The sequence below is a fragment of the Spiroplasma endosymbiont of Cantharis lateralis genome (assembly GCF_964030855.1).
Lineage (GTDB): Bacteria > Bacillota_I > Bacilli_A > Mycoplasmatales > Mycoplasmataceae > Spiroplasma_A.
In genome coordinates this window covers 115,343-173,013 of record NZ_CAXIQF010000008.1, presented here as the reverse complement: position 1 = coordinate 173,013, position 57,671 = coordinate 115,343, and the positions used below count along the sequence as shown (strand labels likewise).

The following is a 57,671-nucleotide window of genomic DNA, read 5'->3' as shown; positions in this document are numbered from 1 at the left end:
GACTATATTTCAGAAAACTTAAATAAAGAGTCATATGAAATAAATTACAGTGATGAGGTCATAAATAGGGGATTTGATTTTTTAATAAATCTAAAAGTAGATGAAATAAATTCAATAGGTTGAAAAGAAAAAGAGAGCGTTATAAACTACATAAATGAAAATCAAAAGACTTTATAAATATTTATTCCTGTTGATATTTTTCTTATCAATTATCTCTACTTTTAGCTTTGTAATTTATTACTATATAAAATCTAGTAACTCTGTTATTGAAGCTGATACTAGTGTCGAAGAAGATAAAAAACCTCCAGTAAATGAGAAAAATGATTTTGTTAAAACTAATTTAAAAATAAATTTTACTTTAGAGCAAAAGATGTATATTATTAATTTCTCAAAAGAGAGATATTTTATTTTAAATGAGTTTAAATACTATTTTTTGTTAGAGTTTAATAAGTTAGGTCCTAAAAATAATAATATTGATATTAAGTTTTCAGTAAGTAATTTAGAATATCCAAAGGAGATTTATGTACTGTATGAATGTGCAAATCATAGATATACTTGAAATTTTAAACTTATTTAAGTTATAATTATTAGAGGTGATTTAGATGAATTATTTTGAAGAAATTAAAAAAGCACTTTTAAATAAGGGTGCAAAAGGTACAATTACTAATAAAACAGAATTCAAATCTATGGGGTTAGACTCACTTGATTTAATGGATATGATTGTTACTTTAGAGGAAAAATTAAATATTACTGTTTCAGATGAAGACTTATTAGATATTAAAAAAGTAAGTGATCTTTTAGAAATTATTGAGAAATTAAAGAAATAATTTATGGAAAAGAAGCTTAATGAGTATTTGGAACTTTTTAAAAGTAAAAAAATAAAACTTACTGATGTAAGGATGTCTATGTTGAATATTATAATTTCAAAGAAACATTTTACAATTAATGAAGTAATTGATATGGTAAAAAACGATTTAGGTTCTGTAAATGTAATGTCAATATATAATAATATAGATTTATTTTTGGAACTACATTTATTATTTGCAAATACAATTAATGGTAAGCAAATAATTTATGAAGCAATTTCGCCGCAACTTATGCATATTTTTTGTGATAATTGTGGAGGGTTAGAAGATCTAGAAAGTCCTTCCTTAGCAAATGAATTATTTTTAAGATTCTCTGAAATATTAAAAGATAAGGATATGACTTTAGAACATTTTAAATTAGAACTACATGGAATTTGTAAAAAATGTAAATAATTTAATGTTGAATTTATACATAATATTTTTTAATGATATAATTAAAAGGTATTTTTAAATAGGGGTATAGTTCAGTTGGTAGAACATCGGACTTCAAATCCGAGTGTCGTGGGTTCAAGTCCTGCTACCCCTGCCAAATAGAAAACTAATTTATACCTAAATAACTTTAGGTATTTTTTTATTAAATAGGGGTATAGTTCAGTTGGTAGAACATCGGACTCCAAATCCGAGTGTCGTGGGTTCAAGTCCTGCTACCCTTGCCAAATAAAAGAAAAAAAATAACGTTTTGCATTTTATTAAATGCAAAACGTTATTTTACTTTTTTAGGTAGTAATGATTTTTTAATTGCTATAAGTGCTATTGTATCAATACCTGCATGTCAAGGAAATACAGTAGGTACTTTAGCTTCCTTAAACTCAAATTCATTTTCTTTTAAATAATTTTTTATTTGTTCAATTATTTTACTATTGATTTCTTCTAGTGAAACAAGAAGTAATTCATATTCACTTTTCATTTCTTTTTTTAAAGCAGTAGTCATTTTATCTAATACTGCTTTGTAAGTTCTTCCCATTCCAATTTTTTTAGGTTTTTCTAATCATTGAATTGAGACTTTTGTTTTCATAAATTTTAAAATTGCTATTAGTAAAGAATTTGCTCTACCACCTTCGGCAAATTTTTTTAAATCACTTGGTATTATTGCAGTTCAAGAGTCTTTAGTTCATTTATCTGTTTCTTCTTGAAATTTTGAAGGTTCATTAATTCCAGATAAAATCATTTCTTCAAATTTTAAAGCTAATAATTGCGCACAGTTAGCTGCAATAAAATGTTTAATAACTGTAACTTTTCCTTTATAGTCATCTTCATTTGCTAGCATCACAGCAGTTTGATGCATTCCAGATAAGTTTGAAGGAATTGTTAAATGAATTATATGATCAAATTCTTTTAACATTTCATCATATTTTTCCATTAATTCCCCTGGTGATGCTTGACTTGTTGTTGTGCGGTTATTACCTGCTAAGATTTTCATTAGGTCATTTTCTTTAATAACTTCTGGTGTATCAAAATAATCATCTTTGTTGTTAACAATTAAATGTAACGGTATTACCCTTATAAGTTTTGTATTATGCTCTTCTGGAATGAAACCAGTAGAGCTATCTACTAATATTCCTATTTTCATATATATTCTCCTTATTTATTTTCATATTCCTAATGCGAATGTTTCTCTACCTGTATGACAAGTAATAGTATTTGGCATTTCATCTAAAAATCCAAGTTTAAATCCTAAATTTATTGCTGATTCCTTTACCATATTTAATGTTTCTTCATCAATTCTTGAGTAAGAAATATCTATGGTATCTTTAGTACTAAATTGTTTTAACGCTGCAAGTGCTTCTTCAATTGCCTTTTTGAAAGTTCTAGTTTTACCATGTTTATCAATTTCTCCATCATATTTTAATATTGGTGTAATTTTTAAGAATTTAGCAAGGCCAGCTGCTGCTTTACTAATTCTGCCACCTCTAACTAATTGATTTAATGATTTAGGAATGATAAATACTCTAAAATCCTTATTTGCTTTTTCTATTAAATCAGATATGTCTTGCGCATTTTTTCCTTCTTTAATTAATTGTAAAACTCAATGTACTTGTTTTTTTAAAATTATACTTACACCATTTGTATCAATTACAAATACTTTTCCCTTATAATCGTCTTCATTTGATAACATTTTGCAGGTATTATATTGTCCTGAAAGGCCTTTTGAAAGTAATAGACATACAACTTGGTCATATTCCTTTAATAATTCATCTCATTTTTCCATCATTATACCTGGGATAGATTGTGAAGTTTTTAATAACTGTGAATCATTTAAACTATAAAAGTCATCTGGTTTGAAAGATTCATCATCAGCAATTTGCTCTCCATCCTCTTTAGTAATCATTAATGGCACTAGATAAAGATCTTTAATACTATTTATATCATTAATTCCACACGACGAGTCAGTAATTACAGCTATTTTCATAGTTTCTCTCCTCATATTTGAAACGGCATAAAAGCAAACGTTTCTCTACCAGTATGACAAATAATTGTATTTGCTAGATCATCTAACAATCCAATTTCATAGCCGGCTTCTGTTACTATTTTTTTAACAAGATTGATAGTTTCTTCATCTGCTCTTGAATAAGAAATATCTATTTTCTTATTCTCAGGATAAAGTACTTTTAATAATCTTAGTGCTTCTTCAACAGCTTTTTTGAAAGTTCTAGTTTTACCTTGTTTATCAATTTCTCCATTGTATTTTAGAATTGGAGTTATTTTCAATATTTTGGCAAGGCCAGCTGCTGCTTTACTAATTCTGCCACCTCTAACTAATTGAACAAGAGACTTAGGAATGATATAACCGTGTATATCATTATAATATTTTTCAATAATATCTTTAATTTCTTCTCCAGTTTTACCTTCTTGAATTAGTGTTTGAACTAATTCTAATTGACGCTTAATAACGATACTTACACCGTTATTGTCAATTACGTGTATTTTATTTATATATTTTTCTTCTTGAGAAAACATTCTGAATGTATTAAATTGTCCTGAAAGACCTTTTGAAAGTAATAAACAAACAACTTGGTCATATTCCTTTAATAATTCGTCTCATTTTGTCATAACATCACCTGGAATTGACTGAGAAGTTTTCAAAAGTTGTGAATCATTTAATTTATAAAAATCATCTGCACTTAATTTTTCATCATCAGCTATTTGCTTTCCATCTTCTTTTGTGATCATTAGTGGAACTAAATACAGGTCTTTATAATCTTTAGTATTCTTTATTCCACAAGAAGAATCAATTAAAATTGCAATTTTCATAATTCCTCCTCTATATAAAAGACTTAATATATTATATAATTGTTTTGATATTATTCCAATAGAAAAGCCAGGTAATTAATATGAAATTATTTATAAAGTATATTAAAAACTTTAGTACAATAAGTGTTATTTTAAGCAATAAAAAAATTACTAGAACTGAAAAAGACTTACATTCTGCAATTTTATTTCATGATAAAGAAATTGTTGGTTTCAATATATTTAATTTCAAATTTAATAAAGTATTTCATTTAGAAGATAAGAACTTAAAAAGAAAAGTAAGGCCAATTTTAAAAAAAAATTTAGGAGATTTTAAACTTGAGAGACAGTTTATTATTGCTAAAATAACTGAATGTGAAAAGATTCCTGAAACTCATTTATCAAAATGTAAAGTTAATATTGGGAAAAAAGAAATTCAAATTATTTGCGGAGCTAAAAATGCAAGAAAAAATATTTATACAACATTGGCTACAATTGATTCTTGAATGCCGGATGGAACTCAAATTAAACCTGGAAAACTTAAAGGTTTTGATTCATTTGGGATGTTATGTTCAGCAAAGGAATTAGAAATTGATAATGAAAAATATAATAATGAAGGAATTATGGAGTGAGAAGTTGATGACTCATATATTGGTAAATCAATTTGAGAGGTTTTAAATGAAAAATAAGTTTAACATTGATTTAAGAATATTTGAAGATTACTACTCAGCTGATTATTTTAAAAAAACTAGAGAGATTCTTAATAAATTTAAACCTAATCAATTAGTTACAATGCAGTGATTTCAAAGAAAAGAAAACACAGTGATTTGTGGTATTGAAATAATAAAAGAAATTTTAAGATTATCTAATATTAAGAATCTTATTGTTGAAGCTGTTGAAGAGGGAGAAATTGTAAATGCTTTAGAACCTGTTTTAAAAATAACAGGGAAATATAGTGATTTTGCACATTTTGAAGGTCTTTTTGATGGAATTCTTTCAAGAGCTTCTACTGTTGCAACAAATGCAAGAAATATCTCAATTGCAGCAAATGACAAAAAGGTATTAAATATGAATGATAGAATGGATTATTATACAAATCAACAAATTGATGGTTATGCTTCCTCAATTGGAGGAATTAAAAATCTGGTAACATATGCTTCTTTTGAGTATTTACAAGAAGAAACAGTTCTAAATGGAACAATGCCTCATGCATTAATAGCATCTTTTAATGGGGATTTAATTGCTGCTACTAAGGCTTATAAAGAGGTTTTTCCTAATAATGACTTAGTTGTGCTTGTTGACTATAATAATGATTGTATAAATGATTCTATAATGGTTTGTAATCACTTTAAAAATGAAATTAAGGCACTAAGATTGGATACTTCTCCAAATTTAGTAGATAAGTCATTAGCAAATATAAAAGAACAAGATAATGAGCTTCATGGAGTTAATCCTACTTTAGTAAAAATGCTAAGAGAAAAATTAGATTTAAATGGTCACCAAAATGTAAAAATTATTGTTTCTTCAGGATTCGATGAAAATAAGATTAGTTATTTTGAAAAAAATAAGGTTCCTGTAGATATTTATGGCGTAGGAGACGCTATAACTAAAAATAAAATTGGTTTTACAGGAGATATTGTATTAATTGATGGTAAAAAACAATCTAAATTTGGTAGAGAAAATGCCTTTTCAAACAAGATAAAAAGTATAAAATATAGGTAATAATGTATAGAAAGCGGTTTCTTATGAATTTGTTTAGAAAGAAAAAAACTAAAGCTAAAACTAATGTACTTGAAAATTCTAATGAAAAACAAGAAGACAGAGCTCCAAATCATTGAACTTATAATGATGACCCATTATTGAATATGGAACCTTTATTTTCAGATGACCCTGAGGCTCGAATGCTTTCTAAAAACTTCTCTGCCTCTTCGAATATGGAACCATCAAATAGCTCAGATTCAGCTGTAAGAGATAAACTAATTGAGTTAAGAAAAATTGTTGGAGCAAAACAAGTAACTGCTCAAAAAACAGATGGGGTATTAGGTTCAATTATTGATAGAGCAAGAAAAAATTCACAAGATATTCAAACTCAAGTACTCGAAAACGACCCTGTAATTGCTAAATTACTTAAGATTGAGAATTTAAGAAAATCAGGAGGAGTAGATGAAGAACTTTACACTGATGTTGAGAAAATTAAAAGTAGCACTGTTAGTTATGCAGATAGAGCAAAAGAATTTTACTCAAAACATACAACAGGTAAGGGAGTAGAAAGTGAATTAGACAGAGTAAGGAGATTATCTCAAGAAACTCAAATTAGAAGAGAAGAACAAAAAAGAGAAACTGCCAAATTTGAAACTGGAGAATTCGTTAAAGAATTGAAAGTAGATAAAGAACCACGTGTTGTTAAAAGTATTTTTAAAATCGAACCTAGAAGATCTTATACATATGAGATTACTAAGGAAAAGGAATTAAAAAATAAGTTGTTAGAAATTAAAAAGGTAAAATTTAGAAACATTGAAGAAGAAATTGAACTTACTATTCAAGAAATTGATTCAAAACAATTTAAGGATCAAAATAAAAAAGCTGAATTTTTTGAAGAAAAACTAAAGGAATTTGATCAGTTGTTGAAAAATAGTACTAAAGAAAATAGAAAACCTGAACTTGAACTTATTAAGCCAAGAAGAGTTCAAAATAAAAAGAAATAGGGTGAATTTTAAATGGACAAGAAAAGTAATGATCTTATTTTAGATAAGAAAACGTATGAAACTGAAGAAACAAAAAAGAGACTTGATGAAATTAAAAATAGTAATATATTAATGAGTTCACAATCAACAGCTAATGATTTTTATGTTCCTAAAAGAAAAACTAGAAGTTCTCATTTAGAGAAAGTTGCTATTATAAAACCAAGAAAGAAAAAAAATCTTCCTTTTAGTCCTGAGCAACAAAGAGAAATTGAAGAAACAATTACAAATTTGCAATCAGAATATAGAGAATTTGATAAATCAAATAAAATTTTTGAAAAGAGACTTTTAAAAGAAGAGCAAAAATTATCAAGACTAATTCTTAAAACTAATAGAAAGATTGGTAGTTTAATTTTCAAACAAGATACAGAACAATTAGAGAGAACTGTAGAATTGCAAGAAGAATACTTAAAAGCTTTTGATAAGGTTCACGATAATATAGATACAATTGTGTTGAGAGAGCAAAATATATCTCTTCAAGATAGAAGAAAACATATTTATAGTAAAGCCTACAATGCAGAAACTGAAAGAGCAAGAAAGCTTATTGAATTAAGAAATAAAAATAGAGCTACTTGAACAAATCAAATAAAAAAAGAAGTTAAGGAAAATTCAAAAAGAAAAAGTGAAAATTGAATGGAGAGACTTGGAATACTTGATGATGAATAGTTTTTTATTATCAAGTATTTTTATATGTCAATTTATTTTTGAAAAGTCACGTTAGTGTTATATAATTTTAATAATTATTAGGAGATTTAGATATGAACTTAACATTAATTTATGCATCAGCAGCAGTTGAGCAAACACAAACAGTTATGATAATTATTTTATTAGCTTTAGCAATAATTTTAACTTTGTATACAATAATTACTTTAAGAAAAGTAGGTATTGCTGCAAAAAAAGTTGATTACTTTTTTGAAGATTTAACTTATAAATCAGAAATGCTAAATGCAACAGTTGATACAGTTGCAAGAGTTACAAATTATGCAGATATTTTTGATGCTTTTGCTAAAAGAAATGTTAAATCATGAGTTAAAGTTGCAACTAAAAATAAGGATGTTGTTTATAAGTTAGTTGATAAATTAAGAGAATTTGCAAATTCAAAAGATTAGATGAGGAGGTACTAAGATATGTTTAAACTATTAAGATTTGCCTCATGAGTTTTTATTGGAATGATGTTAGCTCCAAAAAAAGGTGTTGAGATTAGAGCTGACTTTGTGGATTATTTGAAGAAGTATAGACCACAAATAAAAAAATTAATTAATACAATTGAAGAAACTTGAGAAAAATCTCAAGGGAATGAAAGTGATGAAATTGTAGCAAATGTTGAAATGAAACTTTCAAATATTAGAGAAGCTAGTGATGAGCTTGATGCTGCTAAAACAAAAGAATTGGCTTTTAAGGCACTTCAAAAGATTGGGCAAACTACGGTTAAAATTGGACAAGAAATTTCTAAATCCAATAATGTAAAAATAATTGCAAAGGACCTAGCTTTAATAACTGTTGATATTATTGATAAAGCAGACGATGTTTATTCAAAAGTAAAAGATGTATCTATTAGTATGAGTGATGATGTTTATGAAACTGGGGATTCAAAAAAAGTAAAAGTAAAACCAAAAATTAAAAAGGAGAAATAAAATGCAAAGTATTTTAAAAGAATTAGAAGCAAGGGACTTATTGAAACAATACACAAATGAGGAAAAGATAATTAAAGCTCAAAAAGAAGGAGCTGGCTTATATTGTGGTTTTGACCCTACAGCTGATTCACTTCACGTAGGTCATTTAATTCAAATTATTAATTTAAAAAGATTTAAAGAGTTTGGCTTTAGTCCAATAGCAATCCTTGGTGGAGGAACTGGTATGATTGGAGATCCAAGTTTTAAAAGTGAAGAAAGAAATTTGTTAACTTTAAAACAAGTTGAAAAAAATGTTAATGGTATTAAAAAACAATTAAATTTTTTAATACCAGATATTAAAGTTGTCAATAACAATGATTGACTTGGAAAAATGTCTCTTATAGATTTTTTAAGAGAAATTGGTAAGGATTTCAATTTAGCTTATTTACTTGCAAAGGAAAACATCTCTTCTAGAATTGAAAAGGGATTAAGTATTACAGAATTTTCATATACAATGCTGCAGGGATATGACTTCTATAAATTATATCAAGACCATAATTGTTGAATGCAAATTGGTGGATCAGATCAATGAGGTAATATCACAAGTGGAATAGATTATATTGCAAGTAAAATTGGTAGAGAACATTCAAAGGCTTGTGGAATAACAATGAATCTTTTAACAAAAAAAGATGGAGTAAAGTTTGGGAAAACAGAATCTGGAGCAATATGATTAGATAAAACAAAAACTAGTGAATATGAGTTTTATCAGTTTTTTATTAATCAAGATGATGAGGATTGTGAAAAATTATTTAAATTTCTAACTACTGTTTCATTACAAGAAATTGAAAAAGTTAAGAAGGAACACTCAAAAGAACCTTTTAAAAGATTAATGCAAAAAAAATTAGCTCAGGAAATAACAACTTTTGTTCATGGAATAGATGGTCTAAAGAAAGCTGAAAAAATAACTCAAGCACTATTTAGCGGTAATATATTTGATTTAGAAAAACAAGAGTTATTATCAATAATTAATTCAATGGAAAAAGTACAAGTAAATAATAATAAAACCATGGCTGAGTTTTTAGTAGAATCTAAAATAGCAACTTCAAAGAGAGAAGCAAGAGAGCTACTTAATGAAGGAGCTATTTGAATTAATAACAATAATAAATTTGACGAGAATACTATTGTTAATAAAAAAATGGCAACAATAGATAATTTTATTATTGTTAAAAAAGGTAAGAAAAAATATATAATTATAGAAATTTTATAGGAGTGCTTAATTATGAATTTTAATTTAATCTTGAAAAAAACTTTAGAAGAAATTTTAAATTACTTTAATGAAGAATGTTTTAAAAGTATAAAAGTAAATAATAAAAGTATAAAACTAGGATCAAAGGAATTAGTAGATAAAATTACTACTGAAAGTTTAGAATTAATTGATTCAATTATTTTTGAAGTAAATGCTCTAAGACAAGAAAATCAGGAAATTTTAACAAGACCAAATGTTGATCATAAACTTTATGCAAGTACAGAAATTTTATTATCATCTGCTTTTGAAGCCTTTAAAAAAGTTAAAGAATCATTTACAGATTTAAATTTTTTGAAGCACTCACAATCTGATGTAGACTTAATTGATCTAAATGAAAAATTTGTTGTAAGAAAATTAACTTCAAATTGTCAAAGAGTTTTAAATAAGTATGAAAATTTACCTTCAAGATTTTTAGATAATTTAAAAGTAGAAGAACTTTTAAATTGCTTTAAAAGAATAATTCCTTGTGAAAATATTAATGATATTGTTGTTTTAGCAAGAGAAATTTTAATAAAGCAAGATGAAATAAAAAGATTAGATTACTTCATTGATTACAATGCACTTGTTGATGAATACGGATGAGTGCATGATATTGTTAAATTATCTTCAGCAAATGCTGAACATATGGGTTTAATAGTAAATGTTGAAATATTTTCAAATGTAATATCTCAAAGTGGTTTTAGTAACTTAAAAGTTAATATTTAAAAAACTGATATTTCTATATATCAGTTTTTTTATTTTTATTCATTTCATGTATTTTTTTGAAATAAGATTTTTTAAATGGATAATAAATAGTTCCATTTTTGATTCTTTCAAGATACTCTTTTTTAATTTTTGTTTGAAATAATTCATTTTTTTCAGAGTTAGGATTGTTGTAAAAAGTATAGACTACATGATCTAGAATATCAGCTAGTCTAATAACATCAGTTAGCTTACTTGAAAGGTAGTAGGTGTTTATAGTATATGGTTTTTCAATATAGTTAGTTTTCAAGAGATTTTCTAATTGATTATATTCAGTCTTCTTTAAATTCCTCTCATCCATTAGAATAAAAATTCTTTTACATTTTTCTTCAAAAGAAAATAATTTTGAATTAAAATGTACTAAATTGTTAACAAAAAAATCATAGGCTAACATTTCATTAACAGTAAAATGTTCACTAAGTTCTTTTCTAGAAACAACAGAAAAAATGGGATAGATAAGATCACCAATTTCTTCAAATATTCTATTTATAAAATCTACCATTGCTAGCTCATCAGATTTGTTTCCCTTTAACTCAAAGTTTTTGGGAATATTATATTTATTCTTAATCTCATTTTCAATTAGACGAATTTTTGTCTTAACAAGGTCTTTATCGGAATATAAAAAACCACCAACAATAAAGTAGTTCGCTATGTCATTTTTATTTAATTTTCCGCTTTCGTCCAAAGCAATGTATAATTTTTCATCTATGAAATTTGCCATAAAATTCCTCATTTATAATATTTTATCATATATGAATATTTAAATATTTAAATATTCATTGTAGATAATAAGCGATTATGTCCCGAAATACAAGATTTATCTAATAAATAGATCTTGTATTTTTTCTTTTTCTATCAAAAAAATATCAGTTAGTTGCTTTCCAAGGAGAGTCAATTTTGGGTACTTTAGTAGTTTCAAATTCTTCATTAGATAGTGTTTTAATATTTCCATGTAAGCGTTCATCTTCAACTTGAATAAGATTGTAAATGTCATTTCCAATTAATGCATAATGTTTTTTATTTATTGTTTCCATAATCATTACTTTTAATTTTGGTTTAAAGTAAATTGGAGTATAACCCTTACATATAAATCACTTATCTTTTTTAAAACTAATACTATGACCATTATCAATAATTCTTTCACTTCGATAAGAGAAAACAATATCTTCATCTTGATCAAACTTTCTAGTTACTGATTCTAATTGGTCTAAAGGTATTGAAAAATCTTGATTGTATTCTTGAATAAGATAGGGTAAATAATCATTTAACTGATCAATATTTTTTAAATCTAAGAGTCTAATTATTTGAGGTCATCTTCTTTGTAATGTTCCAAAAGTTCTTTCAACTAATGCTTTTTCTTGGGGAATTGAAGTTGTTTTTGTATTTACTCCTAAAGAGTGAAAAATAAATTGTAATTGTGTATTTGAAACACTATCACCAAAGTGATCACGATTATTTTTACTACTAAAAACATTTCGATTATCACTAACATTTAATTTTGGTAAACCATAATGTTTAAAGGCTTTTTTATAGATATTATAATAACTTTCAGTAGTTTCTTGTTCGCTGAAATAGCCTGCCAAAATTCTTTTACTAGCTTTATCAATTACAATATGCAAATGACATTTTAAATTTTTAATTCACTGATGATTTGAAGCATCAGTTTCAAATATCTCTCCAAATTTTACAATTTTCTTTTGCGTAGGATGGGGTTTGCTTGTTATAATTGATTTTGAAAGATACTCGCTTGTTAAATTTTCTTGGTTTCCGGCCTTTAAATTTTTACGAATATCTTTTTTTTGTTTTTCTGTTAAGAGTCTCAATTAAAATATTTTCTTCTATTAATATGTGCCTAATTGCAGAGTAACTTATTTTCTTTTTTCAAGTTAGTTCTCAATAATGTTTAATACTAAAGTCATAATACTTTGTTTGAAATAGTTCAATTATTTCATCTTTAAATAACTGTGAAATTTTATTTATAGGTATTTTATTTGTATTTTTATGAATAAAAGCTTTTGCTCCAATTTCTTGATATTCCTTAAGTTTTCTTCTTGTGTGTCTAACACTATAACCTAATTTAAAGGCTGTATTTTTAATAGAGTCTTTTCTTAAAGATAATTGTTTAATTAATCTTAGTTGTTCTTGTTTCATGGTATTTAATAGTAGTCCTTTCATAAAACCTCCATTTATTGATTATAAAGGAGGACAAAGTCGCTTGTTAATATGTAGGGACATAATCGCTTATTACTCATAATGAATATTTAAATATTTAAATATTCATAGGTTAGTTATTAGTGTTGTATTATAATAAGAAGGAATGAAAAGAGGTTCTTTATGAATTTAGCAAATAAAATTACATTAGTTAGAATACTTTTAATTCCCTTAATAGTTATCTTGCTACTGTTAACTCCAGTAGATTCTATTTATAGTGGAGTGCCTGCACTAAAATTAACTGTTATTAGTATTGGAAATTATAACCTGACATTAACATATCTAATTGCAGGAATATTATTTATTATTGCTAGTTTAACAGATATGTTGGATGGTTATGTAGCTAGAAAATATAATATGGTTACAAATTTTGGTAAGTTTTTCGATTCAATTGCAGATAAACTTTTAACTAATGCAATTTTAATTATATTTGCTTGCTTTAAAATAATTCCAATTTGGATGTGTGTTATTTTAATATGTAGAGATTTTATAATTGATGTTGTAAGGCAAGTATTAGCAAATTCTGCAGTGGTAATGGCTGCAAATCAAATGGGAAGAATTAGAGCAACAGCTGAAATGTTAGGCTTATCAATTTTATTTTTCTTGGGTATTCAATGTTGAGATGGAATGGGTGAGTATGGTTGAGTAAACCAAGTTGTTATAATACCAATGTACTTAACTACAATTCTTTCAATCATTTCTGCTTTTATATATATAAAAGCAAATAAAAAGGTTTTATTTGATAGTTCAATGGAGAAAAAAATGAAGAAAAACCAGAATAAAAATTCATATGCTATAGTAACGGGAGCAAGTAAGGGACTTGGTTATGCATATTGTGAAGAACTACTTAAGTTGGGTTATAACATTATTGGTGTGGCAAGAGATACAAGTTCTCTTAAAGAACTACAAGATAAGTATTTGGAATTAAAAGTGGAAGCATGAGATATAGATCTAAGTGATATTAAAAACTCTTATAAACTTTTCGAAAAAACAAAAAATTTTGATATTGAAATTGTAATTAATAATGCTGGTTATGGAGTTTGAGGCTTTTTTGAAGAAACTGATTTAGAGCAAGAATTAAACATGATAGACTTAAATATTAAAACTCTGCATATAATTACTAAACTCTATGTTCAACAATTTCAAAAAAATAACAAGGGTAGAATATTTAATATAGGTTCTATGGCAGCATTTACTCCAGCCCCCGTTTTTTCAAGCTACTATGCTTCAAAAGCTTACGTTTGAAGTTTGGGAGTAGCAATTAATACAGAACTGAAAAAAGCCAAATCTAAAGTTAGAGTTATCACTTTATGTCCAGGACCATTAAAAACTGATTTTTGAAATAGAAGTAGTAACCAAAAAGAGGCAAAATATAAATCAACAATTAAAGTTATGAAGACAAGTGTGTATGCAAAAAAGAGTTTATACGCAGGACTAAAAACTAAAAGAAAAAATTATATCATAACAGGTAGAAGTAATAAGTTTGCTAAATCCCTTACAAAATGAGCACCTCAATCAATAGTACTGAACTCTGTTTATAATTATCAAAGAAAGAGAAAATAATGTTAAGTAATAAAAATATTGAATTAGCTATAGACCTTTTAAATAAAAACAAAATAGTTATTTTACCAACAGATACCATATATGGTATTAGTGCTCTTTATAACGAAGAAAATGAAAAAAAGATTAATTTAATTAAAAAATCAGAGTCTTCAAAAAGATTAATTATTCTATTCTCAAGATTTAAGCAGTTAAAAAAAATTGTAAAAGTTGACAAAGATTTTAAAAAAAATACTAAGGAGAAATTACCTATAACTCAAATTATTAACTCTAAATTTGGTCCAATGGCTTTTAGAAAAGTCAAAAGAAAAGATTTGAAAAAAATAATAAATAGAGTAGGTCTAATTTTCTCAACAAGTGTTAACTACTCGGGCAATAAATTTTTAACAAAAAAAGAAGAATTAGAATTATTTAATATACAAATTAGTGAGGTATTTTGAGATGGTGAACTAAATTCTAAACCATCAAAAATTGTAAATCTTGTTACTAATAAAGTGATTAGAGAATAAAAAAAATTATCTACTTATAGATGAATATAATCCTCTATGTATAGAGTTAGAATAAAAAAATTCTAATATAATCTATATAGAAGAGGATTTTTTATATGGCAAATTTTAAAGGAAATAAATCAAATATGGTATCTTTGGAAACTAAAATAGAAGTTGCAAAGGATTGAGCAATTAATCAACAAAGTTGAAAGAAATTAGCAAAAAAACATAATGTTTCATATTCTGCTGCAAGAAAATGAGCTTTAGGATATGAAGAATATGGAATTGAATATCTCAAGAAGATTTCTTCAAGAAAGGGACAAACCGCAGGAATTAAAAAAATTGATATAGAGCTAAAAAATAACCCATTTAGAAAAGAGATTCTGGAACTTAAAAAGAAAAATAAACTTTTAGAAATGGAGAATGAGATACTAAAAAAGTTCAATCAGTTCCTGGAGGATTGAGAAAAAAACAACAATTAAAGTATAACTATATTGAGAAAAATAAATCTGATTGATCAATTATTTTTTTATGTAAAGCACTTAAAACAACACAATCAAGTTATTACAGGTGAGTAAAAAAAGAAAGGCCCTCATTTAATTATAAGTTTGATGAGGTTTTAGCCGATTATATTTTAGAGATATTTAATTATTATAATCATATTTATGGTTATCCTAGAATCAATATAGTTTTAAAGCGCTTTTATAATATCAATGTTTCAAATAAATTAGTTTATAAATATATGAAACTTTTGGGAATAAGATCAAAAATTAGAATAAAGAGAAATATAAAACCAAAAGAGATCAAAGTTAGAAATTCTAAATACCCTAATATTGTTAATAGGCAATGAAATAGTTTTGATAAAGGTGAATTATTTGTAACGGACGTTACATATTTGCCTTATGGTTATAATAAGTTTGCATATTTGAGTATTATGAAAGATGTTAATACTGGCTTTATAGTTGGATATGATATATCTATGAGAAATGATAATAAAATTTATTTTAGAACACTGAAAATGGCTGAAGGCTATATGCTAAAAAATAAGAACTTAATAATTCACTCAGATAATGGCTTTCAATATACATCAATTTTTAGTCAGATGTATTGTAAGATGAATAAAATCTCTATATCTTTAAGTAGACCTGGAAACTCACTAGATAATGCTGCTTGTGAAACTTTTTTTTCTTCTTTAAAAACAGAGTGATATCAAAAGAACTTGAACTCTTTTCAAGAAGTATACAATAATGTTTTGGAGTATATTCAATTTTATAATTTCAAAAGAATAATGGTAAAGCATGAAAAAACACCATGAGAAACATGGTGTTCTAAATAGAATAAAAAAGCTATTCTATACTTGACATAATATGCTTATATCTACTTATAGATAATTTTTTTTATTAATCTCCTTTTAACTGAAATTGGAATTTTATTTATATTAATATAAAATATTAGTATAAGTGGGTTTTATGGGTGGGGTTATGAAAAAAAGGAGATAGGTATGAAATATTTATTAAGTTTAATGGGAATTTCACTTTTTGGAGCTGGAACAATTTTACAAACTCCGATCTCTAAAAATAGTGAAAATTATTTAAAAACTGTTAACAATCTAGATAATAATTTAATTTTAAACAATGAAGCTTATGCTAAAACAAACATTACTGTTTTTAAACCAACAGATATTACAGTTAATTTAAATTTGGTATCATCAGATTCAAAATCTATTCGTGAAGAAATACTATTGACATTAATGATTGAAAATCCTGAAATACCAGAATTAATTGATGTATATTTTTCTTATTCATCAGACCCTAATATGTGAGAATTTAAGAATATTAATTTAACAAAACCAAATCCAGGGATGGTTGTTGAATATGAAAATGCTACAATTTTAGCAAAACCAAATAATCCTGATTTTATTGGTGCAATGAGATTTAATGTTAAATTAATAAATAAGGAAAATCAACATTTAATACCCCTTACAAATCACATCACTAAAAGAAATTTGGGGATGCTAAATGATAATAAAACTTCTACAATACTTAAAGTTTTAAAGGAAAAAAACCCAAATGTTATTTTAGATGAAATAAATGTAACTCAAATTACAACAACAGATGCTATTATTTTACCTAAAGATGATAGTTCAGTTTATGACCCAACAAGTAGCGTAGTGATTACTTTTACAGTTCCAAATTCTTCTTCAATCTCTGTTGATATGAATAGAGAATTGAGAATTGTGACAACTAGCTATTCAGATAACTATTTTGTAATTGAAAAAAATATTGGCTTTACAACAACACCAGTTAAAAGTGTGTCATGAGCTGATGGGACTGCTGATTCAAGTGTAGAATTTGGAATTTATAGAGCATCAAATACAATTTATGATAAAAATTACCAATATTCAGTTACTCAGAAAAAGGTTACTGGTATGGCAAGTGCTAGAAGTGTGGCTACAGATAATAGAATAAATAAAAAAGCTGGTGGAGGGGGAATTACTCCAACTTATTTAATAGCAAGAACATTCTCTGGAGTATCTCAATATAAAAATGAAAAAGGCGAAACTATTATTCAATTTGTAAATGTTATGGAAGCTCAATCATCTAATATTAAAGACGCAAGTTTTACACAAAGATGATCAGGTGAGGCTACTTTCAATATTAAATATTAGATATTAAAAAAATTAATTTTAATATTAAATTATTACCTATATAAAAACCCCTTAATTTTGATTAAGGGGTTTTTATATTATTTAATTAAACGGTTGTATCATTCAACAATTAATGCTTCATTAATTTCTTGGTTTAATTCTTTTCTTTCTGGCAATCTTAATAATGATCCAGTTAGTTTTGCTTTATCAAATTTTACAAATTCAACAGTTGATACATTTGATGCTAATGCTTCAACAATTTTGTCATTTTTTTGCATTTTTTCTTTAACAGAAATAATATCTCCAATTTTAACTGAGTAAGAAGGAATATCTAATTTTTTTCCATTAACTAAGATATGTCCGTGAGAAACTAATTGTCTTGCTCCCTGTCTTGTTAATGATAATCCCATTCTGTAAATTACATTATCTAATCTTGATTCTAATTGTTGTAAGAAAATTGTACCTGTAATTCCTTTAATTTTTTTAGCTCTTGCATAAGTGTTTCTGAATTGTCTTTCAGTTAATCCATACATAAATTTCACTTTTTGCTTTTCTTGCATTTGTTGACCATAACCTGATAGTTTAGTTCTTCTTGCTCCATGTTGACCAGGTGCTGTAGTTCTTTTTTTACCTTTTGAGAACTCTTTTCCTGTTTCTAAGATAGAAAATCCATATCTTCTAGCTTTTTTAAATGTAGAGCCTGTATATCTTGACATACTTTAAATCCTCTTAATTTTCTATTTTTTTATTATTTATTATACTATTTTGGAAAATCCTAACTAAAGTTAAACTCCAGCAAAGGAAGTCTATATTTCGCCCTTCATCTGCAGGGGTTACTTTTAATAAGTTATAGACTAATTATTTTGCAGTGTTTAATTGCAGATTAACCAAAAATAATTATATCTTAAATAAAGAGTAAAAAATAAGATATTTTAAAAAAAACAACAAGATTTATGTATATGATATAATGAAATTAATTCTAAGGAAGTATTATATGAAAACATTATGGGATATTGATCAAATATTTAAGAATCCAATATACATATCTGCTTTATGTATTTTTTTTGCTTGCCTTATTGCAACAATCATTATCCTTATTTTACTAAGTATTTATAAAAAAATCCTTCAAATTGCAGCTAAAACAATTGATTTAATTGATGATTTGAAAAAATCACCTTTAAAATATCGTTTAAATAGAATATCAATAATATTTGATGAAACAGGTAGTTTTGAAAAGGAACTAATGATTTGAAGAACAAAGTATGAAATTTTATTTGAAAAAGAACTGCAAAAAATATTTGTTGATTTTGTTTCATTATTAGAAGATAAAAAGAATACTTTACCTAACTTAAAAAATGTTAAAAAATTTGAAGCAATATACTCAAGAGTAACAAACATTAATAAAAATGTTCATGATATTTTTATTGATATTATGAACTATCTTGAAATTGAATTTATTCAAAGAGATTCAATAACATTCCAAAAGGAATTATTCAGAATATTAAAAGATGAGGTTATAATGACAACATTTAAAGATGTTGCAATTGATGAAGAAAAACTAAAAAATACAATCGAGCAAATTGATGAACTTTTTGAAGATTTCTATTTAAAATTGGATGAAGGTAAATATAAGGAGAGTTGAGACTATTTATTAAAAATTGATCAAGCACTAGTTTTTCTAATTGAGCTGTTAGATTCAATCCCTTATGTAATTTCAACAATCACTACTGTAATCCCTGAACTAATGATTAGTTTAAAAAATAAACATATCACATTTGGACCAGTTGAAAGAAAATTACCTAGAAATGCAATTAAGTATGCTGAACTTGAAAATCAAGTTGATAAGTTAAGAATTAAAATAAATAATGAATTAAAAAAATTACAGTTCAAAAAGGCAAATAGAACTTTAAAAGAAGTTTTTAATCAAATTGCAGTTTTTAAAAGCTCAGTTGAAAATGAAGATAATTTAAAATCATTTTTTGAAGTTAGAACTCCAGAAATTAGAAACAAGTTTGATAGAATTGAGCAATCATCAAGATATATTGAAAGAGATTTTGTAAAAGTTGAGGGGATATCAAAGCAAATTTCAAAAGAAAGAAATGAATTTGAAAATGCAAAATCATCTTTTAGAAAAACAAAAACAAGAGCAGATTTACTATTTTCTCAAATTGATTTAGGAACAAATAGTGGTAGTGAAATAATCTTAACTGATATTAAAACTCAAATGCTGGAACTTATGGATCAATCATTAAAAGATATGACGGCTTTAGAAAGATCTGCAAAAATAGTTGAAAGTAAAAGTACAAATATTGACTCATTAGAGAATCAAATAATTTTTGTTCAATCAATTTTGAATCAATTAGATGTTAAAATTAACCAATATAAATCAATTAAAGAATTAGAGAAGTTTATTTTACCAATTCAAGAAATTCATGCAAAATTACAAAAAATCTCTACTGATAAATTAAAGAAAATATCAACTTTAGAAGATCGCTCAGCAGTTTCAAATGAAGTTGAAATGTGTAATCAAGAAACACTTTTTATTGCAAGAGACTTAAATGATACAATTTTCTTAGACTATATTTCCCAAGAAATTATTATATATTTGGAAAGATATGTAGGAAAAATTGAAGGAATTGAAAAAATTATTTTTGATTGTGAAGGATTATTTAAATCAAGACAACTTGATCAATTAATAGGTTATTCTTTAAAAACATTATTAAAAATTAAGGAAAACTACAGAAGATAAATTATAGAGGTAATAAATGAAAAACATTTTAATCAGATATGGAGAGTTAACACTAAAGGGAAATAATAGAAATGCGTTTATTAGCAAATTAATTCAAAATATAAAATATAAGCTAAAAAAGTATAAAGATATTATTTTTTATAAAAAAGACCATAATAGTTTAGTATTAGAAATTAAAGATGAAAATAAGTTAGAAGAAATTTGTGATATATTACAAAATATTTTTGGTATATATTCTTTATCGATTGTAGAAATTGTAGAAAAGGATTTGGATTTAATTTTACAAAGATGTTTAGAAGTGGCAAGTCAACATAAAGGAACATTTAAAGTTGAAGTTGAAAGAAAAGATAAGAGCTTTCAAATAAGTTCACAAGATTTAAAAACAAAAATAGCAGTTAATATACTTAAAAACAATCAAAATATTAGTGTCGATGTCCATAATCCACAATTGAAAATAACAGTTATTATAAAACATAATGGTGCTTTTATATTTACCTCAAGAATAAATGCATCAAAAGGTTTACCTGTTGGAGTTAGTGGTAAAGGATTATCTCTACTAAGTGGTGGAATTGACTCACCAGTAGCTAGTTATTTAACTTTAAAAAGAGGTATGCAAGTTGATTTCTTACATTTTATGACTCCACCTCATACTTCAAAAGAAGCATTGGATAAAGTTTTTCAATTAACAAGTAAGATAGAGAAGTATAATCAGAGTAATTTCTCGCTTTATATTTGTGATTTTTCTATTATTTTAAAAGAATTAATGCACATAAAAGAAGAGTCTTACAGAATTACAATTATGAGAAGAATTTTTATTAGAATAGCAAATAAGCTATGTGATTTAATTAAAGCACAAGCAATTATAACAGGAGAGTCTTTGGGGCAAGTAGCAAGTCAAACGATTGAATCAATTAATGTTATTAATGAGGTTTCAAAGTTACCAATTTTAAGACCAGTATTAACATACGATAAAGAGGAAATAATTGAAATCTCAAAAAAAATTGATACATATGATATATCTATCTTACCTTTTGACGATGTTTGTTCAATGTATGTTCCTAAAAATCCAGTAACAAAACCTAAATCTTTTATAGCTCAAAAACAAGAAGATAATTTACTTTTAGATGAGCTTATTGACTATACATTAGATAATTTAATAAAAACATATATATGAAAAGATGGTGAATTATGTGAAAAAGAAAAAAACTAAAAAGAAGTCAGAAAATAATAAATTTGGAGTTTTTAATGGCAGTGTTATAAATAGTGAAACTATAGGAATTAATCAAGAATTTGCAATTGAAAATTATAAAGATTCTTCATTAACAATTTCAGAAATTGAAAATACTACATCTATTAATAAAAAAAGTGACAATAATATTAAGGCTAAAAAAAGAAAGACAAATTATTTAATTTATAAAATTACAGCATATATAATAATATTATTAATAATAATCTTATTAATTGTTTGATTTGTTATTACTTAGAGAAGAGTGAGTTATATGGATGATTTATTTAGATTACTTTGAAAAATAATTAATTTTATTTTCATCGTTCTACTTATTGATATGTTGTTTAGTAGAAAAAGACGAAGAGGCGGACCAAATCAAAATAATGGAAATAATAAGCAAAGTCGTTATTTTGATGATGAAACAAGGGATCAAGGTTTTGATCAATCACAATCCCATACTGATTTTTATCAAGGTGAGTCTTTAATTAATCAGGCTTATCAAGCATTGGGTCTACAAAAAGGTACTCCATTAAAAGACGTTAAAAAAAGATATATTGAATTAGCCAAAAAGTATCATCCAGATAAAAATCCAGGTAATTTAGAAGCACAAGCTGAAATGACAAAAATTAATAATGCATATGATATCATCGTTGAAGATTTTAATAAGAAAAAAGCATAACACTATTTCAATAAATGGTGTTTTTTTGTTAATAATGTAAAATAAAAGAAAGTGAGGTTCAGTTGATATGGAATACTTAAATTTACTTAATATTCATAGTTGTTATAATTTCTTGAATTCAACAATAAAGATTGAAGATTATTTAAGTTTTTTAAAAGCAAATAATCTAAACTATGGTTTCTATGCTGATAAAAAAACTATGTATGGTGCAGCTGAATTCTATGAAAAGGCAAAACATGTAGGAATTAATCCAATATTAGGATTAAGTATTGATTTGTCTTTTGGGACAACACTAATTTATGCAAAAAACAATAAGGGTTATCAAGAAATAAGTCATATAAGTTCGTATATTAATGAAAATGAAAAACTTGACTTAGAAAAATTAGAGAATTTCTTTTGAAATAAAATTTCCAATGATGTAATTGTTATAGCAATTTTTTCAATTGAAAATGTTGATAATTATCTTGATAAATTTAATAAAATATTAAATAGCAATAATTTTTTCATTGGAATAGATAAACAAAATTATACTTATTTTTCAAAAAAGAATAATACAGTTTTTGCAAACCCAATTAACTTTTTAAATGAAAATGAATTTTCAGTTTATAAGACATTACAAGCCATATCTGAGGGGAAATTAATTTCAGAATTGGAAAATGTTGATAGGAATTTTTATTTTTCAAAAGATTTAATAGCGAATTATATAAACATAGAAACTCATCAAAATAATTTACTAAAAATTTATTCACAAATTGATTTTGATAATATTTTTATTTTTAAAAAGCATTTTTTGAAATATCCAAATAGTAAAAAAATGCCATCAAAAAACTATTTACAAATTATTTGTGAAGAGTATTTAGAAGAGTATTTAGAACATAAAAAAGACTTAAATAAAAATCTATATCAAGAAAGATTAAAATATGAGTTAGATATTATTAACCAGATGGGCTTTGAAGATTACTTTTTAATTGTTCATGATATGATTTGTGAAGCAATAAGATTGGAAATATTATACGGCCCAGGAAGGGGATCTGCTGCAGGAAGTTTAGTTTCATTTCTTTTAAAAATTACAAAATTAGATCCAATAGAATGAGGATTACTTTTTGAGAGATTTTTAAATATTGAAAGAGTTACACTTCCTGATATAGATTTAGATTTCCAAGATGATAGAAGAGAAGAAATTCTTGAGTACCTATTCAATAAATATGGAAAAGATAATTTTGCAACAATAACTACTTTTCAAACTATAGGTATTAAAAATGCTTTAAGAGATTGCGGAAGAGTTTTTGATATACCTATCGCTGATATAAACCACATGAGTAAACAGATAAATGAAAAAAATGTTAAAGATTTAAATTTAGCTTTAAAAGATAGTGAGATTTTAAATAAGTACAAAGATAAGTATCCACAAATTTTTGAAATTAGTGAGAAAATTATTGGTTTACCAAGACAAACAGGTACACATGCTGCTGGAGTAGTTTTTTCTGATACAGAGTTATATAAAGTTGTCCCAACAAAAATAGGTATTAATGGTATTTCTCAAACACAATTCTCAATGAATTATTTAGAAGAGATTGGTCTAATTAAAACTGATATTTTAGGGTTAAGAAATTTATCAATTATCCAAGAAATAATTAAAAATATTAAAATGATTGATAAAGTAAATATTAAATTAGAAGATATTCCCTTAGATGATAAAAATACTTTTAACTTGCTAAGAGCAGGTGATACTAGTGGAATATTTCAGTTAGAATCAGCTGGAATGACTGATGTGTTGATAAAAATGAAAGTTGACTCAATAGAGGATATAGCATTAACAAGTGCCTTATATAGACCAGGGCCTCAAGATAATATTCCATTATTTATTGAAAGAAAAAATAATGGATTTACAAACTCATTAATGGATAAAAATATTGAAGATATTTTACAATCAACTTTTGGAATAATAGTCTATCAAGAACAAATTATGCAAATGTTACAGAGAGTTGCAAAAATGAGTTTGAGTAAAGCTGATATTGTAAGAAGAGCAATTGGTAAAAAAGATAAAAATTTAATGAAGGAGTTCCAAGAGGAATTTATTAATGAATCAATAAAAAATGGTTATGCAAAAAATAAGGCAGATGAGATTTGAAATTATATTGAAAAATTTGCCTTATATGGTTTTAATAAGTCTCATGCAATTGCCTACTCTTTAATAAGTTATTGAATGGCATATTTAAAAGCAAATTATAAAGCATCGTTCTATTGTTCATTATTAAATGGGTCAATTAGAAATGAGATAAAAACTTCTCAGTATCTAAATGAAGTAAAAAAAGCAGGGTTTAATGTAAATCCCCCAACAATAAAAAATCCTAATAGTATTTATGTATTTCATAATAATATGATTAATATTCCTATGAATATAATTAAATATATTGGACCTGAGTTTTTAAAAAATATAAAAAAACTATTTAAAACTAAAAAGGATGTCTTTGAAAATATTCTTTTATTTATTGGTAATATGAAAGACAATGGTCTAACTGAACAAAGATATATTGCCCTTGTTTATTCTGGAGCTTTTGATTGCTTTGGTTTTGCTAGAAAAGACTTAATTTTGAGAAGAGAGCAAATTTTTAATTTAAGTGAAACAGCAACTTTATTAAATGATCCAAATATTTCATTAGATTTGAAAAAAAGAAAAGATAAACCAGAAGAAATAGTAAGCTTTGAAAAGGAATATCTTGGTTTCTTTGTATCTTCACATCCCTTATCATTAATTCGACAAAAAATTATTAATAACAGTAAATTAAGAACTTTAAATAGTTTAAAAGATGGTGGTATTGTTTGTGATGTTCTTATAAACATTGAAAATATTGTCACAAAAAATGATAAAAATGGTAACGAAATGGGTTTTATTGATATTACAGATGAAACAGATTCAATGATTGTTACAGTCTTTGCTTCAGTGTTTGAAAGTTTAAAACCTAAATTAAATTTAGGAAAAAATTTAATTGTTAAAATTAAAACACAAAGTTTTAATAATAAAATAAATGCAGTACTACTTGAGGTAGTTAAAGAGTTATAATAAAAAGAGTGATAAGTTTCTTTGTGTTATATAGAATTAATGGTGAAAAATATGAAAAATAAATTTTTACTTGTTGATGGTAACGCTTTAATTTTTAGAGCATTTTATAGTTCTTATGGGAGAGCTACATTAACAACAAAAAGTGGTATACCAACAAATGCAGTATATTCATTTATTAATATGCTTATGAATATTATTGAAAAAAATAATTATTTTTGTGTTAAAGTTGCATTTGATAAAGGAAAAAAAACTTTTAGACATGATAAATTAAAAGATTATAAAGCAGGAAGAGCAAAGACTCCCTCTGAATTAGTTTTACAGTTTCCTATAGTAAGAGAATTTTTAACAAATGCTAATATTGAATGATTTGAAGTAGATAATTTTGAAGCAGATGATATTATTGGGTCAATTTCAAAAACCCTAGAAAGTAATATTGATGCTGAAACTCATATTTTAACAAGTGACCAAGATATGTATCAATTGATATCAGATAAGACTTTTGTTTTATCACCTCAAATTGGAACTAGTGAACTTGTAGTTTATAATAGAGAAAAACTTTTTGAAAAATGAGGAGTAACTCCAGAACAAGTAATAGACTATAAAGGTCTTAGAGGAGATTCATCAGATAATATTAAAGGTGTTGCAGGTATAGGAGAAAAAACTGCAAAGGATCTATTGCAAGAATTTAATACTTTGGAAAATATTTATAATAATCTTGAAAAGATAAAAGGAGCAAAGCAATTAAAATTAATTTCAGGAAAAGAAGATGCTTTTCTTTCAAAAGAAATTGCAACGATTTATAAAGATATGGAGTTTAATAACATTGACTTTAGTAAAACAGAAATTAATTTTACTGCTCTTAAAGATTTTTTTGTAAAATACGAAATGAACTCGCTTTTAAAAAAGTATAGTTCAAAAAATAGTGAAGAGCCTAAGGAAAGTAAATTAGAATATATTGTTTTAAATAAATGAGATTCAAAATATAATGACTCTGTTAATTATATTTATTTAGAGACATTAAATGATAATTACCATACAAGTGATATTATTGGAATGGCAATAGTTAATTCAAAGGGTAATTTTTATTATTCTTTTAACACAAGCGAAACAATGAATATCTTCAACTGAAATAATTCTGTAATTGATGAACAGTTTCAAGCATTTTTAAAAAATGCAAAGTTTAAAACTTATGATGTTAAAAAAACTATTATTGCATTAATGAAAATGGGATATAAAATAAACCCTGATTTATTTATTTATGATATGATGATTGCTTGTTATGTTATTAATTCAAATGTTAAGTCTACTTTTGATCAACACACAATTATGATTGACCATTCAATTGAAACAAAGACATTTGAAGAAGTTTTTGGTAAGGGTGTTAAAAAAACTCAAGTAATTGATGAAAAAATTAAAATGGATTATATTTTAAATAAAGTTTTATTAATTAAAAAAGATGAAGAAGAAATTTTAAAATTATTAAATGATAATAATCAAACAAGTTTGTATGAAAAAATTGAATTTGAGTTTGCTAAAGTTTTAATTGATATGGAACTTGAAGGAATTCAAGTTGATCGTAATGAACTAGCAAAGCAAGAAAAAAATATTTTACAACTGTTAGTTGATTTAGATTTAGAAATAAAAGAAGAATTAAAAGATTATATTGATGACGATTTTAACATTGCTTCTCCTAAACAATTAAAAGAATTATTCTTTGATAAACTAAAACTGCCTGATTACAATAAAGGAAGTACAGATAGAGAAACTCTAGATTACTTAGAAGATAAGCATCCTGTAATTTCTAAAATTATTGCTTTTAGAAAATATAATAAATTGCATTCAACTTATTTAAAAGGTTTTGAAAAGTTCATTCACCCAGATAATAAAGTTCATACAATTTTTAATCAAACGCTGACAAATACTGGAAGACTAAGTTCTAGTTATCCAAATATTCAAAATATTTCTGTAAGAGATGAAGAGCAAAAAAATGTTAGAAAAATATTTGTAACTAAAGAAGATAATATATATTTAAGTTTTGATTATTCTCAAATTGAATTAAGGGTTTTGGCAGATATAGTTAATGAAGAAAAACTAATTGAGATTTTTTCAATGAAGAGAGATATTCACTCAGAAGCAGCAAGAAGTATTTTTAAGTTATCTCAAGATGAAAAAATAAGTTCTGAACAAAGAAGAGTTGCTAAAGTATTTAATTTTGGGATTCTTTATGGACTAAGTGATTTTGGTCTTGCAAAAGATTTAAAAATTTCTATTCCACAAGCAAAAGAATATATTAAAGCATATTACGAAGCATTTCCTCAAATTTTAAAATTTAAAGAAGAAGTTATAAAATTTGGTTATGAAAATGGTTATGTTGAAACATTAGGAAATAGAAGAAGATATATTTATGAGTTAAGTAATTCTAATTATATGGTTAAGCAATTTGGTGAAAGAGCAGCTGTTAATGCTCCTATACAAGGGACAGCAGCTGATATTTTAAAAGTTGCAATGATTAATGTATTTAAAAATTTAAAGGCACAGAATTTACAATCAAAAATGATAGCTCAAATACATGATGAGATTATTTTATTAGTTAAAAAACAAGAATTAGAAAAAGTTAAAACCATGGTTTTAAAAACTATGCAAGAAGCCTATAATGATTTATTAATGATAGCAAATAAGAATAGAACTGCACTTGTTGAATTAGAAATAAATTATTCACAAGCAAATGATTGATTCAATCTTAAATAAGGAGGGTTAAAATAATGCCAGAATTACCAGAAGTTGAAACCGTAGTAAGAACTTTAAATAGTAAAGTTAAAAATCTTATTATTAAAAAAGTTAAAATAACTTATCCAAATTTAATTAAAACAGATATCTCGATAGAAGATTTAGAAAATAAGCTTAAGGGTAGAAAAATAGATAATATATCTAGAATTGCAAAGCATATAATTTTTGAACTACAAGATCTAGTTTTAATTAGCCATTTAAGAATGGAAGGAAAATGATTTGTATTTGATTCAGATAGTGTATATGACTCAAAACATGTGGAAGCTATTTTTGAGTTAAGTGAAAATAAAATGATGGTATATAGTGATACAAGAAAATTTGGTACTTTTCATTTACAAGAAAAAGATACCTTTAAAAGTCAAAATCCCATAAATAAGGTTGGTCCAGAGCCCTTTAATAGCGCTTTAAATGGGCAATATTTACACGATATAATGTCACGTTCAAATAAGCATATTAAAACAGTCTTATTAGACCAAACTAAAATCTCAGGAATTGGAAATATATATGCTGATGAAATATTGTTTGATTCAAAAATTCATCCTGAAAAAAGAGCTAGTTCTCTTAAATTAGAAGACTATGAAAGAATCTTAGAATCTTCTAAAAAGATACTTAAAAGATCTATTGAATTAGGGGGATCTACAATTGATACCTATCAGCCAGAGCAAGGAATAGATGGAAAATTTCAAAATGAGTTAAAAGTACATACAAGAAAAGGTAAGCCTTGCTTTGATTGTGGAAGAATTATTGAGAAAATTAAAGTAAATGGAAGAGGTACTTATTTCTGCAAAGAATGCCAATTTCTATATTAAGTTGTGTATAACTTTTAAAACACCTTTATTTAAGGTGTTTTTTAATATTTTTTATTAACATTTAATAGTCAATTTTTAAAAGATTATTAAATCTATTTCATTTTTTTCTTTTTTTCTTATTATTAATAAGGCACAAGGGTAAGAGGTATGCAATGGATAATTTTAATTACAAAGTGATTTTAAAAAATATGATAGATAATTCAAATCTTAAAATTATAACTTATTTATATCAACCAATTATGGGTTCTAGAGCGGTTTCGCTATACTACTCATTAATTAATGAGTCATATATTTTTAATGAATTAAAAAAAATAAACCTTTCAGATACTAGACTTTCAAAGATCACTGATATTGCTCAAAAAAGCTTACCTAAATATTTTAAAAAACTAGAAGCTTTAGGTCTTTTAAGAACATTAGAAAATAAGGAAAAGAAAACTATAATATTTAATATTTATTCTCCATTGGAACCTTCAAGTTTTTTTGAAAATCAGGTTTTTAATAGTGTCCTAGTTTCTAAACTTGGTAAGGAGGACTATGAACTTGTTAGATTCTCATTTAGAGATGAAGGAGAAGTTTCATTGGAAAGTGGATATAAAGATACATCTTCTAAATTTGTTGAGGTTTTTGGAGAAGTTAAAGAAGACATAAATGAAGAGCAAAAAATGATTAAAGCAAAACCAAAAAGATCTAATGCTTTGTTAACTGGATTGAACTATAAGGAGTTAATTAAATCATTAGAAAAAGAAGATTTCATAATTAGTGAAAATAATAAAATTGTAAAAAAAACAGTAGAAGATGTTTTTGGGTCATACAATATAACACAACAAGAAATTGAAAATATTATTAAAAAAATTTATGATAAGGAAACATGTTCATTTGATAGTCAACTATTTTATAAGGAAGCTTCAAAAGTTATTTTTAGAAAAGACGAATTCAGTGAAACAGTTCCAGATTTTGATGCTAAATTAAATATTCAAAATCAAAAAAATAAAAAACTAGCTGAAATGGAAACAATAGAGCCTGAGCAATATTTGTATGCTTTATTAAATTCAAAATCTGGAAGTGTAAAAGAATTAGATAAAATTCATAATGAAATAATTGAAATTCTACAAAATAAATATAAATTGAGAAATGGAGTAATTAATTGTTTATTAGATTTTGTATTCCTAAAAAACAAAGGTAAAATAATTCCCAATTATATTTATAAAATCGGATCTACAATGTCTGAAAATGGATTTAGTGTTGCTTTAGAAGCCTTTGAATATTTAAAAGTTGCACATCAAAAATCAAAAGGAAAATCTAAAAAAAATCATAAAATAGAATTAGATTCTAAATGAGATGAAGCTTTGAATAAAGAAACTTATAAAATTAGAATTGAAGAAGATTTAGTTTTTGAAGAAACAGGTTGAGGTGATTTTTAGATGAAGCAGTTAACATTAGAAGAAATTAAAAATAATAAAGATTTTAAAGAGTTAATTAAAAAGCATAATATAACAGATGAAATATTACAAAGTAATATTTTAGTTATAAGCAGATTTTTAAGCGATTATGTTCATTGTTATAAAGAAGAGGAATCAAAATTTTGTAAACAACCAATAGCTGGAGTACAACAAAAAATTGTTTACAAAAATAATGTGTTTTATATTACAAGTAAAAATTGTAAACATTGAATATTTGAAAATAAAGATTATAAAATTACCAAAAATATATTATATGCAGATTATGATTTAAAAGAAAATACTCAAACTATTGGTGAATACATTGAAGCTCTAGATTTATCGAAAGTTAATATTCAACAAAAAAACTTGTTTACCAAAATTAGAGAAAACCTAAGTACTAACTCTTGAAAGGGATTTTATCTTCATGGAAAACCAGGGATTGGAAAAACTTTTTTAATGAAACGATTAGCAAACTACTATGCAAAAAAAGATAAAAAAGTAATTTTTGTTACTGTAAATAAATTAGTAAAAATAGTAAAAGATACATTTAATAATCAAGAGAAAACTAATCTTTCAAAATTTTATGATGATTGTTTAAATGTGGATGTTTTAATTCTAGATGATATTGGAGCAGAGATTGTAAGTGATTGAAGTAGAGATGAGTTGCTCTTTGGTGTTTTAAATCATAGATTAGAAAATAAAATGATAACTCATTTTACATCTAATTTCTCAATTTCTGAATTACAAAATTATTACTTAAATAAAAAGGTAACAGGTATTGAAGAAAAGAAATTTGAAAAACAAAAAACTTTAAGATTTACTGAGAGATTAAAGGGCCTAGCTTTTGAAATAGAAATGTCAGGTACAAATAAAAGATATTAATAGATTTTTTTCCATAATATAAAAAAAACTCGGAAAAAATGGAAATAAATTTTTATGCTTTTATTTAATAAATAACGCTTTAAGGTATAAAATAAAGACGTGAAAGGAAACGACTAAAAATGAAAAAAATAGCAATTAACGGATTTGGTAGAATTGGACGTCTAGCTTTTAGACAACTATTCTTATCAAAAAATATTGAAATTGTAGCAATTAACGATTTAACAAACTCAAAAACATTAGCATACTTATTAGAATTTGACTCAGCTCACGGGAGATTTATGAGCGGGAAAATTGAAGCTAAAGAAGGTGCAATTGTAGTTAATGGGAAAGAAATTAAAATTTTAGCTGAAAGAGAAGCTAAAAACTTACCTTGAGGAAAAATGGGGATTGACTTAGTAGTAGAATGTACTGGATTCTATGCTGATAAAGAAAAGTCACAAGCTCATATTGATGCAGGAGCTAAAAAAGTAATTATTTCAGCTCCAGCAACAGGAGATCTAAAAACTGTTGTTTTTGGTGTAAACCATAAAACAATTAAAGCAGAAGATAAAATAGTTTCAGCAGCTTCATGTACAACAAACTGTTTATCTCCAGTAGCAAAAATTTTGGATGAAAAATTTGGAATTGTTAAAGGATTAATGAATACAATTCATGCAGTTACAAATGACCAAAACTTATTAGATTTACCTCATGTTGACTTACGTCGTGGGCGTGCAGCAGCATGAAATATTGTTCCATCAAAAACTGGAGCAGCAGCAGCAGTAGGAAAAGTTTTACCAAACTTAAATGGAAAATTAGATGGGTTAGCACTACGTGTTCCAACAATTACTGGATCAATTGTTGACTTAACTGTTGAATTAGCAAAAAATACAACAGTTGATGAAATTAATAACTCAATTAAAACAGCAATATCAAAAGATGCTGAACTGGGAGCAGCTTTAGAATATTGTACAAAAGAAATCGTTTCACAAGACGTAATTGGATCAACATATGGTTCAATCTTTGATGCAACTTTAACAAGAGTTATGGAAGTTGATGGAAAACAATTAGTTAAAGTATTTTCATGATATGACAATGAAAATTCATTTACTTCACAATTCATCCGTACAATTAACTACATGTTAAGTTTATAATTTCTAAAATCAAACAATTAGCATATTTTTACACGATATTATTATTGAGGTGAAAATATGTTTTTTTATTCAAAAGAAGATTATATTGATTATGTTCTTAATGTAATAGCAAAAGTTAAGTTGAAAAATAATATTAATAAAGTAACTCAAATTCAAATTCAAAAAATTATTTATATTGTCTATTCCTATTTTTTAATTTTTAAATCTAAAATAGTTGATATAAAATTTGAAACTTGAAAATGAGGACCTGTAATTTATAAGTTATGAAAAAGTCATACTCAGTATTCAAAGTCAAATGTACCATTAATTTTTAATGAAAAAGAAGATCTTAAAATAGCCAATGATTTTAATAGTGATAATATAATCGTTTATGAGATCATTAAATTTCTATTAAATTTAAAATATTGAGATATAGTTTTAATTTGTCATGAACAAACTCCATGAAAAAAATTATATAAACCTAGTAAGAATAATTTAATTACTGACCAAGATATTTTAAAATTTCATAATGAAAACAATGATAATTTTTTTGAATATATAGATTTTATAGTTAAAAATGTTTTAAAATAAATAAGTATAGGAGAGCATAAAAATGAAAAAAACACTAAATGATATTCAAGTATCAGGTAAAACAGTTCTTGTTAGAGTTGATTTTAACGTACCATTAAAAGATGGAGTTATAACTGATGATAACCGTATTAGAGCAGCATTACCAACTATTAATTATTTAATTGAAAATGGAGCTAAAATCGTCTTATTTTCACACTTAAGTAGAATAAAAGAAGAAAGCGATAAAGTTAAAAAAACTTTAGCACCAGTTGCAAAAAAACTAGAAGAGATATCAAAAAAATCAGTAAAATTTGTATCACAAACTAGAGGAAAAGAATTGGAATCAGCAATTAAAGATTTAAAAGCTGGAGAAATAATCTTATTTGAAAATACACGTTTTGAAGATGTTCAAAATGGAGAACTTGTTAAATATGAATCAAAAAATAACAAAGACTTAGGAAAATATTGAGCTAGTCTAGGAGATGTATTTGTTAATGATGCTTTTGGTACTGCTCATAGAGCTCATGCATCAAACGTGGGAATAGCATCAAACATATCAGAAAGTTGTGTTGGATTTTTGGTTCAAAAGGAATTAGAAATGTTAGCAAAAGGAATTGATAAACCTGAGCATCCATTTATTGCAATAATTGGTGGAGCTAAGGTTTCTGATAAAATAGGAGTTATTGATAACTTATTAGAAAAAGCAGACAAAATTATTATTGGTGGTGGAATGGCATATACCTTCTTCAAAGCACAGGGGCATAATATTGGAAAATCATTATGTGAAGAAGATAAAGTTGCATTAGCAAAACAATATTTAGATAAATCTAATGGAAAAATTATTTTACCAATTGACTCTGCAAATAATAAAGATTTTAAAGATACACCCGCAACAATATCAGGAGTTGATTTACCTGATGATGTAATGGGATTAGATATTGGTCCAAAATCAATTAAACTATTTGAAGATATTTTAAAAGATGCTAAAACAGTGGCCTGAAATGGTCCAATGGGAGTATTTGAGTTTGAACACTATAATAAAGGAACATTAGCTGTTTGTGAAGCAATTGCTAATTTAAAAAACTCATTTACATTAATTGGTGGAGGAGATTCAGCAGCAGCAGCCATTCAATTAGGATTTAAAGAAAAATTTACACATATTTCAACAGGTGGAGGAGCATCTTTAGAATATATGGAAGGAAAAGTTCTACCTGGAGTAGAAGCGATTCAAAATAAATAATTAAGAAAATACGGTTTATTACCGTTTTTTTTGATTTATAATTAGGAATGGTGATTTACTTGAAAAGAAAAACTCGAAAAATTGATAATACTGAATGAATAACAAATATATTTTTAGATAAAGAAAATATTTATTTTACAGATAGTCTTCCCAATAAAAGTAATAATCTTTTATGTTATATTTCAAAGGAAAATTTTAAAGAAAATTTAAAAAATAAAGCAGATATTGAAAGATTTTTCTTATGTCATCCAAGCCCATTAGTTTCCTCTTTTGAAGATATTAGTAAGACTGATATAAAAATTTTAAATGTTTTTGAAGATTATATTCAAAATTTTATAAATATTGAGGGAATTAAATATGTTAGCTTTATTAAAGAAAATAAGGTATTAACAAGTATATTAGATTCTAATGAAGTAAGCAAAGAATTACAAATTATTAAAAAAATTGAAGATAAATTAGTAATAAAAAAGCAAGATAAAATATGAATAGCAGATAAAAATTTGGAACCTATTAGTCAAATTAATTATAATATTGTAGATATTGTTAAATTAAAAGATAAGTATGTAATTCAAAATGAGAAAGAAGAATTATTAATTTTGGATCATAAATTTAATATTGAGAAAAATATTTTAACTGAAAAGGGCTTTAAGAAAATATATTATATAAATCAGAATAATATTTTAATTTCTTACAAAGATTTGAACGTTACAGTTATTCATAATATTTTTACTGATAAAACTGAACCCTTTGATAGTTGCTTTATAAATAGAGCAGTCTTATTAGATGATAATTTATTACTTTCTAAAAAGATTGAAAAGGGAATAAAAAAAAGTTTGTTAAATTTAATTTATTAAATTTTGTATATAAAGACTATATATTAAAAAGAAAAAACCATACAGATATGTATGGTTTTTTCTTTTATTATTTTTATGCTTCTGCTTGATTAACTTCGTACTCTCTTTGTTTTTCAGCAAGTCTTGAATAATCTTGATACTCAATAGTATCACCTTTAGCTCATATACCTTTAATAATTCTATTTATTGTGTAAATAATAAATAATTGAATTGCAATTCTATATGCAGCAAATGTTGTGCTCAATAGTGCTCCAAAGAATCCTCTTTTCTTATTGAATAAATCTCCAAGAATTGAGAAAATTGTAAGAACAGCTGATATTAATTGTCAAATTAATACAATTGTAGCAAAGATTAAGTTTATAATTGCTATAAAATTCATAAACCCATAAGCTATTCCTTTTTTATCTCATGCAGCTTTTGCATTTGGTGTTGCAAATAATAAGCAGTTTAGAACTCCTCACAATACTATTCCTGATAAAATCCCAACAACTATTTGATCTGCTAATCCAGCAGTAAATATTTGTTTTGCAGAAATTAATGAATAACCAAAATAAAGAGATAAAGCAATTGTTCCAGCTATTAAACAGTTTCCACCATATCCTTTAGATATTGTAAATTTAGGACTAACTGTTGATTTAATAGGAATATTTTGCATTTGTGCTAGTACAAAAGGTGTAAATAAACCACCAATTGAAATAGAAAATAATGCGATAATATATCTATTATTTAATAATGTAATGTCATCAGCTTTTCTCAAAAAGTTTATGATGAATGAACAAAAGAATATATTAGTTATAATAGCAAAACCAACTACGGCAACTATCATAGGAATAAAATTAATTATAGTTTGATCTCCACCGCTTATTTGATTTGCAAAATTAGGATCTGCTAGATAATAAGCAAATACTATTGCAGACAATAAACCTACAATTAAACCAAATCAATTTCCTATTAAAAGTAGCATTCTCATACTTGAAGTTTGTCTATTTCCTCTCATTTTTCCACCTCCTTAATAGAATTGTACCATTAAAAAAATCAAAAATAATATTAGTTAAATATAGTTTCTATTGTTTTACCTGGAGTATTTTTTATAAGAATTTTGTATTCACCAAAAGCATTTTCTTTACTTGTTATACCCATATAAAAATATTCTTCAATAACTTCATCGTTATTTGCATATTTATCTCCAGGAAAATAACTTCGAGTTTCTTCATTAAAATTTGCATGATAAAGTGTTTCTGGTTTATCTATTTTTTCTAATTTTACTTTTTTTTCAATATTGATATGCGTTATAACTTTTTCTCTCATTTCTTTGCTTTCTTCATCTGTACTCATAAATCAATTAATAATTTGTTTTACAAATTGAAAAGCATTACTTTGAGGTATTTCTATTCCCCAAGGTTGTTCATCAAATCCATCTATTCAAATCTGTTTTTCAATTTCTAATTCAAAAGTATTTTTAAATTCTTTTTTTAAATCATCTAAGTTTTTATATGGATTAGAAGAGTTTAAACCAAAAAGTCTAATTTGTTGATTATTGATTGAGGCATAAACATTAGCATAATATAAATATCCTAAAGCAGGGTCATTAAATCTCTCAATAACAAGAGTATGATTTTCAATTTTCATTGCATCTATATCTTTATTTGCATCAATAAATTCTTTGCTAAATTCTTCAGCTTGGCTATTTTTATAGTTCATAGAACCATTAAAACTTGTTGTAATGGTTTTTATACTATAAACATTTGATATTTCTTCAGGAATAGCCAAAAACATCTCTTCAACACATTTTTTTAATGAATTTGTAAAATCCTTAGAAGTTAATTCAGCTTGGGATATACCATTAACATCTCTGAATTGTAGATTATTTCAATCGAATTTTGCAAAGTCATATTTATAGCTTATCTTTTTTGTAATTGTTTCAATTGGAGAATAAAAAGCATAGTTCACAATTGGAGCAACAGATGCAATTGATACAGCAGATGCACTTAACATTATTATTAATTTTTTCATAGCTTTCCTCCATAATAAGTTAATTATATTATAAAAAAATAGTCCTTTATGGACTATTTTGAAACTGTTTTATTTTTTAATTTTTCTTCTTTTAAACTTAATTTGTATTCTAGATACTCTTGATCATTTTTTATTTCTTCAGCTCTAATATCTGCCATTTCTTTATCACTTAAAAGTCTAAAGAAGTTTTCATATTCTGAAATAACTTTACCCATTTCTGAATTTGGGTCCATTTTTTTCATTTTATTTTTATAGTATAAGAAGTATTGCAATATTGCTCATATGACAATACCTACAAAGTATACTAATTGGAAGATACTGCTTACTAATCCTTGGATAACAATTTTACCATTTGCATCTTTTACATTAGCTAATCCAATGAAGTATGAAACTAGTATAAATACTAAGAATAGTAGAGTAATAAATCAAGCTATGTATTCTCATATTTCAACTTTTATTTTCTTTTTAAATCCTTGAACTAGTACAACTGGAATAATCATTCCATAGATTGCAATTAAAAGAATTGATGCACAACTTGCAATTGTTCCATAATTTAGTGGAGAAGGTGACTTTGTAGCTCCTTCAATAATATCTGGAATAAATAAGAACATAATTGCACAAATTACAAATAATCCCATTGTTGCTAAAACTCCAGCAACTGGAACATTCTCTTTATTTTCTTTTCTGAAAATTGGTGAAATGTATCCTTGACTTGATAGAGGTTCAAGAGTTGAACCTCCAAATAATGTTATTTGTAATGAAGAATTAAATCTCATTAGGATTGTACAAATAATAATTAGTATTGGTCCAAAATTTCTTAAAAAATTATTGTCTGGAAATAATTGAGTATTTGGATTTCCAGTAAATGTTCCACCAATTGCAAACATTGTAATTACAGAGAATACAATGTAGAAAAGAGTTGTTGCAATCATTATAACTATAATTGCAATTGGCATATTTCTTGCTCTATTTTTAATATTCTTACCTGTTGATATAAATGTTTCTATTCCACCAAATGCAAAGAAACAAGTAGTAAAGGCTTTAGTGAAACCATTCATAGTTAGTTTTTGATCTTTATAAGCATCAAAAGGATTATTTCCTAAACTTAGATTCATAAATCCAGCAGTTAGACCAAAAATCATTAATAATAGTGTAATTCCTCATGTCATATATCCTATAATTAATCCAACATACTTATATTTTTTTATTCCAAAAAATATAATTGTTGCTGCAAAGATGTATAGAGCAAAGGCAATTAAATCTAAGTATAGATTTCCTCATTCTCCAAATAGTCCATAATCTCCATTTTTATCTTGACCAACAAGTCATAAACCACCAGTTTGTACTTGCTCAAGTGGACCAAAATTAGCTCTAACCATTGTAACTATTAAAGCCATCCCAATTACTGGAATAACTGAATAGTTGATAAAACCAATTAATAATCCTCAGAATTTACCAAATGCTGTTCTAACATATTGACTTCCTCCTCCATTTGCTTGGGGATGATATTTAACTAATTTGGCAAAGGCTCAAGCACACATAAATGCTATTAAACCTTCTATTAAAAATAATCAAATAATATGAAGACCTATTCCATCTTCTGGATTTGTTCCATCGCCTCCAAGTACTATTTGACTAAAACTTGCTGTAAAAGTAATTCCAGCAATAAAAGTAAAGCCAATTCATATTATTGAAAAAAGGCCTAATTGTTCTTTTCTTGTTTTCATTATTTATTAACCTCTATTTTTTTATTTAAAATAACTGGAATAATTAAAGGATTTCTTCTTTTATATCTAAAGATGAAAGGTGATAATGATTCCTTTATTGCATTCTTAATAGCACCAAAGGTAGGCTTTGGTGATTTAAGAACTTCTTGTACGGCATTTGTAACTATGTTTATTGATTCAGAAATAACATTTCCACTGTCTCTTACATAGAAACTTCCTCTAGAAACAATTCTAGGAGGAGCTGATAATTTATTAACTTGTGAATCTATTGAAATAATGACAGCCATTAAACCATCTTTACTTAGAATATTTCTTTCTCTAATAACATTACTTGCTTTTCCTGTCATATCTTTTCCATCAATAAATACTGCCTCAGCTGGCACTCTTTTACCAAGTTGACCAACACCATTATGTAATTCAATTTGATCTCCATTTGCAACAACAAATACGTTATGGGGTTTAACATTAACTTTCATTGCTGTTTCACCATGGATTTTTAACATTCTATATTCACCATGCATTGGCATAAAACATCTTGGTTTTAGTAAAGTAAATAATAATTTTTGTTCTTCTTGACTTGCATGTCCGGAAGTATGAATTTTATTATCTCCACTATTTTCAATAACATTAGCACCAATTCTTGTTAGTTTGTTAATTACATTTTCTACATCAGCTCTATTACCAGGAATAGGTGATGAAGACATAATTACAGTATCGCCAGGAATTATTTTTATTGTTTGATGTTCCATTCTAGATATTCTAGATAGAGCAGCCATTGGTTCTCCTTGACTTCCTGTACATAAAATCATTATTTGGTTTTTAGGGAAGTTTTCAATTTCATGGGGTTTAATAAACATTTTATCATTAATGTTTAAATGACCCATTTGTCTAATTATTTTAATAATTCTTTCAATACTTCTACCAATAACCACAATTCTTCTACCATACTTATTTGCAAGTTCAATAATATGTTGTAATCTATGAACGTTTGAAGCAAAAGAAGCGATGATAATTCTTCCTTTTGATTTTAAGAAAAGTGTATCAATATTTTGAATAACTTTTCTTTCACCAATTGTATAACCTTCAACTTCAGCATTTGTTGAATCGGCCATTAATAGCTCAATTCCATCATTTCCTCATGTTGCCAATCTTTGTACATTAGCATCATGGCCTAAAGGTGTTCAGTCAAATTTATAATCTCCTGTTGAGAAAATAGCACCATTAGGTGTTTGTACATGAACTCCAAAAGCATCGGGTATTGAGTGGTTTACTGCTGCGAATTGAATAGTGAAATTTACTGTTGAATAAACATCATTTTCAGTATATTCTCTAACAACTGTTTTATTTTGTAACTTGTATTCTTTTAATCTATCTCTAATTAATGCAGCTGCCAAAGCTGGTGCATAAATTACTGGTACTTCAACTTGTTGAAGTAAATAAGGGATTCCCCCAATATGATCTTCGTGACCATGAGTAATAAATAATCCTTTTAGTTTTGAGTTATTTTCTACTAAATAACTAAAATCAGGAATTACAGCACTAACACCTAATTGTGTAGCATCGGGAAATTTAACCCCAGCATCAATCATAATAATTTCATTATCATATTCGATACAGTAAGTATTTTTACCAACTTCTTCTAAACCACCTAAAGCAAATACTTTAGTAGGAAAGGGTGCTTGCTGTATTTTTTTCTTTGGCGGATTTATATTATCAGCCAATTTTTTTATTTCAATCTTTTTCTCTAAATTTGCAACTACGCTTTTTACCTGTTGTAGAGACTCTTGTTTTTTGTCTTCCATATTTTCAACTCCTTATATTAAAATGTAAAAATTTGTAAAATGATACGTAAAAGTATTATATGTATTATCGTTTCCAAATAATTTAAAAGTCATAGTTAATAGTATTTTAGCAAAAAAGTAAATTAAATATACAAAAAACTAAGTAAAAATAAATAAAAAAAGAAGTTTTATAAAACCTCTAAATTACTATTCAACTTTCTTCATTATAATGGGGATCTTCTTTATTAATTCGATCATAATAAAGCTTTCCTTGATTGTGTTCCAATTCGTGTTGAAAAACAATAGCGTGGTATCCTCTTAAAGTTAATTCAATATATTCTTGCTTGAATCAGTCATAACCTTCAACTTGAATTTTATAACTTCTTGGCACTAAACCTTTATGGTCTTTATCTACACTCAAGCAACCCTCACCATCACTTAAATAAGTAATCTGGTCACTATTTGCAGTTATTTTTCCATTTATGATTGCATATTCTTCAACATCATCATTTTCAACATCTCATTCAAATCTTGCAAAAAACATATTAGTATTACTTCCAATTTGAGGAGCTGCTAGCCCAACTGCTGGACGCAAGTAATCTTCATTTTCCTTTTTATTTAAATCAGGATCTTGACTATATCTTACAAAATCAATTAATTTTCTCATTACTAAGTCATTTTCTTTACTTAAGGGTAATTCAACATCTAAAGAGCTATTTCTAATAATTTCTGGTTGATTATCTTTTCACAATCATTTATTTGTTGGCAATTGTGATTGCAATAAGTCCTTTTTTATATCTAATTTCATAAATCAACACCTCAAGTATCATTATATAATAATTATTTTTGTATAATATAAAAAGCAAAGGAAAAATTAAAATGAAAGTTATAAGCGGGCGTTTTAGAGGTAGAAAATTAGTTACATTGGATGGAATGAATACAAGACCAACAATTACAAGAGTTAAAGAAGATATGTTTAATGTTCTAAATAATTATTTTATTTTTGATAACAAAATTTGTTTAGATTTATTTGGTGGAAGTGGAGCTTTGTCACTTGAAGCTTTGTCACGAGGAATAAAGTTTGCCTTTGTAAATGACCACTACAAACCAGCTTTAGAAATCATTAAAAAAAATTTTACAGGATTAAATAGTGAAGAATATGAGCTATTTAACTTTGATTATAAAAAAATGCTTAGTTATTTAACATCTATAAATAAGAGTGTAGATTTAATTTTTTTTGACCCACCATTTGCTAAAGTAGAATACTACACTGAATTTTTCAAATATATTTCTGAGAATCAATTGCTAAATAATTATGGTATATTAATTATGGAATCGGAATTAAAGTTAGATGTTAGGGAAATGTCGACTCTAAATCTTTTAAAATATAAGGATTTTAAAAATAAGCATCTCTATATTTTAAGGCTAGAAAAGGAGAGTTTATAATGGAAAAAAAACAAGGGAAAATAATAATTTTATCAGGACCATCAGGAGTAGGAAAAGGAACAATCAATAAAGAGTTAGCACAAGACAAATCATTGAATTTAGTACAATCAATTTCTATGACAACTCGTGCTCCTAGACCAGAAGAAGTTGATGGAGTTAATTATTATTTTGTTGATAAAGATGCATTTAAAGATGCAATTCAACACAATGAGTTAATTGAGTATGCAGAATTTATTAATAATTATTATGGTACTCCAAGAAAAGTTGTTTATGACAAAATTGCAAAAGGAGAAAATGTAGTTTTAGAAATTGAAGTTATTGGTGCCACACAAGTTCTAAAAAAAGAGAAACCAGAAAATTTGGTATCAATTTTTTTAATGCCTCCAAGTTTAAAAGCTTTAGAGCAAAGATTAAGAAAGCGTGGAACTGAAAAGGAAGAAATTATTAAACAAAGATTAGATAAGGCTTTATTAGAAATTCCATTAAAACATAAATATCAATATGTTATTGAAATTGATAGTGTTGAAAATGCTGTTGCTAAAGTTAAAGAAGTTTTAACAAAAGAAAATACATTAAGTATTGATCCAAGTGAAAGTAAATATTTTAAATTAAAAAATAAGGTAAGTGAGATTGTTACTGGACAATATCAATATTTTGTAAATAATTGAAAAGAAAATGTTGAAAAAGTAGGTGGCGAAGAAATTAGTGAAAACTTTGATTTTAAAAATTATTTAGTTGAGTTATTAACTAATAAAACATATGCGCATGTACTAGCAAGTCAAGATTTAAATGTATTGGAAAACTCAAGTTTTGTTGAAGCAACTGTGGAACAATTTATGATTGATGTTAATTTCTTTAGTATTGAACAAAAGGAATTTTAAAAATAATGAACTCAAGAAAAGAGGCATTAAGTATTTTGTTTGAGGTATTTAAGAATAATAAATTCTCAAATAAATTACTTAGTAATCTAATTGAAACAAAGGCTATGTCAAAAGAAGACATAGCCTTTGTTTTCAAATTGGTATATGGAACTATTCAATACAAAATTTATTTAGAGTATGTAGTTAATAAAATAATTGATCCAAATAAAACAGATTTTAAAATTCAAATACTTCTTTGAATGAATTTATACCAGTTAAAATTTTTAAAATCTAAAGCCTACTATGTTATTAATGAATCTGTAAATATTGCAAAATTAATTAATAAAAATTATGCAGGATTAGTAAATAAAGTTTCAAAAAAACTTGAAGACCAGGAACTTTGAGAAGTAAATATTAAAAATAAACAAAATATTTTTTCACTAGAAAATGGATTTCCATTTTGACTATATAAAAAAATTTCAGGAGATTATTCAAAAACTAAAGCAGAGGAATTTATTTTAAATTCAAATATTGAAAGTAAAATTAGTTTGAGATTAAATACCTTAAAAATATCAATAAAGGATTTTGAAGAAAAATATATGGAAAAATATAATTTAGAAAAATCAAAACTAATTGAATATTTTTACTTAACTAATAAAAATATTATTAATCAAGAAATATTTTTAAAAGGTTATGTTACAGTTCAAGACCAAACAAGTGGATATGCTTCTTATATATTAAATCCAAAACCATACTCAAAGGTTTTGGATATGTGTAGTGCACCTGGTGGTAAATTAACTCATCTTGCTCAAATAATGGAAAATAAGGGCGAAATTAAGGCGTATGAATTGCAAGAAAATAAAATACATTTAATAGAACAAAATCTCTGTAGATTAGGAGTCAAAAATGTAATTTTAGAATGTAAAAATGCTCTGGAAATTTCAGAAGAGAAATATGATTTTATTTTATTGGATGCACCTTGCTCAGGTTATGGAGTTATTAGACAAAAGCCTGAAATTAAATTAAAAAAATATAGTGATCAAGAAAACTCAGAACTTATTTTATTACAATCTCAGTTACTAGAAAAAGCATATAATTGTGCAAAAGTAGATACTGAAATAGTGTATTCAACTTGCACCATTAATAAGAAAGAAAATGAAGAGCAAATAAGTAATTTCTTATTAAGACATAAGGATATTAAAAAAATATATGAAAAAGTATTTTTTGGAAATGAATATGATAATGACGGATTTTATATTTGTAAAATGAAAAGAATTTAATTCTTTTCATTTTTTATTTTTCATTAGTCGATTAAAGAGAAAGGAGGAGAATGCTATATGATAAAAATATTAAAATTATTATTTACAATATTACCTTTAGGTAATATATCAACATCAGTTGCAGAAATCAAAAATATAAATTTGTTCATAAAAAATATTGATATAGAAGAACATCACTTAGAAAAGGAGCCTTATTATCTTTTAGATGATCAAAAGGAAAAACTTAGTGAAATCATAAGAAAAAATAGTAGCACAATTTATAGAAGTAAAGTAGATAAATTTATTTCCCTTGAAGAACTAAAATTAGACCATATGAAGGACTTTTGATATGACTCAGATTTAGAGTTAAATTTTAAAAATGTTGTTGAAAGAAACTCTACTGGTAAAAGTGATATTGAGGATGTAAATTTTGAAAATCTAAATTTTGAAAGTTTTCAATTAAATCTAAAATTAGATAAAAGACAAGAATCAAAAGTAATTGAAAAAGAATATAACTATCATGATAAATGAACTGATACTTTCATATATACAAAATTAAATTTGGAGTTTAAAAAAATATATGGAGTTAATTCGGGATTACTAGTTCAAGGAACTATTAGTGAAGAAGTTCTTAAAGATAAAGTAGCCTTAAAAAATAAAGTATGAGGAGAAAGACTTGGAAGAATTGAAAGAGGAGGATTATTATTAACAAATATAAAAACAAATTTTATATCTAGAAAAAATTATTTTCAAGATATTGAAGAAAATTTTTATACCTTAAAAACAGAAAAGAATAGTGAGTATAATTACTCTCGTAAGAAATTAGAGGAATTATTAAATTCAGATGACAATTTTTTTAAATTTTTAAATATTAAAGAGTCTGATACATATAGAGCTGAAATAAAAACTATTTACTTTGCTAACTTATTCCAATCAAACTTAATTAACACTGTTGTAGAATTGAAAAATAACTCTCAAACAATTCAGAAAAATATTAAAGTAGTATTTAAAGGAACTGAAATAAATACGGACTTTCATGAGCTTAATTTAAATTTTAAAAGCTCATTAAAAAATTTAGATGAGAATCATAAAAAAATAAAATACTTACTATCTAAGAAGTATAGTATTAATGAAAAAGAAATAGTATTTAATTTAAATGATATAAATAATTCAAAGGCCATTAATGATTTTAAAATTAATAAGTCAACAATTTTTAAGTATGAATATAAAAAACCAGGAGGCAAAATTTTAACTTTTAATATATCAATAAGTCATACAAGTATTAAATCAGAAAATAATATTCTTATGCAAAGTTGAGATCAAACTAAATTTGAAACTACAAACAAGAATTATGAATTAGATAATTATTCTGTTATAAATGAAAGCAATATTGCTGAAGATGATTTTGAGTTTAAAGATATTATGACTTCCTTTGAAAAAATAACTCTTAAGAAAAATGAGACTAAAGAATTATTTATTATAAATGGAGAGAAGTTTAGAAAAATCAATTATAAATATAATGAAAATATCAAAGTTAAAAATGAAAATGAAAATATTCTAAAAATTTCTACTATAGAAGTTGGAACAACTCTCTTAGAAATTGATTCTATTGATGCCAAAAATAAAAAAGTAATTGAAATAGAAATAATTAATGAGGACGGTTACTTTGAATTGGAGACAAACGAGATAACAATTAAAAAAGGGGAATTTGATTATATTGATTTATATTCTGACTCTTTTGAACAATTATTTATAATAAACAAAAATGTATCTTTAACTACCATATTTGAAGACAATAAACTTTGAATTAAATCAAAAGAACTTGGCTTATTTGAAATTGAGATAATTTCAAATATAACAAAAGTGAGTGAAAAAATAAGCATTGAGATAATAGAAAATAATAGTGTAATTGAACTAGATAAAAATATTGTAGTATCAGAAGTAAACACTTTAAATAATCTAAATATAATAAACTTTGATGAAATAAATGAAAATGATTTGATTATTAAAAATTCATCAAATGACTTATTAATCACAAGGGAAAAAAATAAAATCTCTTTTATACCAAAAAGCAAAGGGATCTTCGAAATAGAATTTAAATATAAAAAGCAAAATTTTACTTTTAAAATATATTCCTTCAATAAATTCATAAATAAAGAAATTAATACTGATAATAAAAAATTAACATTTAATAAAAATGATTATGAGTTAAAAAGTTATGATAGTAATATTAATTTAATAGATTTAAATGGTGATTATAATTTCTCTTTAAAGGATAGTTATAATATTGGAAATATAGAAATTGTAAATAAAAATGGAGAGTATTTTAATATTAAGATGACTTCCAAAAAAGACATTGAGCCTAATAAAAATATTGAGAATACAAATAATAGTAAATCAAAAAATAATTGAACTATTATTATGGCATACTGTTTAATTCCTATTACATTTGGAATATCTTTATTCATTTTTTTACTTTTAAGAAAAAAACTTAAAAAAGCAAGTCTTTAAATTAAACATTTATTACTATGATAAAATATATATTGGAGTTAAATTTTTATGGAACAAACAAGTATATTTAGGTACACAATTCAAGAACTAGAAGAAATTCTTGTGGAAAATGGATTTAAAAAATTTTCTGCTAAACAGGTTTATGATTGAATTTACCTTAAAATGGAAACAAAATTTGATAATATGACAAATTTAAGTAAGGAATTAAGAGAATTTCTTAATGCTAGATTTGTAACTAATTTACTTAAAGACTTAGTTACTGAAGAGTCTAAAGATGGAACAATCAAAATTTTATTTATGTTAGATGATAAAAAATCAATTGAAACTGTTCTTATGCCTCAAAAGTACGGACAATCTGTTTGTGTTACAACACAAGTTGGATGTAAAATGTCTTGCAAATTCTGTGCTTCTGGATTAATAAAAACTGAAAGAAATCTATCTGTTGATGAAATAGTAAGACAAATATATACAATGAATTTATATTTAAAAGAGAAATATAAAAATGACCCTGAAAATAAAAGGTCCAGAGTTAGTCATATTGTAGTTATGGGAATAGGTGAACCATTTGATAACTATGAAAATGTATTGAAATTTATAAAAATAATTAATGATAAAAATGGATTTGAAATTGGAGCTAGACATATTACAATTTCTACTTGTGGAATTGTTCCAAAAATTAAACTATTTGCGGATTTAAAAACACAGATAAATCTTGCAATTTCATTACATGCTTCTAATGATGAAGTTAGAAATCAATTAATGCCTATTAATAAAGCATTTCCAATTAAAGTTTTATTAGATTCTGTGAGATATTATGTTGATCAAACAAATAGAAGGGTCACCTTTGAATATATTCTAATTGATGGTTTAAACGATAAACCTGAACATGCATTAGAATTGGCTAAAATCATTAGAGGTATTAATGCATATGTTAATTTAATTCCTTATAATGAAGTTGAAGAAAATCCTTATAGAAAATCAACAAGAGTAGAGGAATTTTTCAAAATATTAAAAAAACAAAATATTACTGCAATTGTAAGAAAAGAATTTGGGGCAGATATTGACGCGGCTTGTGGCCAGTTAAGAGCCAAAAGGGAAGGTGTCATAAAAAATGAAATTTAAAAGTGCAATGCTTACTGATATAGGTAATTATAGAAAAACTAATCAAGATTATCTTGATTTTGCAACAAAAAAAACTGGAGAAGCTCTAGGAGTTGTTTGTGATGGAATGGGTGGACACGCTTATGGTGAGGTCGCATCAAAACTAGCTGTTCAAAAATTTATTGAGTATTTTAATCAAAATGATTTTTCACAACTTAATCAAAAAGAAATAAATAGATGATTAAGAAGTTGTGTAAATAATATTTTGACTGAAATGGTAGAATATTCAAATGAAAGATTTGAAACAAAAGATATGGGTACAACATTAACAGCTATTTTATTTACAAAAGATGGTGGATTTGTTATTAATGTTGGAGACTCAAGAACTTATAAATTAGTTAATGATAATTTATTTCAAATAACTGAGGACCAAAATTTATGGAACTCAACTCCAGAAGCAGAAAGAAAAGATATTCAAATGTCAGGAATTTATGAAAAGGCTAATGATGTTACTTTCTGAAAAGTTTTAACAAGTGCATTAGGTCCACAAAAAACCTTAAGAATTGATACATATTTTGTAGAAAATCAAGAAGGTATATACATGTTAACAACAGATGGTGTTCATGATTATATTGATGAAGAAATAACTGCTTCTACTTTAGCAAATAAAAAAGTAAAATTAAAAGATAAGGCAAGTTTAATAATAGAAGATGCAAAAGACAACGTCTCAACAGATAATTTATCAATCCTTATTATTGAAGCAGAGTAATCTAACTCTGCTTTTTTTTGTTATTATTATATTGAAAAGGGAGCAACTTTTATGAGTAAATATGAACCAGGATCGTTAATAAATGAAAGATATGAAGTTATTAGTCAACTAGGAAAAGGTGGAATGGCTTCTGTATTTAAAGCATATGACATTATTACAAGAAATATAGTCGCAGTTAAAGTTGTAGCTCCAGAAATTGTTGTTAAACCTGTAGGACAGGAAAGATTTGATATTGAAAAGGAAGCTTTTGCAAAGTTGGGATCTAATGCATATGTTGTTAAACTTTTTGATATTATACAAAATGGTGATGAGTGATTTATTATTTTGGAATGTGTCGAAGGTGGAACTCTAAAAGATAAGTTTCAAGATTTTGGTTCAATGACGCTTAAAGAGATAAAATATTATTTCTCAAGAATTTGTGATGCTCTATCAGAAGCTCATAAATTAGGAATAATACATAGAGATATTAAACCAGACAATGTTTTATTAACTCAAGCAGGAGATGTAAAATTAGGTGACTTTGGAATTTCTGTTATGGAAGGTAAATCATCAGAAATTAATAAAGCTATTGGAACTCCAAAGTATATGCCTCCAGAAATAATTGCAGCACAAGGACCATCTCCAAAAAGTGATATTTATTCACTGGGTATTATGTTATATGAGGTAGCCACAGGAGTAGCACCCTTTACTGCAAAAGAAGCTCCCAAAATTGCAGCAAAGCACTTAAAAGAAACTCCAACAAGTCCAAAATTAATTAATCCTTCAATTCCACAAAGTCTTGAAAATCTAATTTTAAAAATGATAGAAAAAGAACCCGAAAATAGATTTAATAATATTGATGAAGTAAAAAATGAATTATTAAAAATAAAAAAAGCAGATAATCCTAAACCATATATTTATCATAAAAAAGTAACTTTAGTTATGAACGATGGTAAAAGAAAACTTCAAGTAGGAAATACTTTGGATAAACTGCCAACTATTGCTAAGACAAAATTTACAGCAATATTTTTAATAGTCATAATTTCACTTATTGTTTTATTTGTTTTGCTAATGGTACTATAAAATGAATAAAGGAATTATTTTAAAAATATTAAGTGAGTATGCATATGTATTATTTGAAAACGAATTATACGAATGTAAAGCAACAGGAAAAATAAGACATAGCAATCAAAAACCAACAACAGGAGATTATGTAAATTTTGAATTTACTGATAAGCAAAATTTTAAAGGATCATTAACTGAAATTTTAAAGAGGAAAAATGAACTTTACAGACCTAGAATAGCAAATATAGATCAGGTAGTTATTATAACTTCTTTAAGAGAGCCAATTTTAAATACTTATACTCTTAATAAATATTTGTTTTTTCTTGAAACTCTTAATTTAAAACCAGTCTTAGCTTTTACAAAAGCGGATTTAACAAATAATGATGATGAGGAAATTCAAAAGGCTAAGTTGTATGAAACTATTGGTTATGAAGTCTATTTAATAAATAATATGATTGACACTGATAAAAATTGAAATAATTTTTTAAAGTGTTTGGAGAATAAAACTTCTGTTTTTACGGGGCAAACTGGAGCTGGTAAATCAACAACTTTAAATCATATCATCCCAAATGTTTTTGAAAAAACACAAGAAATTTCAAAAGCTTTAAATAGAGGTAAACATACAACAACAAAAAATGAGCTATTCATTTATAAAAACTCATTAATTGGTGATACACCAGGATTCTCTTCTTTTGAGTATAAGGAAGTTAGTAAAGAAGATATTGCTTTGAGTATTAATTTTTTTAAAGATCAAAACTGTAAATTTAATAATTGCTTGCATATGAACAACACACCAGGTTGTAAAGTTCTTGAAGCAGTTAAAAGTCAAAAATTCCCAGAATTTATATATAATGATTATGTAAAAATACAGCTGGAAATTGAAAATCAAAGGAGAAAATATTAATGGCAAAATTTATTGTAGCTCCAAGCATTCTAACTGCTAACTTTTTAGATTTAAAATCAGATTTAGATAAGTTAAAGGAAGCAAAAATTAAATGAATTCATTATGATGTTATGGATTATAATTTTGTTCCTAATTTATCTTTCGGACCAAAAATACTAACAGATATAGTTAATAGTTATAATTTCAATATGGACTTACATTTAATGGTTAAAATTGAAAATATTTCTGTTAAGGAATATCTTAAACCATTTCTTGTAAAAAATGTAAAGCAAATCACAGTACATTTTGAAGCACTAACTAAAAAGCAAATCTTGGAGTTTTTAGATTTCTGTAATAGTAACAATATAAGTGCTTCTATTTCAATAAATCCAGATACTGATGTTATCAAAATTAAAAAATACTTACCCAAAATAAAAAATGTTTTAGTAATGAGTGTTAATCCTGGATTTGGTGGGCAATCATTTATTTCTAATTCTTTAGATAAAATCCAAAAATTAAAGGCGTTAAAAGAGGAAAATAATTACTCATATTTAATTCAAGTTGATGGAGGAATAAATGAAGAAACTTATAAGCTTGTTCAAAAAGCTGGAGTTGATGTAATTGTGGCAGGAAGTTATTTAGTTGGTTCTTCTGTAAAAAATTTAAAAGAAAGGGTAGCTAAACTTGAAGGATAAAGCATTAATTGTTATTTCAGAAACTAACATTAACTTAAAAATTTTTGAAAAAACTCATTTAATTATTGGAATTGAAAGAGGATGTCTTGATTTAATAAAAAAAGACATTAATATAGATATTGCAATGTCTGATTTTGATCAAGTAACTCAAGAAGAATTGGAAATTATAAAGTCAAAAGCAAAGAAATTTATAGCTTTTAACCCTGAAAAAGATTATTTAGATGGAATAGCAGCCATTCATTATTTACATGATAAAAATATAAAAGATATTACAATGATAGTTAATCCATCAAAAAGATATGATATGAACTTAACTATTATTGACTATGTATTTAACTATAATGTAAAAATATTTAATGAAAAATCAGTTATATTTAAATTAAATTCTGGTGAAAATGTAATAGATTTTAATAAATATCAAGATTTTACATATATTTCCTTATTTAGTTTAAAAGATAATGAAATTACTATTAAAGGTATGAAATATGAAGTAAAAAATATTGAGTTAAAGGCTTTTAATTCTTTGGCTTACTCAAATAAATTTTTACCATATGTAGATCCTAAAATTTCAATTAAAGATGAAGTTATGCTTATTATGACAAAATAAAAAAGCAGATTGTAATCCGCTTTTTATTTTTTTAGCTGGTGCCCTCTATCGGAGTCGAACCGATACGATTTCTCGGCAGATTTTGAGTCTGCTGCGTCTACCAATTCCGCCAAGAGGGCAATACCAATAATTATTATATAATGAAAAAAAAGAAACTTCTATGAGTTTCTTAATTTATTGTACTTTTATTTTGCTAATTGATTATTTCTTTTTAAAGTTCTAAGTGTTCTTGCTGAAACTTTTAAAGTCATAACTTTACCATTTTCATCCATTACTTGAACTTTCTGTAAATTAAGGTTTCATTTTCTTTTGCTGGCATTCATAGCGTGTGATCTTGAATTACCTGACAAAGGACCTTTACCTGTTAAACCGTCTTTTCTTGCCATATTTTCACCTCGGACTTATAAATAATATAATAATTAGGTTAAAAATACAAGAAAATATTTAAATTATTCGAAAGTAAATTGTAAATAACATATGATAATGTCTCAATGTGTAACAAATAGAAATGTCCCAATATTTATATAAATATTGATATCCTCCAATTACAATTAAGTATTAGAGGTAACAAATTATGAAATTAAAAAGGAAATTAAGTTATATGGAGAATTTAAAATATAAAACAATTAAAAAAGTTATTTCTGGGGAAATAACAAAAATGAGAGCAGAGCAAATTCTTAACTGCACACGAAGAACAATTAATAGAAATATTAAAAGATTATCAAATGAAGGTATATCTGCATTTATACATAAAAACTGAGGTAAATTATCAAATAGATCTACACCCTATGAAATTGAACAAAAAATATTAAATTTGAGAAATGAAAAATATCATGACTATAATCTAGTTCATTTCAAAGAATCCTTAGAAGAATATGAAGATTTAAAAGTTAGTTACACTTACTTAAGAGATTTATTATTTAAAAATGAGGTTTACTCCCCTTATATGCACAGATCAACTAGAAAAGAATTAATTAGACAATTAAGACAAAAGTCCTTAGAAAATAAATTAACAAATAAGGAACAAGAGTTTTTTAAAGATAAGATTATTAGTTTAGAAGAATGTAGACCCATGCAAAATAGAAAGGAATATTTTGGAGAAAGAATTCAAACAGACGCATGTAGCCATAATTGAGTAACCAATGAAAAATGATCGCTACATGCTTTCATTGATGACTCAACAGGAAAAGTATTAGCAGGTTATTTTGATTATCAAGAAACATTATTTGGATATTATACAGCTACAAAACAAATGTTTCTAAATTATGGAACTCCTGAGGAAATACTTACAGATAAAAGAACAGTATTTTATTATAAGACAAAAGAAAAAGAGTCTACTGAAACAGACTCTAATATACAGTATGCCTTTACGTGTCAACAACTTGGAATTAAGCTAACAAGTACTAGTTGCGCGCAAACCAAAGGCAAGATTGAACGTCTTTGAGGTTCTTTTCAAAAACGACTTCCCCAAGAACTAAGACAATTCAATATCAAAACTATTGAGCAGGCCAATGATTACTTAATTAATGTTTTCATACCTAATTTTAATCACAAGTTCTCTACTCAAATTGATAATAACAAAAATAAAATGAAAATTTGAAATAAAAATACGGATATTAATTTTGTTTTAGCTAGAAGAGAAGAAAGACAAGTTCATAAAGGTGGAATAATTAAATATAAAACAAAAACATATTTAACATATGATGGATACGATATAACAACTTTTGCAAGTAAAACAAAATTACTAATAACTGAAACATATGATAATGAGCTCTATGCAAATTATACAGATAAGTTCTATAGATTAGTGGAAGTCAAAACTAAAAATACACCAGTTGGTCAGGTTAATGAAGTTAAAAAAACTGAGTCTAAAATTAAAAAACCTAGTGTTCCATCTAATCACTTTAGATATACAAATTATATTTACTTTTCTAAAACATGAAAGGAACAATATAAAAATCGTAGATTTACAGTTTAATAAATCTACGATTTTGAGACATTTTCATTTGTTATTGACAGAAAATATTTAAATTATTCGAAAGTAAATTTGTAAATAACATATGATAATGTCTCAATGTGTAACAAATAGAAATGTCCCAATATTTATATAAATATTGATATCCTCCAATTACAATTAAGTATTAGAGGTAACAAATTATGAAATTAAAAAGGAAATTAAGTTATATGGAGAATTTAAAATATAAAACAATTAAAAAAGTTATTTCTGGGGAAATAACAAAAATGAGAGCAGAGCAAATTCTTAACTGCACACGAAGAACAATTAATAGAAATATTAAAAGATTATCAAATGAAGGTATATCTGCATTTATACATAAAAACTGAGGTAAATTATCAAATAGATCTACACCCTATGAAATTGAACAAAAAATATTAAATTTGAGAAATGAAAAATATCATGACTATAATCTAGTTCATTTCAAAGAATCCTTAGAAGAATATGAAGATTTAAAAGTTAGTTACACTTACTTAAGAGATTTATTATTTAAAAATGAGGTTTACTCCCCTTATATGCACAGATCAACTAGAAAAGAATTAATTAGACAATTAAGACAAAAGTCCTTAGAAAATAAATTAACAAATAAGGAACAAGAGTTTTTTAAAGATAAGATTATTAGTTTAGAAGAATGTAGACCCATGCAAAATAGAAAGGAATATTTTGGAGAAAGAATTCAAACAGACGCATGTAGCCATAATTGAGTAACCAATGAAAAATGATCGCTACATGCTTTCATTGATGACTCAACAGGAAAAGTATTAGCAGGTTATTTTGATTATCAAGAAACATTATTTGGATATTATACAGCTACAAAACAAATGTTTCTAAATTATGGAACTCCTGAGGAAATACTTACAGATAAAAGAACAGTATTTTATTATAAGACAAAAGAAAAAGAGTCTACTGAAACAGACTCTAATATACAGTATGCCTTTACGTGTCAACAACTTGGAATTAAGCTAACAAGTACTAGTTGCGCGCAAACCAAAGGCAAGATTGAACGTCTTTGAGGTTCTTTTCAAAAACGACTTCCCCAAGAACTAAGACAATTCAATATCAAAACTATTGAGCAGGCCAATGATTACTTAATTAATGTTTTCATACCTAATTTTAATCACAAGTTCTCTACTCAAATTGATAATAACAAAAATAAAATGAAAATTTGAAATAAAAATACGGATATTAATTTTGTTTTAGCTAGAAGAGAAGAAAGACAAGTTCATAAAGGTGGAATAATTAAATATAAAACAAAAACATATTTAACATATGATGGATACGATATAACAACTTTTGCAAGTAAAACAAAATTACTAATAACTGAAACATATGATAATGAGCTCTATGCAAATTATACAGATAAGTTCTATAGATTAGTGGAAGTCAAAACTAAAAATACACCAGTTGGTCAGGTTAATGAAGTTAAAAAAGCTGAGTCTAAAATTAAAAAACCTAGTGTTCCATCTAATCACTTTAGATATACAAATTATATTTACTTTTCTAAAACATGAAAGGAACAATATAAAAATCGTAGATTTACAGTTTAATAAATCTACGATTTTGAGACATTTTCATTTGTTATTGACAGAAAATATTTAAATTATTCGAAAGTAAATTTTTACTTTTTAGACTTATTATTTTATTATTTTGCTTTAATAGTGTAAAATTATTTTGTACTAATTTGAAACGTAACAACATGATTTTTTTGTTATCCTGAATTAGAGAATAAAATTGTACAATTTTTACGGAGGCCAAAATGATAAATAAAGCTATTTTAGATTCTATATCAAATGCTGTTGTTACAGTACCTGGAGTAGCTTCATTTGCAAATTATGCAGCTAAATCAGAATTTGAATTAAAAACTGAAGATATTGCAAAGGCCGTAGAGATGGTATCAACTGATACAATGGACAGAGTAAAAGTACATATTATTTTAATCAATGGAGTTAACATACGAGACGTTGTTAGTGAAGTTCAAATACGTGTAAAGTATGAATTAGAAAAACTTTCTCAGTTCGTGCGAAATTATATAGTTGATATTGCAGTAGATGATCTTATTGTCGTTTAGACAATATTTTATTTCTTTTATCAAGTGCAGATATTAATATATAAACTGGCAAATATAAATTTGCAATTTTTTAATATTTTTAATTTTAAATAATAAAAAAACAATATAGTTTAGAAGGTGACAATACTATGAAAGATACACAAATTTTAAAAGGTATGATAACTAGTGGGGTTAATAATTTATATAACAATTATCCTCATATAGATAAACTAAATGTTTTTCCTGTACCTGATGGTGATACAGGAACAAATATGAATTTAACTTGTACCAATGGATTTGTTGAAATTGAAAAAGAAGAGTTTACTAATGTGGGCTCATTAATGAGCAAATTTTCTAGAGGCCTAATAATGGGTGCTAGAGGAAATTCTGGTGTTATCTTCTCTCAAATCATTAAGGGTTTCTCTAATGGAATGAAAGATAAGGAAAAACTTGATTTAGATACTTGAAAAGAATCTTTTGCAAAAGCAAAAGATGTTGCATATGCAGCAGTTATGAAACCAGTTGAAGGTACTATTTTAACTGTAATTCGTGAAACTAGTGAATATGTAAATTCTCTTGTTGAAGAACAAGCACCAAATGACTTTTGAGAGGGACTTGTTAAAGCTGCTAATAAATCTTTAGGTAATACTCCAGAGTTATTACCTGCTTTAAAAGAAGTTGGCGTTGTAGATAGTGGTGGATATGGTTTAGTTAAGTTTTTTGAAGGAATGCAATATTTTGTTAAAAAACTAAAACCAATATCAAAATTAAAAAAATTAGAAGAAAATACAGGTTCAAATATTGAAATGTCAATTGAAGAGGAATTTGGCTATTGTACTGAAGCAATTGTTATGCTAAATGACGAATTTATTGATAAGTTAAAAATTGATACAGTAAGAGATACTTTTGAGCAATATGGAAATTCATCAATTGTTGCAGTTATGGATGGAGATATTTTAAAGGTGCATACACATGCATTAATGCCAGGGCAAGTATTATCTTATTTACAACAATTTGGAGAATTTAAAAATATTAAAGTTGAAAATATGACTTTACAAGCAGATAAACACGTAGCAAATACTATAGAGACTTCAGCAAGAGTTACTGCTCAACAACAACGTAAATTAAAAAATGATGTTGCTACAATAGCAGTTGTAAGATCAAAAGGAATTCAAGATTACTTCAAAAATGATTTAAGTTTAGATTATGTTATTGATGGTGGTCCAAAGATGAATCCTTCAACAAATGATTTTATGAAAGCAATTCAAGCTGTTGATGCAAAAACTGTATACATATTCCCTAATGACTCAAATGTATTGTTAGCAGCAAAACAAGCAAAAGAATTAGAAAAAATGTCAAAAATAGTTGTTATTGAAACTAAAACAATTCCACAAGGAATTACTGCATATCTAAATCTTGATATTGAAGATACTCCTAAAAAGAATGAATCAAATATTAATAAGGCTATTAAAAATATTGTTTCAGTTTCAATTAATAAAGCAGCAAGAGATGCAACAATTGATGGTGTAAATATTAAAACTGGTGAATATATGATGATGGCAGATAAAAAAATTACAATATCAGCTAAAACTTTAAAAGATGTTTTCTATAAATCATTGTCAAAATTTATTACTGCAAAAACAGAAATTTTAACAATATTTACAGGCCAAGATGCATCATTTAAAGATATTAATGATCTTCGTAAATATCTTGATGAAAATTATGATGTAGAATATGAAGTTGTTGATGGACAACAAGAAGTATACTCATTTATTATTGGTATAGAATAAAAGTGATTCATAGGAATCATTTTTTTATTTAATAAGTTATAATAAATATGTTTTATAAAGGGAGAAAAAATTATGCTTTCTATTAAAAATAAGAAAAATAAAAATATTAGTTGCACAATAATAAGCATAATAATTATATTACTTTCTTTATTTTGCTCAATAACTTTAATTAAATTTCTAATAACTAATAATCTTTATATCTCAAATTATTTATTATACTTTGGTTTATTTGGAATTACATTTCTTTTATCTGCTATATATATTTACAAGTTAGTTAATTATATTAGAATAATTAACTTCTTAAAAAAAA

Annotated in this window: 56 protein-coding genes, 3 tRNA genes and 1 pseudogene (2 of these 60 running past the window's edge); 47 read left to right on the top strand and 13 right to left on the bottom strand. The window is 25.6% G+C overall.

From position 1 onward, the window contains the following. From AAHM99_RS03075 to AAHM99_RS03050, 6 genes are all read left to right on the top strand, one after another. Nucleotides 1–177, top strand: partial view of a hypothetical protein gene (locus AAHM99_RS03075; protein WP_342275287.1) — the end only. It extends 1,086 nt beyond the left edge of the window; the window shows 177 of its 1,263 coding nt (coding positions 1,087–1,263); its start codon lies beyond the left edge, outside the window; it ends in the stop codon at nt 175–177. Nucleotides 178–190: 13 nt separating this feature from the next. Beyond that, nucleotides 191–577 carry a hypothetical protein gene (locus AAHM99_RS03070; protein WP_342275286.1) on the top strand — a complete coding sequence of 129 codons (387 nt, stop codon included), beginning with the start codon at nt 191–193 and terminating at the stop codon, nt 575–577. Nucleotides 578–602: 25 nt separating this feature from the next. Next, on the top strand, nt 603–827 hold the full coding sequence (locus AAHM99_RS03065; RefSeq protein ID WP_339030208.1) for an acyl carrier protein: 225 nt from the start codon (nt 603–605) through the stop codon (nt 825–827). A 3-nt stretch (nt 828–830) separates the two neighbouring features. Beyond that, nucleotides 831–1,259, top strand: coding sequence for a Fur family transcriptional regulator (locus AAHM99_RS03060; protein WP_339030210.1), 429 nt, complete (start codon nt 831–833; stop codon nt 1,257–1,259). Between the two features lie 60 nt (nt 1,260–1,319). Further along, nucleotides 1,320–1,395, top strand: a tRNA-Trp gene (locus tag AAHM99_RS03055). 51 nt (nt 1,396–1,446) lie between these two features. Beyond that, nucleotides 1,447–1,522: transfer RNA gene (locus AAHM99_RS03050), tRNA-Trp, on the top strand. Between the two features lie 47 nt (nt 1,523–1,569). Here the strand turns inward: AAHM99_RS03050 and AAHM99_RS03045 are convergent. The 3 genes from AAHM99_RS03045 to AAHM99_RS03035 are packed head-to-tail and all read right to left on the bottom strand — an operon-like array spanning nt 1,570 to nt 4,118. Then, nucleotides 1,570–2,436 (bottom strand): DegV family protein, encoded by an 867-nt coding sequence (locus AAHM99_RS03045; RefSeq protein ID WP_342275285.1) that lies wholly within the window; start codon nt 2,434–2,436, stop codon nt 1,570–1,572. A 15-nt stretch (nt 2,437–2,451) separates the two neighbouring features. After that, on the bottom strand, nt 2,452–3,276 hold the full coding sequence (locus tag AAHM99_RS03040; protein ID WP_342275284.1) for a DegV family protein: 825 nt from the start codon (nt 3,274–3,276) through the stop codon (nt 2,452–2,454). Then, nucleotides 3,267–4,118: a DegV family protein gene (locus AAHM99_RS03035; protein WP_342275283.1), complete on the bottom strand. Its 852-nt coding sequence runs from the start codon at nt 4,116–4,118 to the stop codon at nt 3,267–3,269. The genes AAHM99_RS03040 and AAHM99_RS03035 overlap by 10 nt, the downstream gene beginning before the upstream one ends. A gap of 80 nt (nt 4,119–4,198) precedes the next feature. Here AAHM99_RS03035 and ytpR point away from each other — a divergent pair, with 80 nt between their 5' ends. The 8 genes from ytpR (at nt 4,199) to AAHM99_RS02995 (ending at nt 10,459) form a co-directional block, all read left to right on the top strand. Then, complete coding sequence (ytpR, locus tag AAHM99_RS03030; protein WP_342275282.1) at nt 4,199–4,783, top strand: YtpR family tRNA-binding protein; 585 nt, start codon at nt 4,199–4,201, stop codon at nt 4,781–4,783. Beyond that, entirely contained in the window at nt 4,773–5,816 is a 1,044-nt protein-coding gene (locus AAHM99_RS03025) for a nicotinate phosphoribosyltransferase (RefSeq protein WP_342275281.1), read from the top strand. Before ytpR ends, AAHM99_RS03025 begins: the two co-directional genes overlap by 11 nt. 23 nt (nt 5,817–5,839) lie before the next feature. Further along, nucleotides 5,840–6,799 (top strand): hypothetical protein, encoded by a 960-nt coding sequence (locus tag AAHM99_RS03020; RefSeq protein ID WP_342275280.1) that lies wholly within the window; start codon nt 5,840–5,842, stop codon nt 6,797–6,799. 12 nt (nt 6,800–6,811) lie between these two features. Beyond that, nucleotides 6,812–7,501 carry a hypothetical protein gene (locus tag AAHM99_RS03015; protein ID WP_342275279.1) on the top strand — a complete coding sequence of 230 codons (690 nt, stop codon included), beginning with the start codon at nt 6,812–6,814 and terminating at the stop codon, nt 7,499–7,501. Nucleotides 7,502–7,593: 92 nt separating this feature from the next. Then, nucleotides 7,594–7,944, top strand: coding sequence for a hypothetical protein (locus tag AAHM99_RS03010; protein WP_339030223.1), 351 nt, complete (start codon nt 7,594–7,596; stop codon nt 7,942–7,944). A gap of 18 nt (nt 7,945–7,962) precedes the next feature. Next, nucleotides 7,963–8,469, top strand: a complete 507-nt coding sequence (locus tag AAHM99_RS03005; protein ID WP_342275278.1) for a hypothetical protein — start codon at nt 7,963–7,965, stop codon at nt 8,467–8,469. A 1-nt stretch (nt 8,470) separates the two neighbouring features. After that, nucleotides 8,471–9,715, top strand: coding sequence for a tyrosine--tRNA ligase (tyrS, locus tag AAHM99_RS03000; protein ID WP_342275277.1), 1,245 nt, complete (start codon nt 8,471–8,473; stop codon nt 9,713–9,715). Between the two features lie 12 nt (nt 9,716–9,727). After that, the gene (locus AAHM99_RS02995) at nt 9,728–10,459 is read left to right on the top strand and encodes a hypothetical protein (protein WP_342275276.1); all 732 of its coding nucleotides are present in this window, start codon (nt 9,728–9,730) and stop codon (nt 10,457–10,459) included. Between the two features lie 13 nt (nt 10,460–10,472). Here the strand turns inward: AAHM99_RS02995 and AAHM99_RS02990 are convergent, their stop codons facing one another. Further along, nucleotides 10,473–11,216, bottom strand: a complete 744-nt coding sequence (locus AAHM99_RS02990) for a DUF3800 domain-containing protein (protein WP_339030231.1) — start codon at nt 11,214–11,216, stop codon at nt 10,473–10,475. 100 nt (nt 11,217–11,316) lie between these two features. Then, a pseudogene (locus tag AAHM99_RS02985) lies at nt 11,317–12,670 on the bottom strand (transposase family protein). Nucleotides 12,671–12,829: 159 nt separating this feature from the next. Here AAHM99_RS02985 and pgsA point away from each other — a divergent pair. The 5 genes from pgsA to AAHM99_RS02955 all read left to right on the top strand — a co-directional run bounded on the left by pgsA (nt 12,830) and on the right by AAHM99_RS02955 (nt 17,422). Further along, nucleotides 12,830–14,269: a CDP-diacylglycerol--glycerol-3-phosphate 3-phosphatidyltransferase gene (gene pgsA / locus AAHM99_RS02975; protein ID WP_342275273.1), complete on the top strand. Its 1,440-nt coding sequence runs from the start codon at nt 12,830–12,832 to the stop codon at nt 14,267–14,269. Beyond that, on the top strand, nt 14,269–14,775 hold the full coding sequence (locus tag AAHM99_RS02970; protein WP_342275272.1) for a Sua5/YciO/YrdC/YwlC family protein: 507 nt from the start codon (nt 14,269–14,271) through the stop codon (nt 14,773–14,775). The genes pgsA and AAHM99_RS02970 overlap by 1 nt, the downstream gene beginning before the upstream one ends. A 95-nt stretch (nt 14,776–14,870) precedes the next feature. Next, nucleotides 14,871–15,236 (top strand): helix-turn-helix domain-containing protein, encoded by a 366-nt coding sequence (locus AAHM99_RS02965; protein WP_342274828.1) that lies wholly within the window; start codon nt 14,871–14,873, stop codon nt 15,234–15,236. Continuing rightward, nucleotides 15,215–16,090 carry an IS3 family transposase gene (locus AAHM99_RS02960; protein WP_342274829.1) on the top strand — a complete coding sequence of 292 codons (876 nt, stop codon included), beginning with the start codon at nt 15,215–15,217 and terminating at the stop codon, nt 16,088–16,090. The genes AAHM99_RS02965 and AAHM99_RS02960 overlap by 22 nt, the downstream gene beginning before the upstream one ends. A 165-nt stretch (nt 16,091–16,255) precedes the next feature. Beyond that, a complete protein-coding gene (locus AAHM99_RS02955) occupies nt 16,256–17,422 on the top strand; it encodes a hypothetical protein (protein ID WP_342275271.1) in 1,167 nt (388 codons plus the stop codon). A gap of 77 nt (nt 17,423–17,499) precedes the next feature. On the opposite strand, the gene rpsD is transcribed toward AAHM99_RS02955, so the two are convergent. After that, nucleotides 17,500–18,117 (bottom strand): 30S ribosomal protein S4, encoded by a 618-nt coding sequence (rpsD, locus tag AAHM99_RS02950; protein WP_339030242.1) that lies wholly within the window; start codon nt 18,115–18,117, stop codon nt 17,500–17,502. Nucleotides 18,118–18,395: 278 nt separating this feature from the next. On the opposite strand from rpsD, the gene AAHM99_RS02945 reads away from it, so the two are divergent. The 13 genes from AAHM99_RS02945 (at nt 18,396) to AAHM99_RS02885 (ending at nt 34,814) form a co-directional block, all read left to right on the top strand. Continuing rightward, complete coding sequence (locus tag AAHM99_RS02945; RefSeq protein ID WP_342275270.1) at nt 18,396–20,150, top strand: septation ring formation regulator EzrA; 1,755 nt, start codon at nt 18,396–18,398, stop codon at nt 20,148–20,150. Between the two features lie 16 nt (nt 20,151–20,166). Then, nucleotides 20,167–21,360, top strand: coding sequence for a tRNA uracil 4-sulfurtransferase ThiI (thiI, locus tag AAHM99_RS02940; protein ID WP_342275269.1), 1,194 nt, complete (start codon nt 20,167–20,169; stop codon nt 21,358–21,360). After that, nucleotides 21,341–21,634 (top strand): hypothetical protein, encoded by a 294-nt coding sequence (locus tag AAHM99_RS02935; RefSeq protein ID WP_342275268.1) that lies wholly within the window; start codon nt 21,341–21,343, stop codon nt 21,632–21,634. The genes thiI and AAHM99_RS02935 overlap by 20 nt, the downstream gene beginning before the upstream one ends. 15 nt (nt 21,635–21,649) lie before the next feature. After that, complete coding sequence (locus tag AAHM99_RS02930) at nt 21,650–22,057, top strand: DnaJ domain-containing protein (protein ID WP_342275267.1); 408 nt, start codon at nt 21,650–21,652, stop codon at nt 22,055–22,057. Between the two features lie 67 nt (nt 22,058–22,124). After that, entirely contained in the window at nt 22,125–25,121 is a 2,997-nt protein-coding gene (gene dnaE / locus AAHM99_RS02925) for a DNA polymerase III subunit alpha (RefSeq protein WP_342275266.1), read from the top strand. A gap of 51 nt (nt 25,122–25,172) precedes the next feature. Then, the gene (polA, locus tag AAHM99_RS02920) at nt 25,173–27,869 is read left to right on the top strand and encodes a DNA polymerase I (protein ID WP_342275265.1); all 2,697 of its coding nucleotides are present in this window, start codon (nt 25,173–25,175) and stop codon (nt 27,867–27,869) included. 14 nt (nt 27,870–27,883) lie between these two features. Further along, complete coding sequence (mutM, locus tag AAHM99_RS02915) at nt 27,884–28,717, top strand: DNA-formamidopyrimidine glycosylase (protein ID WP_342275264.1); 834 nt, start codon at nt 27,884–27,886, stop codon at nt 28,715–28,717. Nucleotides 28,718–28,869: 152 nt separating this feature from the next. Then, entirely contained in the window at nt 28,870–30,138 is a 1,269-nt protein-coding gene (locus AAHM99_RS02910; protein WP_342275263.1) for a replication initiation and membrane attachment family protein, read from the top strand. Beyond that, the gene (locus tag AAHM99_RS02905) at nt 30,139–31,038 is read left to right on the top strand and encodes an ATP-binding protein (RefSeq protein WP_342275262.1); all 900 of its coding nucleotides are present in this window, start codon (nt 30,139–30,141) and stop codon (nt 31,036–31,038) included. A 119-nt stretch (nt 31,039–31,157) separates the two neighbouring features. After that, complete coding sequence (gene gap, locus AAHM99_RS02900) at nt 31,158–32,171, top strand: type I glyceraldehyde-3-phosphate dehydrogenase (protein ID WP_342275261.1); 1,014 nt, start codon at nt 31,158–31,160, stop codon at nt 32,169–32,171. Nucleotides 32,172–32,228: 57 nt separating this feature from the next. Continuing rightward, nucleotides 32,229–32,741 (top strand): type II toxin-antitoxin system antitoxin SocA domain-containing protein, encoded by a 513-nt coding sequence (locus tag AAHM99_RS02895; RefSeq protein WP_342275260.1) that lies wholly within the window; start codon nt 32,229–32,231, stop codon nt 32,739–32,741. Between the two features lie 22 nt (nt 32,742–32,763). Then, nucleotides 32,764–33,960, top strand: coding sequence for a phosphoglycerate kinase (locus AAHM99_RS02890; RefSeq protein WP_342275259.1), 1,197 nt, complete (start codon nt 32,764–32,766; stop codon nt 33,958–33,960). A 59-nt stretch (nt 33,961–34,019) separates the two neighbouring features. Next, nucleotides 34,020–34,814 (top strand): hypothetical protein, encoded by a 795-nt coding sequence (locus AAHM99_RS02885; RefSeq protein WP_342275258.1) that lies wholly within the window; start codon nt 34,020–34,022, stop codon nt 34,812–34,814. 73 nt (nt 34,815–34,887) lie between these two features. Here the strand turns inward: AAHM99_RS02885 and AAHM99_RS02880 are convergent, their stop codons facing one another. From AAHM99_RS02880 to def, 5 genes are all read right to left on the bottom strand, one after another. After that, on the bottom strand, nt 34,888–35,811 hold the full coding sequence (locus AAHM99_RS02880) for a hypothetical protein (RefSeq protein WP_342275257.1): 924 nt from the start codon (nt 35,809–35,811) through the stop codon (nt 34,888–34,890). Nucleotides 35,812–35,861: 50 nt separating this feature from the next. Beyond that, the gene (locus AAHM99_RS02875) at nt 35,862–36,827 is read right to left on the bottom strand and encodes a hypothetical protein (RefSeq protein WP_342275256.1); all 966 of its coding nucleotides are present in this window, start codon (nt 36,825–36,827) and stop codon (nt 35,862–35,864) included. 53 nt (nt 36,828–36,880) lie between these two features. Next, nucleotides 36,881–38,554 (bottom strand): APC family permease, encoded by a 1,674-nt coding sequence (locus AAHM99_RS02870; RefSeq protein WP_342275255.1) that lies wholly within the window; start codon nt 38,552–38,554, stop codon nt 36,881–36,883. Next, complete coding sequence (locus AAHM99_RS02865; RefSeq protein ID WP_342275254.1) at nt 38,554–40,356, bottom strand: ribonuclease J; 1,803 nt, start codon at nt 40,354–40,356, stop codon at nt 38,554–38,556. The genes AAHM99_RS02870 and AAHM99_RS02865 overlap by 1 nt, the downstream gene beginning before the upstream one ends. A 178-nt stretch (nt 40,357–40,534) precedes the next feature. Next, a complete protein-coding gene (gene def / locus AAHM99_RS02860) occupies nt 40,535–41,143 on the bottom strand; it encodes a peptide deformylase (RefSeq protein ID WP_342275253.1) in 609 nt (202 codons plus the stop codon). 38 nt (nt 41,144–41,181) lie between these two features. Between def and rsmD the strand changes: the two genes are divergently transcribed. From rsmD to AAHM99_RS02810, 10 genes are read left to right on the top strand one after another with little or no spacing between them, the layout of a single operon-like run. Beyond that, on the top strand, nt 41,182–41,781 hold the full coding sequence (gene rsmD / locus AAHM99_RS02855) for a 16S rRNA (guanine(966)-N(2))-methyltransferase RsmD (protein ID WP_339033876.1): 600 nt from the start codon (nt 41,182–41,184) through the stop codon (nt 41,779–41,781). Next, entirely contained in the window at nt 41,781–42,662 is an 882-nt protein-coding gene (gmk, locus tag AAHM99_RS02850; protein WP_342275252.1) for a guanylate kinase, read from the top strand. Before rsmD ends, gmk begins: the two co-directional genes overlap by 1 nt. A 5-nt stretch (nt 42,663–42,667) precedes the next feature. After that, nucleotides 42,668–43,921: a 16S rRNA (cytosine(967)-C(5))-methyltransferase RsmB gene (gene rsmB / locus AAHM99_RS02845; protein WP_342275251.1), complete on the top strand. Its 1,254-nt coding sequence runs from the start codon at nt 42,668–42,670 to the stop codon at nt 43,919–43,921. 57 nt (nt 43,922–43,978) lie between these two features. Then, nucleotides 43,979–46,411, top strand: a complete 2,433-nt coding sequence (locus tag AAHM99_RS02840; RefSeq protein WP_342275250.1) for an RNA polymerase beta'' subunit family protein — start codon at nt 43,979–43,981, stop codon at nt 46,409–46,411. Nucleotides 46,412–46,459: 48 nt separating this feature from the next. Beyond that, nucleotides 46,460–47,533 (top strand): dual-specificity RNA methyltransferase RlmN, encoded by a 1,074-nt coding sequence (gene rlmN, locus AAHM99_RS02835; protein WP_342275249.1) that lies wholly within the window; start codon nt 46,460–46,462, stop codon nt 47,531–47,533. Continuing rightward, nucleotides 47,523–48,281 (top strand): PP2C family protein-serine/threonine phosphatase, encoded by a 759-nt coding sequence (locus AAHM99_RS02830; protein WP_342275248.1) that lies wholly within the window; start codon nt 47,523–47,525, stop codon nt 48,279–48,281. Before rlmN ends, AAHM99_RS02830 begins: the two co-directional genes overlap by 11 nt. 51 nt (nt 48,282–48,332) lie before the next feature. Further along, the gene (locus AAHM99_RS02825; RefSeq protein ID WP_342275247.1) at nt 48,333–49,343 is read left to right on the top strand and encodes a serine/threonine-protein kinase; all 1,011 of its coding nucleotides are present in this window, start codon (nt 48,333–48,335) and stop codon (nt 49,341–49,343) included. Between the two features lies 1 nt (nt 49,344). After that, on the top strand, nt 49,345–50,229 hold the full coding sequence (gene rsgA, locus AAHM99_RS02820; RefSeq protein ID WP_342275246.1) for a ribosome small subunit-dependent GTPase A: 885 nt from the start codon (nt 49,345–49,347) through the stop codon (nt 50,227–50,229). Next, complete coding sequence (gene rpe, locus AAHM99_RS02815) at nt 50,229–50,903, top strand: ribulose-phosphate 3-epimerase (RefSeq protein ID WP_342275245.1); 675 nt, start codon at nt 50,229–50,231, stop codon at nt 50,901–50,903. The genes rsgA and rpe overlap by 1 nt, the downstream gene beginning before the upstream one ends. Further along, nucleotides 50,893–51,510 carry a thiamine diphosphokinase gene (locus AAHM99_RS02810; RefSeq protein WP_342275244.1) on the top strand — a complete coding sequence of 206 codons (618 nt, stop codon included), beginning with the start codon at nt 50,893–50,895 and terminating at the stop codon, nt 51,508–51,510. The genes rpe and AAHM99_RS02810 overlap by 11 nt, the downstream gene beginning before the upstream one ends. Before the next feature lie 36 nt (nt 51,511–51,546). Here AAHM99_RS02810 and AAHM99_RS02805 read toward each other — a convergent pair. Together AAHM99_RS02805 and rpmB are read right to left on the bottom strand one after the other, a co-directional pair. Then, a tRNA-Leu gene (locus AAHM99_RS02805) sits at nt 51,547–51,629 on the bottom strand. Between the two features lie 66 nt (nt 51,630–51,695). Continuing rightward, a complete protein-coding gene (gene rpmB / locus AAHM99_RS02800; protein WP_339030291.1) occupies nt 51,696–51,896 on the bottom strand; it encodes a 50S ribosomal protein L28 in 201 nt (66 codons plus the stop codon). 188 nt (nt 51,897–52,084) lie between these two features. Between rpmB and AAHM99_RS02795 the strand changes: the two genes are divergently transcribed. The 5 genes from AAHM99_RS02795 to AAHM99_RS02775 form a co-directional block, all read left to right on the top strand. Continuing rightward, nucleotides 52,085–53,488: an ISNCY family transposase gene (locus tag AAHM99_RS02795; protein ID WP_342275037.1), complete on the top strand. Its 1,404-nt coding sequence runs from the start codon at nt 52,085–52,087 to the stop codon at nt 53,486–53,488. 179 nt (nt 53,489–53,667) lie between these two features. After that, the gene (locus tag AAHM99_RS02790; RefSeq protein ID WP_342275243.1) at nt 53,668–55,071 is read left to right on the top strand and encodes an ISNCY family transposase; all 1,404 of its coding nucleotides are present in this window, start codon (nt 53,668–53,670) and stop codon (nt 55,069–55,071) included. Between the two features lie 209 nt (nt 55,072–55,280). Next, nucleotides 55,281–55,592: an Asp23/Gls24 family envelope stress response protein gene (locus tag AAHM99_RS02785; protein WP_339033858.1), complete on the top strand. Its 312-nt coding sequence runs from the start codon at nt 55,281–55,283 to the stop codon at nt 55,590–55,592. A gap of 128 nt (nt 55,593–55,720) precedes the next feature. Then, a complete protein-coding gene (locus AAHM99_RS02780; RefSeq protein ID WP_342275242.1) occupies nt 55,721–57,361 on the top strand; it encodes a DAK2 domain-containing protein in 1,641 nt (546 codons plus the stop codon). A 72-nt stretch (nt 57,362–57,433) separates the two neighbouring features. After that, nucleotides 57,434–57,671 carry the 5' end (the start) of a hypothetical protein gene (locus AAHM99_RS02775; RefSeq protein WP_342275241.1) on the top strand. Its footprint extends 512 nt past the window's final position, so only the first 238 of its 750 coding nucleotides appear in the window; its start codon is at nt 57,434–57,436; its stop codon lies beyond the right edge, outside the window.